The sequence below is a fragment of the Pseudomonas sp. CFBP 13727 genome (genome assembly GCF_014841915.1).
GTDB classification, from domain to species: domain Bacteria; phylum Pseudomonadota; class Gammaproteobacteria; order Pseudomonadales; family Pseudomonadaceae; genus Aquipseudomonas; species Aquipseudomonas baltica.
This window is the reverse complement of the sequence record NZ_JACYUT010000002.1, coordinates 172,353-229,317: the sequence shown is the minus strand read 5'-3', so window position 1 is coordinate 229,317 and position 56,965 is coordinate 172,353. Positions and strand designations below refer to the sequence as shown.

50 protein-coding genes (2 of these 50 only partly in view) are annotated in these 56,965 nt (G+C 64.5%); 21 read left to right on the top strand and 29 right to left on the bottom strand.

Translation table 11 applies throughout. The features are described 5' to 3' along the window. The 11 genes from purF to IFT76_RS08445 all read right to left on the bottom strand — a co-directional run. A protein-coding gene (purF, locus tag IFT76_RS08495) for an amidophosphoribosyltransferase (protein WP_122476407.1) crosses the window boundary here: on the bottom strand, nt 1-493 show its beginning. It extends 1,013 nt beyond the left edge of the window; 493 of the gene's 1,506 nt are visible here — the first part of the coding sequence; its start codon is at nt 491-493; its stop codon lies off the left edge, out of view. A 41-nt stretch (nt 494-534) separates the two neighbouring features. After that, entirely contained in the window at nt 535-1,092 is a 558-nt protein-coding gene (locus IFT76_RS08490) for a CvpA family protein (RefSeq protein WP_122476408.1), read from the bottom strand. 180 nt (nt 1,093-1,272) lie between these two features. Then, on the bottom strand, nt 1,273-1,914 hold the full coding sequence (locus IFT76_RS08485; protein ID WP_192057887.1) for an SPOR domain-containing protein: 642 nt from the start codon (nt 1,912-1,914) through the stop codon (nt 1,273-1,275). Next, nucleotides 1,898-3,205 (bottom strand): bifunctional tetrahydrofolate synthase/dihydrofolate synthase, encoded by a 1,308-nt coding sequence (gene folC / locus IFT76_RS08480; RefSeq protein WP_192057886.1) that lies wholly within the window; start codon nt 3,203-3,205, stop codon nt 1,898-1,900. Before folC ends, IFT76_RS08485 begins: the two co-directional genes overlap by 17 nt. Then, complete coding sequence (accD, locus tag IFT76_RS08475) at nt 3,202-4,122, bottom strand: acetyl-CoA carboxylase, carboxyltransferase subunit beta (RefSeq protein ID WP_122476414.1); 921 nt, start codon at nt 4,120-4,122, stop codon at nt 3,202-3,204. Before accD ends, folC begins: the two co-directional genes overlap by 4 nt. A gap of 164 nt (nt 4,123-4,286) precedes the next feature. Then, on the bottom strand, nt 4,287-4,913 hold the full coding sequence (locus IFT76_RS08470; protein WP_192057885.1) for a phosphoribosylanthranilate isomerase: 627 nt from the start codon (nt 4,911-4,913) through the stop codon (nt 4,287-4,289). A gap of 39 nt (nt 4,914-4,952) precedes the next feature. Further along, nucleotides 4,953-5,825, bottom strand: coding sequence for a tRNA pseudouridine(38-40) synthase TruA (truA, locus tag IFT76_RS08465; protein WP_192057884.1), 873 nt, complete (start codon nt 5,823-5,825; stop codon nt 4,953-4,955). Between the two features lie 156 nt (nt 5,826-5,981). Continuing rightward, nucleotides 5,982-8,471: a FimV family protein gene (locus tag IFT76_RS08460; RefSeq protein WP_192057883.1), complete on the bottom strand. Its 2,490-nt coding sequence runs from the start codon at nt 8,469-8,471 to the stop codon at nt 5,982-5,984. A 112-nt stretch (nt 8,472-8,583) separates the two neighbouring features. Next, entirely contained in the window at nt 8,584-9,591 is a 1,008-nt protein-coding gene (locus tag IFT76_RS08455; protein WP_192052922.1) for an aspartate-semialdehyde dehydrogenase, read from the bottom strand. A gap of 596 nt (nt 9,592-10,187) precedes the next feature. Continuing rightward, nucleotides 10,188-11,681, bottom strand: coding sequence for a polyphosphate:AMP phosphotransferase (gene pap, locus IFT76_RS08450; protein WP_192057882.1), 1,494 nt, complete (start codon nt 11,679-11,681; stop codon nt 10,188-10,190). Between the two features lie 21 nt (nt 11,682-11,702). Next, complete coding sequence (locus IFT76_RS08445; RefSeq protein WP_192057881.1) at nt 11,703-15,998, bottom strand: NEL-type E3 ubiquitin ligase domain-containing protein; 4,296 nt, start codon at nt 15,996-15,998, stop codon at nt 11,703-11,705. A 180-nt stretch (nt 15,999-16,178) separates the two neighbouring features. Between IFT76_RS08445 and mnmC the strand changes: the two genes are divergently transcribed. The 6 genes from mnmC to pdeM all read left to right on the top strand — a co-directional run bounded on the left by mnmC (nt 16,179) and on the right by pdeM (nt 25,664). After that, nucleotides 16,179-18,152: a bifunctional tRNA (5-methylaminomethyl-2-thiouridine)(34)-methyltransferase MnmD/FAD-dependent 5-carboxymethylaminomethyl-2-thiouridine(34) oxidoreductase MnmC gene (gene mnmC / locus IFT76_RS08440; RefSeq protein WP_192057880.1), complete on the top strand. Its 1,974-nt coding sequence runs from the start codon at nt 16,179-16,181 to the stop codon at nt 18,150-18,152. Nucleotides 18,153-18,242: 90 nt separating this feature from the next. After that, nucleotides 18,243-18,911, top strand: a complete 669-nt coding sequence (locus tag IFT76_RS08435; protein WP_192058292.1) for an ABC transporter ATP-binding protein — start codon at nt 18,243-18,245, stop codon at nt 18,909-18,911. A 1-nt stretch (nt 18,912) separates the two neighbouring features. Continuing rightward, nucleotides 18,913-21,384, top strand: coding sequence for an FtsX-like permease family protein (locus tag IFT76_RS08430; RefSeq protein WP_192057879.1), 2,472 nt, complete (start codon nt 18,913-18,915; stop codon nt 21,382-21,384). Further along, nucleotides 21,374-22,453, top strand: coding sequence for a lipocalin-like domain-containing protein (locus IFT76_RS08425; protein WP_446731096.1), 1,080 nt, complete (start codon nt 21,374-21,376; stop codon nt 22,451-22,453). Before IFT76_RS08430 ends, IFT76_RS08425 begins: the two co-directional genes overlap by 11 nt. Nucleotides 22,454-22,539: 86 nt before the next feature. Continuing rightward, on the top strand, nt 22,540-25,011 hold the full coding sequence (locus IFT76_RS08420) for a ligase-associated DNA damage response DEXH box helicase (protein ID WP_192057878.1): 2,472 nt from the start codon (nt 22,540-22,542) through the stop codon (nt 25,009-25,011). Beyond that, nucleotides 25,008-25,664, top strand: a complete 657-nt coding sequence (gene pdeM, locus IFT76_RS08415; protein WP_122476431.1) for a ligase-associated DNA damage response endonuclease PdeM — start codon at nt 25,008-25,010, stop codon at nt 25,662-25,664. Before IFT76_RS08420 ends, pdeM begins: the two co-directional genes overlap by 4 nt. A 3-nt stretch (nt 25,665-25,667) precedes the next feature. Here pdeM and IFT76_RS08410 read toward each other — a convergent pair whose 3' ends face one another. Further along, nucleotides 25,668-25,871 carry a hypothetical protein gene (locus tag IFT76_RS08410; RefSeq protein ID WP_192057877.1) on the bottom strand — a complete coding sequence of 68 codons (204 nt, stop codon included), beginning with the start codon at nt 25,869-25,871 and terminating at the stop codon, nt 25,668-25,670. A 113-nt stretch (nt 25,872-25,984) separates the two neighbouring features. Then, the gene (gene dcd, locus IFT76_RS08405; RefSeq protein ID WP_122476435.1) at nt 25,985-26,551 is read right to left on the bottom strand and encodes a dCTP deaminase; all 567 of its coding nucleotides are present in this window, start codon (nt 26,549-26,551) and stop codon (nt 25,985-25,987) included. Nucleotides 26,552-26,875: 324 nt separating this feature from the next. On the opposite strand from dcd, the gene IFT76_RS08400 reads away from it, so the two are divergent. Continuing rightward, entirely contained in the window at nt 26,876-27,085 is a 210-nt protein-coding gene (locus tag IFT76_RS08400; RefSeq protein WP_049862192.1) for a cold-shock protein, read from the top strand. A gap of 128 nt (nt 27,086-27,213) precedes the next feature. Here IFT76_RS08400 and apbC read toward each other — a convergent pair whose 3' ends face one another. Next, nucleotides 27,214-28,308: an iron-sulfur cluster carrier protein ApbC gene (apbC, locus tag IFT76_RS08395; protein ID WP_122476437.1), complete on the bottom strand. Its 1,095-nt coding sequence runs from the start codon at nt 28,306-28,308 to the stop codon at nt 27,214-27,216. 201 nt (nt 28,309-28,509) lie between these two features. Here apbC and rapA point away from each other — a divergent pair, with 201 nt between their 5' ends. Then, on the top strand, nt 28,510-31,356 hold the full coding sequence (gene rapA / locus IFT76_RS08390; protein WP_192057876.1) for an RNA polymerase-associated protein RapA: 2,847 nt from the start codon (nt 28,510-28,512) through the stop codon (nt 31,354-31,356). 177 nt (nt 31,357-31,533) lie between these two features. On the opposite strand, the gene IFT76_RS08385 is transcribed toward rapA, so the two are convergent. Continuing rightward, on the bottom strand, nt 31,534-31,839 hold the full coding sequence (locus IFT76_RS08385) for a DUF2288 domain-containing protein (protein ID WP_192052904.1): 306 nt from the start codon (nt 31,837-31,839) through the stop codon (nt 31,534-31,536). Between the two features lie 369 nt (nt 31,840-32,208). Here IFT76_RS08385 and IFT76_RS08380 point away from each other — a divergent pair, with 369 nt between their 5' ends. The 7 genes from IFT76_RS08380 to IFT76_RS08350 all read left to right on the top strand — a co-directional run bounded on the left by IFT76_RS08380 (nt 32,209) and on the right by IFT76_RS08350 (nt 39,789). Continuing rightward, a complete protein-coding gene (locus IFT76_RS08380; RefSeq protein ID WP_122476442.1) occupies nt 32,209-33,324 on the top strand; it encodes a branched-chain amino acid ABC transporter substrate-binding protein in 1,116 nt (371 codons plus the stop codon). A gap of 209 nt (nt 33,325-33,533) precedes the next feature. Then, complete coding sequence (gene livH / locus IFT76_RS08375) at nt 33,534-34,457, top strand: high-affinity branched-chain amino acid ABC transporter permease LivH (protein ID WP_122476443.1); 924 nt, start codon at nt 33,534-33,536, stop codon at nt 34,455-34,457. Further along, nucleotides 34,454-35,707: a high-affinity branched-chain amino acid ABC transporter permease LivM gene (locus tag IFT76_RS08370; protein WP_122476445.1), complete on the top strand. Its 1,254-nt coding sequence runs from the start codon at nt 34,454-34,456 to the stop codon at nt 35,705-35,707. The genes livH and IFT76_RS08370 overlap by 4 nt, the downstream gene beginning before the upstream one ends. Beyond that, nucleotides 35,704-36,471, top strand: a complete 768-nt coding sequence (gene livG / locus IFT76_RS08365) for a high-affinity branched-chain amino acid ABC transporter ATP-binding protein LivG (RefSeq protein WP_049862198.1) — start codon at nt 35,704-35,706, stop codon at nt 36,469-36,471. Before IFT76_RS08370 ends, livG begins: the two co-directional genes overlap by 4 nt. After that, a complete protein-coding gene (locus IFT76_RS08360; protein ID WP_122476448.1) occupies nt 36,472-37,173 on the top strand; it encodes an ABC transporter ATP-binding protein in 702 nt (233 codons plus the stop codon). It abuts the gene before it with no gap. A gap of 223 nt (nt 37,174-37,396) precedes the next feature. Next, entirely contained in the window at nt 37,397-38,074 is a 678-nt protein-coding gene (locus IFT76_RS08355) for a hypothetical protein (protein WP_122476450.1), read from the top strand. A 104-nt stretch (nt 38,075-38,178) separates the two neighbouring features. Then, on the top strand, nt 38,179-39,789 hold the full coding sequence (locus IFT76_RS08350; protein ID WP_192052898.1) for an NAD(P)/FAD-dependent oxidoreductase: 1,611 nt from the start codon (nt 38,179-38,181) through the stop codon (nt 39,787-39,789). A 106-nt stretch (nt 39,790-39,895) separates the two neighbouring features. On the opposite strand, the gene IFT76_RS08345 is transcribed toward IFT76_RS08350, so the two are convergent. From IFT76_RS08345 to dinG, 5 genes are all read right to left on the bottom strand, one after another. Next, nucleotides 39,896-40,360 (bottom strand): glycine zipper 2TM domain-containing protein, encoded by a 465-nt coding sequence (locus IFT76_RS08345; protein ID WP_043185261.1) that lies wholly within the window; start codon nt 40,358-40,360, stop codon nt 39,896-39,898. A gap of 176 nt (nt 40,361-40,536) precedes the next feature. Next, nucleotides 40,537-41,184: a pyridoxamine 5'-phosphate oxidase gene (pdxH, locus tag IFT76_RS08340; RefSeq protein WP_192052896.1), complete on the bottom strand. Its 648-nt coding sequence runs from the start codon at nt 41,182-41,184 to the stop codon at nt 40,537-40,539. Between the two features lie 16 nt (nt 41,185-41,200). Continuing rightward, the gene (locus tag IFT76_RS08335) at nt 41,201-42,181 is read right to left on the bottom strand and encodes an OmpA family protein (RefSeq protein WP_185794304.1); all 981 of its coding nucleotides are present in this window, start codon (nt 42,179-42,181) and stop codon (nt 41,201-41,203) included. Between the two features lie 124 nt (nt 42,182-42,305). Further along, on the bottom strand, nt 42,306-43,451 hold the full coding sequence (locus tag IFT76_RS08330) for a serine hydrolase (RefSeq protein WP_192057875.1): 1,146 nt from the start codon (nt 43,449-43,451) through the stop codon (nt 42,306-42,308). Nucleotides 43,452-43,562: 111 nt separating this feature from the next. Continuing rightward, a complete protein-coding gene (gene dinG, locus IFT76_RS08325; RefSeq protein WP_122476457.1) occupies nt 43,563-45,707 on the bottom strand; it encodes an ATP-dependent DNA helicase DinG in 2,145 nt (714 codons plus the stop codon). A gap of 97 nt (nt 45,708-45,804) precedes the next feature. Between dinG and IFT76_RS08320 the strand changes: the two genes are divergently transcribed. Then, a complete protein-coding gene (locus IFT76_RS08320) occupies nt 45,805-46,266 on the top strand; it encodes a DUF2269 family protein (RefSeq protein ID WP_192052892.1) in 462 nt (153 codons plus the stop codon). Nucleotides 46,267-46,276: 10 nt separating this feature from the next. Here IFT76_RS08320 and IFT76_RS08315 read toward each other — a convergent pair whose 3' ends face one another. The 4 genes from IFT76_RS08315 to IFT76_RS08300 form a co-directional block, all read right to left on the bottom strand. Beyond that, complete coding sequence (locus IFT76_RS08315; protein ID WP_192057874.1) at nt 46,277-47,035, bottom strand: collagen-like protein; 759 nt, start codon at nt 47,033-47,035, stop codon at nt 46,277-46,279. Then, the gene (locus IFT76_RS08310) at nt 47,028-47,306 is read right to left on the bottom strand and encodes a DUF1145 domain-containing protein (RefSeq protein ID WP_122476462.1); all 279 of its coding nucleotides are present in this window, start codon (nt 47,304-47,306) and stop codon (nt 47,028-47,030) included. Before IFT76_RS08310 ends, IFT76_RS08315 begins: the two co-directional genes overlap by 8 nt. A gap of 92 nt (nt 47,307-47,398) precedes the next feature. Continuing rightward, the gene (locus tag IFT76_RS08305; protein ID WP_122476780.1) at nt 47,399-48,127 is read right to left on the bottom strand and encodes an OmpA family protein; all 729 of its coding nucleotides are present in this window, start codon (nt 48,125-48,127) and stop codon (nt 47,399-47,401) included. Nucleotides 48,128-48,228: 101 nt separating this feature from the next. Further along, complete coding sequence (locus tag IFT76_RS08300) at nt 48,229-48,933, bottom strand: OmpA family protein (protein ID WP_122476464.1); 705 nt, start codon at nt 48,931-48,933, stop codon at nt 48,229-48,231. 162 nt (nt 48,934-49,095) lie between these two features. Here IFT76_RS08300 and IFT76_RS08295 point away from each other — a divergent pair, with 162 nt between their 5' ends. After that, nucleotides 49,096-49,593 (top strand): DUF6231 family protein, encoded by a 498-nt coding sequence (locus IFT76_RS08295; RefSeq protein WP_192057873.1) that lies wholly within the window; start codon nt 49,096-49,098, stop codon nt 49,591-49,593. A 1-nt stretch (nt 49,594) separates the two neighbouring features. Further along, a complete protein-coding gene (locus IFT76_RS08290) occupies nt 49,595-50,071 on the top strand; it encodes a YchJ family protein (protein WP_192057872.1) in 477 nt (158 codons plus the stop codon). On the opposite strand, the gene IFT76_RS08285 is transcribed toward IFT76_RS08290, so the two are convergent. Then, the gene (locus tag IFT76_RS08285; protein ID WP_192057871.1) at nt 50,061-50,603 is read right to left on the bottom strand and encodes a hypothetical protein; all 543 of its coding nucleotides are present in this window, start codon (nt 50,601-50,603) and stop codon (nt 50,061-50,063) included. The two genes, IFT76_RS08290 and IFT76_RS08285, sit on opposite strands and share 11 nt — an antisense overlap. A gap of 168 nt (nt 50,604-50,771) precedes the next feature. Between IFT76_RS08285 and IFT76_RS08280 the strand changes: the two genes are divergently transcribed. The 3 genes from IFT76_RS08280 to IFT76_RS08270 all read left to right on the top strand — a co-directional run bounded on the left by IFT76_RS08280 (nt 50,772) and on the right by IFT76_RS08270 (nt 54,192). After that, entirely contained in the window at nt 50,772-51,257 is a 486-nt protein-coding gene (locus IFT76_RS08280; RefSeq protein ID WP_192047639.1) for an LEA type 2 family protein, read from the top strand. An 87-nt stretch (nt 51,258-51,344) separates the two neighbouring features. Further along, nucleotides 51,345-51,548 carry an SEC-C metal-binding domain-containing protein gene (locus IFT76_RS08275; RefSeq protein WP_192057870.1) on the top strand — a complete coding sequence of 68 codons (204 nt, stop codon included), beginning with the start codon at nt 51,345-51,347 and terminating at the stop codon, nt 51,546-51,548. A gap of 184 nt (nt 51,549-51,732) precedes the next feature. Continuing rightward, nucleotides 51,733-54,192 (top strand): penicillin acylase family protein, encoded by a 2,460-nt coding sequence (locus IFT76_RS08270; protein ID WP_192057869.1) that lies wholly within the window; start codon nt 51,733-51,735, stop codon nt 54,190-54,192. 60 nt (nt 54,193-54,252) lie between these two features. Here the strand turns inward: IFT76_RS08270 and IFT76_RS08265 are convergent, their stop codons facing one another. The 4 genes from IFT76_RS08265 to IFT76_RS08250 form a co-directional block, all read right to left on the bottom strand. Then, nucleotides 54,253-54,804, bottom strand: coding sequence for a DUF1285 domain-containing protein (locus IFT76_RS08265; RefSeq protein ID WP_122476477.1), 552 nt, complete (start codon nt 54,802-54,804; stop codon nt 54,253-54,255). A 10-nt stretch (nt 54,805-54,814) separates the two neighbouring features. Further along, complete coding sequence (locus tag IFT76_RS08260; RefSeq protein ID WP_122476479.1) at nt 54,815-55,417, bottom strand: DUF4823 domain-containing protein; 603 nt, start codon at nt 55,415-55,417, stop codon at nt 54,815-54,817. 90 nt (nt 55,418-55,507) lie between these two features. Further along, nucleotides 55,508-56,155 carry a TetR/AcrR family transcriptional regulator gene (locus IFT76_RS08255; RefSeq protein ID WP_192057868.1) on the bottom strand — a complete coding sequence of 216 codons (648 nt, stop codon included), beginning with the start codon at nt 56,153-56,155 and terminating at the stop codon, nt 55,508-55,510. A gap of 334 nt (nt 56,156-56,489) precedes the next feature. After that, nucleotides 56,490-56,965 carry the 3' portion of a TatD family hydrolase gene (locus tag IFT76_RS08250; protein ID WP_192057867.1) on the bottom strand. It continues 316 nt past the right edge of the window, so 476 of the gene's 792 nt are visible here — the last part of the coding sequence; its start codon lies beyond the right edge, outside the window; its stop codon occupies nt 56,490-56,492.

The window sequence follows — 56,965 nt, the reverse complement described above, 5'->3', positions numbered from 1 at the left end:
CGGTGCAGCGCTTGTGCACGTCGGTGACGGCGGCGAACACGTCTTCCTCGGTAGGCTGCAGCTTGCCGCGCACGGCCAGTTCGTGGGCGAACACGTTGAGCAGCACCTCGGAGTCCGAGCTGGTGTTGACGTGACGCAGGTCCGATTCGTAGATTTCCTTGGCCAGCTGCTCGACGTTGGTCAGGTTGCCGTTGTGCGCCAGGGTGATGCCATAGGGCGAGTTGACGTAGAACGGCTGGGCCTCGGCCGAGGTCGAGCTGCCCGCCGTGGGATAGCGCACATGGCCAATGCCCATGTGCCCGACCAGCCGCTGCATATGGCGCTGCTGGAAAACGTCCCGTACCAGCCCGTTGTCCTTGCGCAGGAACAACTTGCCATCGCTACTGGTAACGATACCGGCAGCATCCTGGCCGCGGTGTTGGAGGACCGTTAGCGCGTCATACAGCGCTTGATTGACGTTCGACTTACCGACGATACCGACGATGCCACACATGCGACGCAACCCCTACTTAATGAATCTGAACTGAGCACCACTCACTGCGCCTTGTTGGCCGGCAAGAGGTGTTCCTTGAACGGAATGTCAGCCGGTGCGCTGATTCCGCTGGCGAGCCACTGGCTGGACATCCCCAGAATGAGGTTTTTCGACCAGTCAGCAACCAAAAGAAATTGGGGCAGGAGCCGTGATTCCTGCCACCACGAATCCTGTTGAACGGGCCCCAGGCTCATCAGCCCGGCGGCCACCACCACCAGCAGGCCACCGCGCGCGGCGCCGAAGACCATGCCCAGGAAGCGGTCGGTACCCGACAGCCCGGTGACGCGAATGAGTTCGCCGATCAGGTAGTTGACCATGGCGCCGACCAGCAGGGTGGCCACGAACAGTACGGCACACCCGGCGATGACACGCGCGGATGGGGTCTGGATGTAGTTTTCGAAATAACCGGCGAGGGAACCACCGAACAGCCAGGCCACGCCACCTGCGACTATCCACGTGACCAGCGACAGGGCTTCCTTGACGAAGCCGCGTGTCAAGCTGATCAGTGCGGAGATGGCGATGATCGCGATGATCGCCCAGTCGACCCAGGTAAATGCCACGGTGCGGCCTGCATACGGATAAGGCGGCGCATTTTAGCAGAGCGCGGGCGCGGGAGTAAGCGGCGATTGTCGTCTGCACCGCAGCGCGCCCCTTCGCGGCCGCTGACCGCTCCTACAGCTTCCCGTAGGAGCGGTCAGCGGCCGCGAAGGGAGCGCCACGGCTCCACGGCTGACGAAGACTCAGCCGCGCTCGGGCTCGAAACGTACCACGAACCCCTGCAGCTTCTGCTGGCGGTTGATCACGTCACGCAGGCGCTCGGCCTCAGCGCGCTCGACCAGTGGACCGACGAACACTCGGTTCTTGCCATCGGCCGTACGCACGTAGGCGTTGTAACCCTGCGCACGCAGGCTCTTCTGCAAGGTGTCGGCACCGGCGCGGTTGGACAGGCTGGCCAATTGCACCGACCAGCTGACCGGCAGCCCATTGGGGTCGATCTTGCTGCCGGTGTCCGTCTTGGCGACCGGTGGCACCTTGGCCGCAGCGATGGGCGCGGAAGGCTGCACCGATTCCACCGGCTTCTTGGCAGATGCGGCAGGCGCGGCAGGCACCGACTGGATCGGCTGGCTAGGCGGGGCAGCCTGCGTCGCGGCCTGCGCTGGAACCGGCTCCGTCTCGATGATCTGCGGCTCGGGCACGGCAACCGGCTCGACCTGCACCTGAGGCGCGGCCGGGGCCTGCGGCGCTGCCGGGGCTTGTACCTGAACCTGGCGCACGGTTTGATCCTCGCGCGAAAACAGCATCGGCAGGAAAATCACCGCCAGCGCGATCAACACCAGGGCGCCGATCATGCGCTGCTTGAACACCTTATTGGGCAATGCCATCCACGTTCTCCCGTTCTATGTTGCCATACATCCATTTCAGGGCCTGGGCGACACAGTGGAACGAGCCGAACACCAGAATCTCGTCACCCTCGCCTGCGGCTTCGCACTGCGCTTCGAGCGCATCGGCGAGGCTGCCATGAGACGTCGTGGCAGCGCCAAGGTTCAGGAGCGCGGCGTCGAGTTCGGCGGCCGGACGACTGCGCGGTGTTTTCAGTGGTGCGACTGCCCAGTGCGCGATGACGGCTGCCAGCGGCTCGATCACCCCGACCAGGTCCTTGTCGGCGAGCAGGCCGAACACGGCCAGACGCCGGCCCGCAAGAGGCTGGCGCGCCAGCCGCTCGGCCAGAAAGCGAGCGGCGTGCGGGTTGTGGCCCACGTCGAGAAGAATTTCGACCGGCTTGCCGGCGTAACTCACCCGGTGACGGTCCAGGCGGCCGGCCACGCGGGTGTGCGCCAGCGCCCAACCCATACGTGCAGCGTCACGCGGCAGATCGAGTGCCACGTAGGCCTGCAGGGCCAACGCGGCGTTTTCCAGCGGCAGGCTGGGCAATGGCAACGACAGCAGCTCGACCGGGTAGCCTTCGACATCCACCCCGCGCCACGACCAGTGATCGCCTTGCGCGGTGAAGTCGTAGTCGCGGCCGCGCAGATAGAACGGGCAACCCAACGTGGCAACCTGCTCGAGCAATGGCTGCGGAGGGTCGATATCGCCACACAGTGCTGGCACGCCAGCACGCAGGATGCCGGCCTTCTCGAACGCCACCGACTCGCGGGTATCCCCCAGGTACTCGGCATGGTCCAGACCGATGCTGGTGACCACGGCCACATCGGCATCCACCAGGTTGACCGCATCGAGCCGACCGCCCAGTCCCACTTCCAGCACCACGGCATCCAGCTCGGCGCGCTGGAACAGCCAGAGCGCGGCCAGGGTGCCCATCTCGAAATAGGTCAGGGTAGTGGCGCCGCGCGCCGCTTCCACGGCGGTGAACGCCTGGCACAACTGGGCATCGGTGGCCTGCTGGCCGTCGATCAGCACTCGTTCGTTGTAGCGCAGCAGATGCGGCGAGGCGTAGACCCCCACTTTCAGATCGCGATCCTGCATCAGCGCCGCGATGAACGCGCAGGTCGACCCCTTGCCGTTGGTCCCGGTCACCGTGACCACACGCTCGGCTGGCTTGCCCAGGCCCAGGCGCTGCGCGACTTCGCGGCAACGGTCCAGGCCCATGTCGATGGCCGAAGGGTGCAGCTGCTCCAGATAGGCGAGCCACTGGCTCAGGCTGCGCTCGGTCATACGTTGGCGGGCGCCGGTGGAACCACAATGGGCTCGATCGGGGCGGCCACGTAGGTAGGCGTCGGCAGGCCCATGAACTGGGCCAGCAGGCTGCCCAGGCGCGGACGCAGTTCCTGGCGCGAAATGATCATGTCGATCGCACCGTGCTCGATGAGGAATTCGCTGCGCTGGAACCCTTCCGGAAGTTTTTCGCGCACGGTCTGCTCGATCACCCGCGGGCCGGCAAAACCGATCAGCGCCTTGGGCTCGGCGACGATCACGTCACCGAGCATGGCCAGGCTGGCGGAAACGCCGCCGTAGACCGGATCGGTCAGCACCGAGATGAACGGAATGCCTTCTTCGCGCAAACGCGCCAAGACTGCTGAGGTCTTGGCCATCTGCATCAGCGAAATCAGCGCTTCCTGCATGCGCGCACCACCGGAGGCGGCAAAGCAGATCATCGGGCAACGGTTTTCCAGGGCGTAGTTGGCGGCACGCACGAAGCGCTCGCCGACGATGGCACCCATGGAGCCACCCATGAACGAGAATTCGAAGGCGCTGGCCACCACGGGCATGCCCAGCAAGGTGCCGCTCATGGAGATCAGCGCATCCTTTTCGCCCGTCTGCTTCTGCGCTGCAGTCAGGCGATCCTTGTACTTCTTGCCATCACGAAACTTCAGGCGATCGACCGGTTCCAGATCGGCACCCAGCTCGGCGCGGCCATCTTCGTCGAGGAAGATGTTCAGACGCGCACGTGCACCGATGCGCATGTGGTGGTTGCACTTGGGACAGACGTCGAGGGTCTTCTCCAGCTCCGGACGGTACAGCACTGCTTCGCAGGACGGACACTTGTGCCACAGGCCTTCGGGCACCGAGCTTTTCTTCACCTCCGATCGCATGATCGAAGGGATCAGCTTGTCTACCAACCAGTTGCTCATGCTTTATTTCTCCAGTACCGGGGACTGCTGGCCTGGCCAGGTCCCGTGCATGCTCTTGAGCGTGTTCAGATATGAAACGAATACGTGGGCGAGCGTGGCGCAGGCTGCACACCTGCGTGCCGCGCGTTTCGCGAAACGTATGGACGGTGCCGAGCTGCCTGCCGTCACATGCTGCTCCCACGCACCGCTTTGAGGAAAGCGTCGATTTTGCGATGGTCCTTGATGCCCTTGCTCGACTCCACCCCGCCACTGACATCCACCGCCCAGGGTTTGACCTGAGCGACGGCCTGGGCGACGTTGCCGGCGTGAAGCCCACCTGCCAGCACGATCGGCTTGTCCAGGCCCGCGGGCACCAGCGACCAGTCGAAGGCTTCACCGGTGCCGCCCGGCACGCCGGCCACGTAGGTGTCGAGCAGAATGCCGCTGGCGTTGCGGTAGGCCCGGCAGGCCGCCTGCAGATCATCGCCGGCGCGCACGCGCAATGCCTTGATGTAGGGACGGTGGTAGCCCTCGCATTCTTCCGGCGTTTCGTCGCCATGGAATTGCAGCAGGTCCAGCGGCACGGCGTCGAGGATTTCACCCAGTTCGCACCGACTGGCATTGACGAACAGGCCGGTGGTGGTCACGAACGGCGGCAGCGCGGTGATGATCGCGCGTGCCTGTTGCACGTTCACCGCCCGCGGGCTTTTGGCATAGAACACCAACCCGATCGCATCGGCACCCGCGTGCGCAGCGGCCAGAGCATCCTCTATGCGGGTAATACCGCAGATTTTGCTGCGAACGGCTGACATGTCGGCGAGTACCTCGACTTGGCTGGGGAACGGCGGATGTTAGCAAATGCTGTCGGCGACGTCAGCCAGTGTGTCGAACCCGGTCAGGAAGTGCGGACCGATATAGCGCTCGGGCAGTGGGAACTCATCGCGGTACTCGACTTGCACCAGGTACAGCCCGAAAGGATGGGCCGTGACCCCGCCGGTTCGGCGTACCCGGCTTTGCAACACTTCGGCGGCCCATTCCACAGGGCGCTCGCCCGTGCCGATGGTCATCAGCACACCGGCGATGTTGCGCACCATGTGGTGCAGGAAGGCATTGGCGCGCACGTCGATGACGATCATCTTGCCGTGCTGGGTGACCCGCAGGTGATGCAGTTGCTTGATCGGCGACTTGGCCTGGCACTGACCGGCGCGGAAGGCACTGAAGTCATGGGTACCGACCAGCGCCTGGGCGGCGGCGGCCATGCGGGTGACATCCAGCGGACGGTGATTCCAGGTGATTTCCTCGCCCAGATGGGCGGGTCGGATCTGGTCGTTGTAGATGACGTAGCGGTAGCGGCGGGCGATGGCCTTGAAACGCGCATGAAAGTTGGGCGGCATGATCTTCGCCCAGGTGACACTGACATCATGGGGCAGATTGATGTTGGCACCCATGACCCAGGCTTTCATGCTGCGCTCGGCCTGGGTATCGAAATGCACCACCTGGCCGCAGGCGTGGACACCCGCGTCCGTGCGGCCGGCGCACATCAGCGAGACGGGCGAAGCGGCAACCTTGCCCAGGGCGTCTTCGAGGGTTTCCTGTACGGTGCGCACGCCAGAGGCCTGGCGCTGCCAGCCGCGGTAGCGCGAACCTTTGTATTCAACGCCCAAGGCAATGCGATAGAAGCCGTCGGCCGCCGATTCGGCGACCGCGTTGTCGATGTTTTGCACGAAGTTGCAGCCTGTTGGTTAAGCGATGGCGGCGATTATACCGGATCATGGAATTGCGGCGCTGCCTTCGCGGGCAGAGCCCGCTCCCACAAAGAGGGCCTCGATGTACAGCTGTGGGAGCAGGTTCGGGGGTCGGACGGCGACGGCCGCACCGCGTTACCGGCTGATGCGCCCTAGCATCTCGCGCGCCTCATCCTGCTGCCCGGTGCTGCCTTCCTTGATCACTTCACCGAGAATGTCGCGGGCGCCGTCGTTGTCACCCATCTCGATGTAGGCACGGGCCAGGTCAAGCTTGGTGCCAGCCTCGTCTCCCCCGTCGAGGTAGTCGAAATCGTCTTCGCCTTCGATCGGCGGGAGGTCTTCAGGCTTGGGGGGCACGGCGAACGGCTCGGCCATGGGTGTGCGGGCAAAACCGTCGGAGAGTTTTTCCAGTTCGGCATTGATCTCGTTCAGGCGCGATTCGGGTGCCTGTGGCTCCTCGGCGTCATCGGCCAACGACAGATCGAAATCTTCCGGCAACGTCGTCTCGGGTTCGTCGGTCGAATTGCCCGCTGCAGCTTTCTGCTCGGCCAGCAAGGTGTCGAAGTCGATGTCCGCGCCTGCCGTCGGCGCGGGGTCCGGGGTGTCATCCAGGTTGAGGTCGAAATCGGTATCGAAGGTGCCGTCCAGCGAGTCGGCGGACCCTGGCTCGTCGTGCAGCAACTGCTTGACGTACTCGGCGTCCATCTGCGCTGCCGCGGCGGCTGCACCGGCAGCGGCGGCGGCAACACCGAGCATGGCAGGGAAGCGCGCTTTCAGACGCTCGACGTCGGCATGGTTCTGGCCGGTGGCGATCAACTGCCGCTCCTGGCCGACGAAGCCATCACGATCACCTTGCAGGCCATACACTTCCATCAATTTCAGGCGCAGATCGCTGCGCTTGGGCTCGCGCTCGGTCGCCGCTTCCAGCAGTTCGGCAGCATGATTGAGGCGGCCGCGGGCAATGCTCTGCTCCACTTCGGCGAACAGCCCTTCATCGGTGTCGATGCTGGGGCGCAGCGGCGGCGTAGGCAGCACGGTCGGCGCGGGCGCCTCGGCGAAGGTAGCCGGTGCGGCACTGGCCCTGGCGCCCGCTACCGAGGCGGCCACCATGGCCGGGGTCAGGTGCACGGTCGCCGCCGGGCGCTCCAGCCCTTCGAAGCTGTTGGGCGGCAAATCGAGATCCGGGCCGTGATCGGGCTCTTCGGCCAGCGCGCGGGCCATGCGCATGTGCTTCTCGGCCTCCTGCTGCGCCTTGCGGCGGCGGGCCAGCAGCAACAGCAGCAAGAGCAGCGCTGCAAGGGCACTGGCACCGACCACCATCAGCAGGGTCGAGTTGTCGCTGGGCTGCTCGGCAACCGCGTCGTCGGCGGGGTCGGTGGTCGCATCCAGCGGCTCGCCCTGAGGCAAGGCCGGCGTACTGGCGGCAGCGTCGGGATTGACCTGCTCGGTGGCACCGGGTACCGCCGGTGCCGGAACCAGCGCGGCGTTGACCGGGGCATCGGGATCGCCCTCGGCAGGCTCGCCGCTGGCATCCGCAGGGGCCAGCGCCTGCGCCGGCGCCAACGCTTCGGCCGGCACCGGTACATCGGCGCCCGCTGCCTGCATCTTGGCCAGTTGGTCGTTCTTGAGCTGAATCAGTTTCTGCAACTTGTCGAGCTGGCTCTGCAGGTCGGCGTTGCGGCTGCGCAATTCTTCGTTGTCACGGCGCGTGGAGTCCAGGGCTTCCTGGGTCACCGCGAGTTTCTGGTCGAGGGCCCTGGCATCGCCCGCCGGGCCGTTGGCCTCGCTGGCGCCTGACACCAGGCTGAGGTTGTCTTGCGGCGGCGCGGCGGCCGGCGCCGGAGCACCGTTGCCACGACGCGTGGCATCGACCTGCTGCGCCCGCGGACCGAGGCGACGGCCTTCGCGCCAGGCAGCATTCTGCCGCGCGACTTCGGCCACAGCTGGGCCCGGCGCGGTGGCCGCGGTCTGCTGGGCGTCCGGCATGCGCAGGACCTGCCCGGTCTTTAGACGGTTGATGTTGCCGTCGAGGAACGCGTCGGGGTTGAGCGCCTGGATGGCCAGCATGGCTTGCTGGACCGAGCTGCCCTGACGATTGCGCGCAGCGATCTCCCACAGGGTGTCACGCGAACCCGTGGTGTAGGACGCCTGGTTGGCACTGGCGGCGGGAGCGCTCAGCGCCGGCTGCGGTGCATTCTGCGCCGCCTGGGCCGCCTGCGGGGCAAACTGCGCGGGATCGAGCAGCATGCTGTAGTCGCGCAGCAGACGGCCGCTGGGGAAATTGACCTGGACCAGGAACTTCACCAAGGGCGCCGACAAGGGTTGCGTCGAGGTCACGCGGATGACGCTGCGGCCACTGGCGTTGATCACCGGCGTGAAGCGCAGGCTGTCGAGGAAAGCCTGGCGCTCGACGCCCGCCTTGCTGAATTCCTCGGCCGGGGCCAGCACTGGCTGCACCTCGGCGGCAGTGAGGCCGCGCACATCGAGCAGTTCTATCTCGGCGAGCAGGGGCTGGTTCACCGCGGACCTGAGGGTCAACTCACCCAGCTCCAGGGCGTTGGCGATACCGGAGGACAGCGCCGAAGCGGCAGCCATTGCTAACACCAGTTTGCGAACTTGAACCATGGCCTAATCCTTGTCTGAACATTCCTCGGCAAGCGAGAAGAAGCTTGCGCTGTCGCATGCGAACAGCTGGGCAAAACGGGCGAACTGTCTGCAAATTGTCGGCAAGTATCTTTTAGCCATGACCTTTAATCAACAACTCGGCCACTTGTACCGCATTCAAGGCGGCGCCCTTGCGCACGTTGTCCACCGTGGCCCACAGGCTCAGCGCCTGGGGATCGTCGATACCGGTGCGTACACGACCCACGTACACCACGTCCTGGCCTACCGCATCGCCCACTGCTGTAGGGTAGTCGTCTTCCACCGTTTCGATCCCGGGCGCCATGGCCAGGGCCTGGTTGATGGCCGCAAGGTCCAGCGTCGAGCCGGTCTGCAGCGCGATGCTGTAGCTGTCGCCGAAGAACACCGGTGCCTGCACGCAGGTCACCGAAATCTTCAGCGCTGGCATGCCAAGCAGCTCGCGCAGTTCGTCGACCAGCCGCCGCTCCAGCGGCACATGGCCCTGCGCGTCGGGCGTACCGACCTGCGCCAGCAGGTTGAAGGCGATCTGGCGGTCGAAGAACTGCGGTTCCAGCGGGCGCACATTGAGCAGCTCGGCCGTTTGCCGGGCCAGTTCGCTGACAGCCTCGCGGCCCAGGGCCGACACGGCCAGGCAGGCGGTCACGTGCACCTGCTGCAGATCCAGCACGGCGCGCAAGGGTGCCAGGATCACGGCCAGCGCAGTGGCGGCAGCGCTGGGGCTGGCGACTTGCACGGGCAGCGGCAGATCGCTCAGCACGGCGGCATTGGCTTCCGGGACCACATTGGGAGCCTGGGACGCCGGCAGGCCGGCCGACAGATCGATGACCGTGCAACCGGCCGCCGTAGCACGCGGCGCCAAGCTGCGCGTCACCGCAGGGCCGGCGGCGAAGAACACCAGCTTGACCAGACTGAAATCGAACTGATCGACTTCACGCACCCGCACGTTCTTGCCGCGAAAGGCCACCGACGCACCGGCCGATTCGCTGCTTGCCAACAGGTGCAGCGCACCCACCGGGAAATCGCGCTCTTCGAGAACCTGCACGAGGGTTTCGCCAACCGTCCCGGTGGCGCCGATCACGGCGATGTCGAAAGTCTTGGGCATGGGCAGGGTCCTTGGGAAATGAACAGGCCGCGCACTTTATCGGTTATCGGCCGCGCTGTCCTCGCAGCAGACAGGCGCCGCAGTGCACCTGCCTCACCGCGGCGCGCCCTTCGCGGCCACGGACCGCTCCTACGGACAACCTCGTAACCTGCGCAGGAGCGGTCATCGGCCGCGAAACAGGCGCCGCGGTGCCCCTGACCCACCGCCGTGCGCCCCTCGCGGCCACGGACCGCTCCTACGGACAACCTCGTAACCTGCGTAGGAGCGGTCATCGGCCGCGAAACAGGCGCCGCGGTGCCCCTGACCCACCGCGGCGCGCCCTTCGCGGCCACGGACCGCTCCTACGGACAACCTCGTAACCTGCGTAGGAGCGGTCATCGGCCGCGAAACAGGCGCCGCGGTGCCCCTGACCCACCGCCGTGCGCCCTTCGCGGCCACGGACCGCTCCTACGGACAACCTCGCAACCTGCGCAGGAGCGGTCATCGGCCGCGAAACAGGCGCCGCGGTGCCCCTGACCCACCGCGGTGCGCCCTTCGCGGCCACGGACCGCTCCTACGGACAACCTCGTAACCTGCGTAGGAGCGGCCGCGATGGCTCAGTCTTTCTTGTCTTTCTTGAAGGCGGCTTCCAGCGCATCGTTGATGGTGCGCAGTACCTTGACTCGCGCCCAGCGCTTGTCGTTGGCCTCGACCAAGGTCCACGGTGCCACTTCGCTGCTGGTACGATCGACCATGTCGCCCACGGCGTCGCGATAGGCACCCCACTTTTCGCGGTTGCGCCAGTCGTCTTCGGTGATCTTGAAACGCTTGAATGGAATCTGCTCGCGCTCTTTGAACCGTTCCAGCTGGGTCTGTTCATCGATCGCCAGCCAGAACTTGACCAGCACCACACCGGCATCGGTCAGTTGCTCTTCGAAGTCGTTGATCTCGCCATAGGCACGCATCCAGTCGGCCGGACTGCAAAAGCCTTCGATCCGCTCGACCAACACGCGACCGTACCAGGAGCGGTCGAACACGGTGAACTTGCCCCGCGCCGGCAATTGCCGCCAAAAGCGCCACAGATAGGGCTGGGAGAGTTCGTCCTGGGTTGGCGCGGCAATCGGCACGATGTGGTATTGACGCGGGTCGAGCGCGGCGGCGACACGCTTGATCGCTCCTCCCTTGCCCGCCGCATCGTTGCCTTCGAACACCGCCACCAGGGCGTGACGGCGCATGCGCTTGTCGCGCATCAGGCCTGCCAGGCGAGCCTGCTCGGCAATCAACTGGCGTTCGTAATCGTCCTTTTCCAGATGCCGGCTCAAATCCAGGCTGCCGATCAGGCTGCGTTTGTCGATGCTTTCACCGATGTTCGCCACGGCCTTGCGCACTGGCTCGGTGGGCGCCTTCAGCGCTGCCTGCAATCCTTCGAGCAGAATCTGCCCGACCGCCAGGCTGCGGTAGTTGGCATCCACACCTTCGATCACGTGCCACGGCGCGTAGTCGCGACTGGTGCGCCGCACCACGCGTTCGCCGAAGCGCACGAAGCGGTCATAGGTCCTGGACTGCTGCCAGTCCAGCGGGCTGATCCGCCAGCTGTGCAACGGATCGTCACGCAATGACTTGAGCCGCGCCTTCATCTGCTGCTTGGACAGGTGAAACCAGAACTTGAAGATCAGCGCACCTTCGTCGCAGAGCATGCGCTCCAACCGCTGCGCGCCGTTGATGGCCTGCTCCAGACGGCCATCCTTGATGTCGCCATGCACCCGATCCTGAATCATCTGGCTGTACCAGTTGCCGAAGAACACCCCCATGCGGCCCTTGGCCGGCAACTGGCGCCAGTAGCGCCAGGCCGGTGGTCGCGCCAGTTCCTCGTCGGTCTTTTCATCGAAGGTGCGCACCTCGATCAGGCGCGGGTCCATCCACTCGTTGAGCAACTTGACCGTCTCGCCCTTGCCCGCCCCTTCGACGCCGTTGATCAACACGATCACCGGAAAACGCGCTTGCTCCTTGAGCTCGTACTGGGCTTCCAGCAGCGCTTCGCGCAGGGCAGGCAGACGAGCCTCGTAAGTGTCCTTGTCGATGGCGTGACCAATTTCGGCGGATTCGAACATGGGGCAGGCATTCCTCTTCGGTTAGCTTGAGCGAGCCTCGCTGGGCGAGGTGGTGCTTTGCGTATCGCTACTGAAGCCGACCCGCTCGAGCAGGGTTAGTTCGGCCAGCAAGGCGTTCTCGGCACCCTGGCGACGTCGGGCGATGTCATTGGCGCGCCGCAGGTAATCGCCGCTGCTGCCGGGTTCCTGGCGTTCGTCGAGGACGCTCAATTCCTCGGCGAACGACGCCAGACCTCGTTCCAGTGTGCTCGCATGGCGTTCACGCAGGTAGTCGGTCCAGAATGCCTGGCGGATCATGAACGCGGCGAAGTCCGGTGCGGCTTCGGCCTGCAGCACCTCGGCCTGTGCGGCGTCGTAGATGTCGACGCCGATACCGGCCGTGGCGGCATAGGCCATGCTCTGCGGCTGGCCGGGCAAGGCCAGGCGACGGGCCAGATAGGTCCGCAGCGCCATGCGCACTTCTGCCTCGTCGACGCTCACACCCAGGCGCCGACGCTCGGCAATGATGCGCCGGGCAATGACCTCCAGCCGGTCGAGCCGGAACAGTCCACGGGCCAGCTCGTACAGGCGTTCGCCACGCTGGGCCCAGGTTGCGCCCTGCAAGGCGTAATGCTGGAGCACATGCACTTCCATATCACTGAACATCAACCGCTCTCCATCCACGCAGGTGTCCAACCCCTGGGCCATGGTGTACAGGCGTTGACGCAACTGGCGATTGGCCGATGCACCGGCAACGACATTCCAGACGCGCCGGGTCAGTTCGGTTGGACTGCGGGTGTAATCCGGTGTGTGACGCAGATTGTCGATCAAGCGGGTGAAGGCCTCGGAGCCGTCTTCATCGACCAGCCCCTGCCACAACTGTGCGCGATGGCGTCGCTCCACCTCGCTGGCACCCTGCAGCCACACATCGACCAGCGGGCGGCCGGCCCTTGCCGAGTGCACATCGTTGGTCCGATGGGCGAAGAACTGAAAACGCCGGTGTGGCCTGGGGCTATCCAGCTGCCTCAAGCTGAAGTCATCCAGCCTGTTGCGATCCATGAAAACGTCCACACCCTGCCCTTGGCTCATCTCGGTGAACACCGAGTCGGGAATATGGCGCAGCCGGGTGCGGTACAGGTTCAGGGTGCGCAGCGCGGGCAGCCGCGAAGCCCACTGTGGCCAGCTGGGCAGCACCAGACCGGCGAGATTGAGTTGCTGCAGCCTGGAGAAACCGCTGGAAGTGGCTATCGGCCCCGGAAGATTGCCGCTCAGGCTCAACAGGGTCAGGTCCGGCAGACGTCCCAGGCGGTCGAGCAGCGCCTGGTCCAGGGTCAGGTTGCAGAGCGTCAGGTCCAGTTCGGTCAGCTGCGTCAGACGATCGACCGCTTCGGGCAACTGGCCCAGGTTGCACTCACGCAAGGTCAGGCTACGCAACTGCGAAAAGCTGGCCAGCAAGTTGGTCAGCGCCGGCGCGTCCACCGTGCTGCCGGTCAGGTTCAGGTGCGTGACGAAGCGCAGATCGGCGTTCAGGCCGGGAAAATCCAGCAGCGGCGCGTAGGTCAGGTTCAGATGATAGTGGTGTCCGTTGGCCGCACGTTCGGAAGGCAGCTGACGGCGCCAGGCGATGTCCAGACGCGCCGTGACGTCGGCACGGTAATGCATCAGGTCGCCTCTGCTGGCGTTGTAGCGGGCCGGCAGGTTGGCCGGGGCCGGTCGGTGCGCCCACGCTTGCAGCTGAGCGTGCATCTGCGAGCGCTCGGAGGCCAGGTTGTCCAGCCCCAGCATGATGTCGGCGCGGCTCATGCCGGCTTGTTCGTACAGTCCCAGCAGTTCGCGGGCAGCAGGCTCGCTGGTGCCCGGATAGAGGCCGCGAATGCGTGCCACCAGCACCCGTCGCGACAGGGCCACCTCTCGCCTTCCGCTCATGGGGTAACCCACGCGCCCGTAGCCGTCGCGCATCGGTGCCCTGAAGCTTTCCGGCAGAGGGGTCTGGCCCAGCCAGCGTGCACAGGCATCGCGGTGAGCGAAGGCGTAGTCACGCACCGCATCGGCCGACGCGGTGTCGCCCAGTACCTGCTTGATGGCCCGTTCCAGCTCGAGGCTGTCCAGCGACTGCGCGGTGCCGAAGCACAGGCCTTCGAAGGCGCGATTGAGCCGTTGGCACTGCTGATAGGCACGCGCGCGCTCACTCGACTTCAGGGGAATGCGTCGATTGACCAGCATTCGCGCCTGTTCGCCAGGCGCCACGCCGAGCAATACCTCCTCGGCTGCGGCGACGCTCAAGGCGGGAAAATCCCTGCAAATGAGCTGGGTGGCCTGACCGCTGCCAAAATGCGTGGCGTCGTAGAGCTGTTCGAAACGTACCTGCGCGGCAGTGTCCGCAAGCCCGGCGCGTTGCACCTGGCGGTGCAGGGCAAAACGTTGCAGGGCATCGACCAGCAAGGCAGTGGGTTTGTCGGCCTGGGCATAGACCGCGTCCAGCAAGGTGGGCGGCAACCCGGTACTGGCCAGCGCCCGATGGATATCCTCTGAATCCATGCCCGACAGCCGCCAGCCCAGGCGGTCACGCAGGGTGGTGCCGGTCACCTCGGGTTGCTGCTCGGCGGCCAGCCGCCAACCGGCACCCGTTTCCTCGATCAGTGGCAGGTAGGCATTCGCGTCGCGCGGATGGGTAATGCGCCACCGCTGGTACCGATCGTCGAAGCGAAGGTCATGCACGCGCCCGTCGATGACCACGCTGTCACGTGCTTCGTCGTGATAGAGCCGATCGGTATCGGGCAGCAGGTCGGCAGGCAGGCCCTGGGCAGCAACGTAGTCGTCGAGGTTGGGACGCCACAGGTGCTCGCGGCCATCGGCGAGCGTCACCGGGAGCAGTTCCGCCAGCTGGGTATCGGCGGCAACGGCAGGCACTCTGGGCGCGACCCAGCTGCGGCCCGCCTGCACCGCGCCGGCGAACACCGCCATGGTCGCCAGATTTTCGACCACGCTCATGGCATGGCCGAAGGCGGCATGATCATCGCCCTGGCGCCAATCGTCGACGCCACTGAACACTTCCTGCAACAGCTGGGCCGCAGCGCAGGTCAGCATGGCCGCACCCAACGCCGGGACCAGCAGGCCGGCGATATTGAGCAGGGTCGTTCCGGCGTCCAGATAACGCCGGCGTTCACGCTCCCGGATGATGGCGTCTTCGTCGGCGGTCGGCACCGCCATCACTCGAGCATCCTGGTAGGTCTTGAGCAAGCGATCATTATGTTGCAGGTCGAACAGGTCACCGACGACCGCACGCTTTTCCAGGTTCAATCGCTTCAGCCAAGCGCCACCGGAGCCGGCGAGCCGCTGCTGCAGACGCTGGTCGAACGGCGCAGCGAACTTCTCGCCCACCAACGAGCAGACATATCGCTGGAAATCGGGCCGCTGGAGTTTTTCTCCCAGGCGTTCGGCGAAGGCCTGGAACGAAGGGTATTGCTTGATCGGGTGGTCGGGTTCGCCGGGCATCAGCACCACACAGCGACCGTCGACGGTCGATTCGATCAGTTGCACGCCGTACAACGCCACGGCAGCGAAATCGGCGCTGCCCAGCAGGCGCAGCCAGTGATAGCGCACCGCGTTGCCCGCCCAGGTCGGGGGAGCCGCTTGGGCAACCTGCAGCAGCAGACGATAGCCGTCTTCCTCGACATCGCCGCGCAAGCGGGCAATGTGGGCCAGCACTGCGAGATGGGCCTGGTCATTGCGTTTGAACAGCGCCGCCACCCGCTCGGGTTGGTCGTCGGGCTTGAACACTGTGTCCAGGTGAGCCTGGTAGCGCTGGCCCAGGTCCAGGCGCCGGCAGGCAGTGGCGAATCGCTGGGGGTCGAGGGCGATTGCCGGTTTTTCCTGGCGGGCGCGAAAGTCGATGTCTTTGCCGGCAGTGAAGTATTCGACACCGCCGCTTGGCAGCACCATCGAACCCGGCGCAAAGCTCAGGTTCGCTTCGAAATTCTGCATGGCGGCAACCAGCAGGTTCTGTTCAATCGCCCAGCGATGACTGAAGCCCATGCCGACGTTGTGCATGGCGCGCACCAGCACATAGCCGCGCGGATCAATGTCGAGCTGGCACTGCCTGCGGATCTCCTGCCCGACCAGGTCGGCACAGAACTCGGTGACGTCGCGCAGCCCGGCCAGTACAGGGGCGAGGGCGCGTTTGGCGGCGTGGCTTTCATTCTGACTGGCGCTCAACGCCTCGCGCATCGCCGGGCTGGCCTGGCTCAGCCAGGTCGGCAACCGCTGCGCGACGATGCGCGCATGGCGGCGGTCCCGGGCGGTGCCGCCCTGGCTCATTGGGGGGTAGATCGCGTGCATGATCGGCTCCTTGCCGAAAGGGGAGCGCGCACGGTAGCCCGCGCCACAGCCGCCAGAGGCTGCATTAATAACCACCTGCAGACCGCAGTGGCCGCCGCCGCGCAGCCATCGCAGCGGCCTGGCGCTGGCGAAGCAGAGCCTGCGCGCTACAATGCCTGCTCGCCTATTGCCGAAGCCGTCATGAAAACCCCGAGCACCCTCGCCCAGCTGGACTGGACCGACACCGGTCATCCTCGATCGCGCGCCTTCGGCGACGTCTATTTCGCCGCCGACGGCCTGGCCGAAAGCCGCCATGTGTTCATCGAGCAGAACCGCTTGGCAGAACGCTTCGCCGCCCTCGCCGACGGCGAACGCCTGGTGATCGGCGAAACCGGCTTCGGCACCGGGCTGAATTTTCTCTGTGCGTGGCAGTGCTTCGCCGCCTCGGCTGCACCGACTGCGCGCCTGCACTTCATCAGCGTGGAAAAGTATCCGCTGAGCGCTGCGGACCTGACCCGAGCCCTGGCGCTGTGGCCAGAGCTTTCGGCCTGCAGCGAGGCGCTGCTGGCGCAGTACGTGGCGGTGCATGAAGGCTTCCAGCGCCTGGTGTTCGACGGCGGCCGGGTGACCTTGACGTTGCTCATAGGCGATGCGCTGGAACAGCTGCCGTGCCTGGACGGGAAGGTCGATGCCTGGTTCCTCGACGGGTTCGCTCCGGCGTGCAACCCGGCCATGTGGACACCCCAGCTGTTCGCCGAACTGGCGCGGCTGGCGGCGCCCGGCGCAACGCTGGCCACGTTCACCAGCACCGGCTGGGTTCGTCGTGGCCTGGCGGCCGTCGGCTTCAAGATGAAACGAGTGCCGGGCATCGGCAACAAATGGCATGTATCCAGAGGCGTGTTCGTGGCCGACGCCGCCGTGGCAACACCCGCCGTCAGGCCCTGGTTCGCCCGCCCCGAGCCGGTAACCGGCGAACGCCACGCGCTGGTCATCGGTGCCGGCCTGGCAGGATGCGCCACCGCTGCCAGCCTGGCCGCGCGCGGTTGGCGGGTGTCGCTGCTCGAGCGTCATGCCGAAGTGGCTCGGGAAGCCTCGGGAAATCCGCAGGGCGTGCTGTACCTGAAGCTGTCGGCCCACGGTACGGCCCTTTCGCAGTTGATTCTGGCGGGCTTCGGCCACACGCGCAGGCTGCTTGCGCAGCTGCAGCGCGGTCGCGACTGGGACGCCTGTGGCGTTCTGCAGCTGGCCTTCGACGACAAGGAAGCGCAGCGCCAGGGGCAACTGGCCGACGCATTCCAACCCGAACTGCTGCACCTGCTGGACCGTTCAGCGGCCCAGGCGCAGGCAGGCGTCGACTTGCCCAGCGGCGGCCTGTTCTACCCCGAGGGTGGCTGGGTCCACCCGCCTGCCCTGTGCCAGCACCTGGCGCGTCACCCACGCATCACCCTGCTGCGCCATCACCACGTGGCAGACCTGCGCCACCTCGACGGCCAATGGCACGCGTTCGCCGACGACACCCTTCTGGCCTGCGCCCCAGTAGCCGTGCTGGCGTGCGCCGCCCAGGCCAATGCCTTCGCCCAGACCTGCGCCTTGCCACTCAAGCGCATCCGCGGGCAAATCACTCGCCTGTCGGAGACACCGCGCAGTGCGGCACTGTCGACGGTAGTCTGCGCCGAGGGCTACATCGCCCCCGCCCGATCGGGCGAACACACGCTGGGCGCCAGCTTCGATTTCCACAGCGAAGACCTCACGCCCAGCCACGCGGACAACCTCGACAACCTGGCCCTGCTCGAGGCGATTTCCCCTGACCTTGCCGTGCGTCTGGGCGCTGCGCTGCTGCCCGCCGAACGCTTGCAGGGCCGGGCCGGATTTCGCTGCACCAGCCCGGACTACCTGCCGATCATCGGGCCGGTCGCCGACGCGCAGGCATTCGCCGAGCGCTTTGCGATCCTGGCCAAAGATGCCCGCCAAGTGCCTGAACAGCCCTGCCCCTGGCTGCCCGGGTTGTACGTCAACAGCGGCCATGGCTCGCGCGGGCTGATCACCGCGCCGCTGTCGGGTGAACTGATTGCCGCCTGGCTGGACGACGAACCGCTGCCGCTGCCTCGGGAAGTGGCCTGGGCCTGCCATCCGAATCGCTTCGCGCTGCGGCGGCTGATACGCAACAAAGCTTGAACCTGCATGGGGGGCCGGACTCTCAGTCACAGCCCCTCGCCGTTGCCGCGGCCCGAGGGCCGCAGCATCACCGTCATGAAGAACCTGCCCATGTTGCATATCCAGGGTCTGCACAAGACCTACGCCACACCGCAAGGCCCACTGCCGGTGCTGCAGGGCATCGACCTGCAACTGGAGCGTGGCGCCAGCCTGGCGCTGATGGGTGAATCGGGCAGTGGCAAGAGCACCCTTTTGCATCTGGTCGCGGGGCTGGACATGGCCGACAGCGGTCGTATCGAAGCGGCCGGGCAGGTGCTCACGCAGATGAACGAGCGCCAGCTGGCGCGCTGGCGGCGCTGCGACATCGGCTTGATCTTCCAGCAGTTCAACCTGATCAGCAGTCTCAACGTGGCCGACAACCTGGCCTTTCAGGCCCGCCTGGCCGGTCGCCTGGACCCAGCCTGGCAGCGCGAACTGGCTGAACGCCTGGGCTTGTCGGCACTCCTGCAGCGGTATCCGGAGCAACTGTCCGGCGGGCAACAACAGCGCGTGGCCCTGGGCCGTGCATTGGCCTCGCGGCCGCCCCTGCTGCTGGCCGACGAACCTACCGGCAACCTCGACGAAGCCACCAGCGAGCATGCGCTGGACCTGATGCTCGAGTTGCTGCGGGCCAGTGGCAGCACGCTACTGATGGTCACTCACAGCCCTCTGGTGGCGGCCCGCCTGGAGCGACGCGTGGTGCTGCAGGCCGGTCGCATCGTTGCCGGGACGGATCGCTGACGTGGCGGTGCTGTACTGGACCCTGCGCAGCCTGCTCAGCCATTGGCGCCGGCATCCGGTACAGGGCGTGGCGCTGATCACCGGCCTGTGGCTGGCCACTGCGTTGTTCACCGGCGTGCTCGCCTTGAACAGCCAGGCACGACAGAGCTATGCCCTGGCCAGCCAGATGGTCGGTGGTCAGGCCCAGGCCAGCATCGTTGCCCGTGACGGCGCCGACCTTGCGCAATCGACCTTCATCGCACTGCGCCTGCAGGGCTGGCCAGTCTCTCCGGTGCTCGAGGGCCGGATCACGCTGCCCGCGCACCCGCAGCTGCGCCTGCAAGTGATGGGTATCGAGCCGTTGACTCTGCCGGCAGGCAGCCCCGTGGCCGGCGAGGTGCCGAGCAGCGATGACCTGAGCGCGTTCATCGGCGCACCCGGCCGTACCTGGGTGGCGCCGCAGACCTTGCGCGAGCTTGGCGTGGAGGAAGGTGCACGGTTGCCCGTCGGCACTGGCGCAAACCTTCCTCCCCTGCAGGCCCGGGCACAGATGGCACCCGGTGTGCTGCTGATGGATATCGGCGCGGCCCAGACGGTGCTGCAGACGCCTGAACGACTGACCCGCCTGCTGCTGCCACGGACGTTCGAAGGCGTTCTGCCCGACGCATACACCGATCGCCTGCAGGTCAACCGCAGCGATGCCGACGGCGACCTCGCGCGGCTGACCGACAGCTTTCACCTGAACCTGACCGCGCTGGGCCTGCTGGCGTTCGTGGTCGGCCTGTTCATCGTCCACGCTGCCATTGGCCTGGCACTGGAACAGCGTCGTGCCCTGCTGCGCACCTTACGTGCCTGCGGCGTGAGTGCCGCCCTGCTGGTGCTGGCCCTGGCCCTGGAGCTGGGCCTGCTGGCGCTGCTCGGCGGCCTGGCCGGTATCGTCAGCGGCTACTGGCTGGCCAGTCTGCTGCTGCCCGATGTGGCGGCCAGCCTGCGTGGCCTGTACGGCGCAGAAGTCGCCGGGCAGCTGAACCTGAGCCCGGCCTGGTGGCTGGGCGGCCTGGCACTGAGCCTGGGCGGCGTGTTGCTGGCCGGCGGCGACAGTCTCTGGCGTGCTGCACGCCTGCCACTGCTGGCATTGTCCGGTGGCGAAGCCTGGCATCAGGCCCACCGCCAATGGCTGCAGCGACAAGGCGTGGTGGCGGCCTGTGCAGCCGTGCTGGCCCTGCTGTTGGCAGTATGGGGCAACGGCCTGGCCACGGGCTTTGCGCTGATGGGCAGCCTGTTGCTGGCGGCAGCGTTGGCCTTGCCGGTGCTGCTCAGCAGCGTCCTCGCCCTGCTCGCCCGGCGCTGCTGGGGCGTGCTGGGCCAGTGGTTCCTGGCCGACTGCCGCCAGCAATTGCCGGGACTGAGCCTGGCCCTCATGGCATTGCTGCTGGCACTGGCCGCCAACATCGGCGCTGCAAGCATGACCGAGGGGTTTCGACAGACCTTCAATGGCTGGCTGGAACAGCGCTTGAGCGCCGAGTTGTACCTGCGGCCACAGCACGCCGAGCAGGCCCAGGCGCTGCAACGATGGTTGCAAGGCCAGAACGGGATCGAGCAGGTGCTGCCCGGCTGGGAGATGCAGATTCGTCAACAAGGCTGGCCAACCGAACTGACTGCCGTGATCGACGCGCCGCTGTACCGCGAGCATTGGCCGCTGCTCGAACAGGCCGCCGGCAATCCATGGGACACCTTGTTTTCCAGTGACAGCCTGATGCTCAGCGAGCAACTGGCGCGGCGCCTGGGCGTAGGCATCGGGGCGCGCCTTGCATTGCCCGCCGCCCAAGGGCGCTGGAACCCGACCGTGGTGGGCATCTATGCCGACTACGGCAACCCCAAGGGCCATATTCTGGTCAGCGCCGCGCAGTTCCAGCAACACTGGCCCGGGACCCCACCTGCCCGCTTTGCCCTGCGCATGGCCGAGGCCGACACCGCTGCCCTGAAAAGCCGAGTGCAGCAAGCGTTTGGCCTGGACGACAGCCATGTGGTGGAACAACGGCAACTCAAGCGCTGGGCCTCGCAGGTTTTCGAACGCACGTTCAGTGCCACGGCTGCCCTGAATGCACTGACCCTGGGGGTGGCCGGCGTGGCCCTGTTCATCGGCCTGCTGACCCAGAGCCAGAGTCGCCTGGGTCAGCTCGCGCCGCTGTGGGCAATGGGCGTGCAACGGCGCCAACTGATCCTGCTCAGTGTGGCGCAGACCTTGATCCTGGCTCTGCTGACCCTGGTGCTGGCGGTCCCGCTGGGGATTCTGTTGGCATGGTGCCTGGTGGCGGTGATCAACGTGCAGGCGTTCGGCTGGCGCCTGCCCCTGCAGGTGTTCCCATGGCAGATCCTGCAGCTGTGCGGCCTGGCGCTGATTGCAGCGATGCTGGCCTCGGCCTGGCCCATGCTGCGCCTGCAACGCAGCCAACCTACCGACCTGCTGCGAGTGATGGCCAGTGAGCGCTAAGCTGATCCGGATACTGCTGCTGGCCCTGCTGCTGGCAGCCAGCGGCTGCGAGCCGACCCCGCCCCCTGCCGGTTTTGCCGGGCTTGGCGGCCAGGCCGGTGACTTCGCCCAGGTCACCCCCGGCAAGGTCTTCCAGTTTCCCGCCGACCATGGCGCCCACCCCGACTTCCGCATCGAGTGGTGGTACCTGACCGCCAACCTCGAAGACGATCAAGGGCAACGCTTCGGCGTGCAGTGGACCCTGTTCCGCAGCGCGCTGGCACTGGGCAGCACGGAACCGGGCTGGGGTAATCGCAACCTGTGGATCGGCCACGCCGGACTCACCTCTGCGACAGACCATCACAGCGCCCAGACTCTGGCCCGCGGCGGCATCGGCCAGGCCGGTGTGACCGCCGTGCCGTTCAATGCCTGGATCGATGACTGGCACCTGCGCAGCCAACCGGGCGCCGAACACCCCCTTGCAGCAATGGACGTACAGGCCCGTGGCGAACATTTTGCCTACCAGTTGGCGCTGACCAGCGAGCGCCCTCTGGTGCTGCAGGGGGAGCAAGGCTATAGCCGCAAGTCCGATGCGGGACAGGCCTCGTACTATTACAGCCAGCCGTTCTTCACCGCTGCCGGCCAGCTGCAGATCGACGGCAAACGCTATCAGGTCAAGGGCCGCGCGTGGCTTGACCGGGAATGGAGCAGCCAGCCACTGGCAGCCGACCAGTCCGGTTGGGACTGGTTTTCGCTGCACTTGGACGACGGCCAGCAGTTGATGGTGTTTCGCTTGCGTGGCGCGGGCGGGCAAGACTTTCTCAGCGGCAACTGGATCGACGCCCAGGGGCGCAGCACACCGCTGGCACTTGGCAGCATCACCTTGCGCCCGTTGCAGGACACCACCGTGGCCGGTCGGCAGGTACCCACCCGCTGGGCCATCGACATCCCCAGCCACGGCCTGCATGTGCAAACAACCGCGTTGAACCCCAAAGCATGGATGGCGGTGGGCACGCCCTACTGGGAAGGTCCAGTGACCCTGACCGGCAGCCACGGCGGCGAAGGCTATCTGGAAATGACCGGATACTGATACACGCACGCGTCTTTGTACAAATATCAAACCAACTTGCGTGGTCGCGGTCCTTTTAGAAATACCTCAGGACGCTCCGTCACGGCATGCCGACCCCCAGCGCTTTTGCCAAACACTGGTTCGCCAGCCGTCAATGGAAGCCCTTCCCTTTCCAGAAGGATGTCTGGGCCGCGGTCAAACGGGGCGAGTCAGGCATGCTTCACGCCAGCACCGGTGCCGGCAAGACCTACGCCGTCTGGTTCGCCGCCCTGCAACGCTTCGCCAAGGCCGGGCCCGTCATTCCCAAGGGCAAGCGCAAGCCGGTCATGGCGCCGCTGACCGTGCTATGGATCACGCCCATGCGCGCGCTGGCCGCCGATACCCTGCGCGCCCTGCAGGTACCGGTGGATGAGTTGCAGATCGGCTGGAGCCTGGGCCTGCGCACTGGCGACACCAGCAGCAGTGATCGCGCCAAGCAGACGCGCCGCCTGCCCTCGGCGCTGGTAACCACCCCGGAAAGCCTGACGCTGCTGCTGGCCCGCGACAAGGCTTGCGAGGAGTTGAGCAGCGTCGCCATGGTCGTCGTCGATGAGTGGCACGAGCTGATCGGCAACAAACGCGGCGTGCAGTTGCAGCTGGCATTGGCGCGGTTGCGGCAGTGGAACCCGCAGCTCATCGTCTGGGGCATCTCCGCCACCCTGGGTAACCAGGCGCATGCACAGGAAGTGCTGCTACCCGGCCAGCCGAGTGTCAGCGTGCAAGGCGCGCAGGCCAAGACGATCGAGGTCGACACGCTGTTGCCGGCGGCCATCGAACGGTTTCCCTGGGGTGGGCACATGGGCCTGCGCATGCTCGACCAGGTGGTCGCCGAGGTCGAAAGCAGCAACAGTTGCCTGATATTCACCAACACCCGTGCACAGTCCGAAATCTGGTTCCAGGCCATCCTCGATGCGCGCCCGGACTGGGCGGGCATCATCGCCCTGCATCACAGCTCGCTGTCGCGGGAAGTGCGCGAGTGGGTCGAACGGGCCCTCAAGCAAGGCCAGCTCAAGGCGGTGGTGTGTACGTCGAGCCTGGATTTGGGGGTGGACTTCCTGCCGGTGGAACGGGTGCTGCAAATCGGCTCGGCGAAGGGTATCGCGCGCTTGATGCAGCGTGCCGGTCGCTCCGGCCATGCACCGGGTCGGGCATCGCGGGTCACCCTGGTACCGACCCACAGCATGGAACTGGTCGAAGCTGCGGCAGCCCACGATGCCGTCGCGCAGCGACGCATCGAGCCACGCGAATCACCCGACAAGCCATTGGATGTGTTGGTCCAGCACCTGGTGAGCATGGCGCTGGGCGGCGGTTTCCTGCCCGACGCATTGCTGGTCGAAGTGCGTACCACCTGGGCTTACCGCAACCTGACCGAGGATGAATGGCAGTGGGCCCTGGCGTTCGTGCGCTATGGCGGCCACTCCCTGACTGCCTACCCCGATTACCGTCGAGTCGAGCCTGACGAGCATGGCCTGTGGCGCGTCCCCGACGCACGCCTGGCGCGTCGTCATCGCATGGGCATCGGCACCATCGTCAGCGATGCCAGCCTGCAGTTGAAGTACTGGAGCAAGGGCGGTGGCGGTCGCTCGCTGGGCAGTGTCGAAGAGGGGTTCATCGCCCGTCTCAAACCGGGTGACGGCTTTCTGTTCGCCGGGCGCCAACTGGAGCTGGTGCGGGTCGAGGACATGACCGCCTACGTCAAGCGCAGCACCGCCAAGAAAGCCGCCGTGCCGCGCTGGAATGGCGGGCGCATGCCGCTGTCCGGCGAGCTGGCCGACGCCCTGGTGGCGAAGCTGGGCGCCGCCGCCCGCGGTGAGTACGACAGCCCCGAGATGCGTGCCGTGCGCCCGCTGCTGGAAGTACAGCAACAGTGGTCGGCGCTACCCAGCGAAACCACGTTACTGGCGGAAACGCTGAAGTCGCGCGAAGGCTGGCACCTGTTCATCTACCCCTTCGGCGGTCGCCAGGTGCATCTGGGACTGGGCAGCCTGCTGGCCTGGCGCCTGGCGCAGCGCCAGCCCCTGACATTCTCCATTGCGGTGAACGACTATGGGCTGGAACTGCTCAGTGCCACCGAGGTGGACTGGGCCGCCCAACTGGACCCTGCACTGCTCAGCGCGCACAACCTGTTGAGCGATGTACTGGCCAGCCTGAACGCTGGCGAACTGGCGCTGCGGCGCTTTCGCGAGATTGCGCGGATCTCCGGGCTGGTGTTTGGCGGTTACCCCGGCTCGCAGAAAAGCACCCGCCAGGTTCAGGCTTCCAGCGGCCTGTTCTTTCAGGTATTCAAGCAGTACGACGCCAGCAACCTGCTGCTGACCCAGGCGCAGGAAGAAGTCTTGAAGCAGGAGCTGGAAGTGCAGCGGCTGGAGCATGTACTGCAACAGATCGCCAGTCGCCGTCTGGATATGCATGCGGTCAAGCGTCCGACGCCGCTGGGCTTTCCGCTGCTGGTCGAGCGTTTCCGTGAAAGCCTGAGTTCGGAGAAGCTCGCCGACCGCATACGTCGCATGGTCGGCGACTTGGAGAAAGCCGCAGGATGAGTGAGTATTGCAACGTACAACTGGCAGGCGCCGAGCTATGGCTGCTGGCCGAGAAAGCGGTCTACTGGCCCGAGCACAAGGCCCTGTTGATAGCCGATGCGCACTTTGGCAAGGCAGCGGCCTACCGCAAGCTGGGCCAGCCGGTGCCTCACGGCACCACGGCCAGCAACCTTCAAGTGATTGACCGAATCCTGGAGAAGTATCCCACCGAACACCTGATATTCCTCGGCGATTTTCTACATGCACCGGGATCGCATTCGGCCGGAACGCTGGATGCCTTGGCAGCGTGGCGAACGGATGTCGCAGATTTACGCATCACGCTGATTCGAGGCAATCATGACAAACGCGCGGGCGACCCACCGGCGGAACTGCGTTTCGAAGTGGTTACCGAGCCTCTGGAAATGGGCCCGTTCGCATTGCAGCACGAACCCGATCCACACCCAGAGCTGCATGTCCTGGCTGGACACATTCACCCGGTCTATCGGCTGCACGGACGTGGCCGCCAAAGCCTGCGCCTGCCGTGCTACCTGCTCAGAGGCAAGGTCAGCCTGCTGCCGGCATTCGGCGCTTTCACGGGGGGATACAACATGGACAGCGCCGCCGACCAGCGTGTGTACGTGGTCGGCGACGGCGGCGTCTGGCGGGTCGCTTGAGCGTCAGACCACCGGTGCGGGGGGCGGCTCATCCGGAATGGTCGGGCCGCCTGGCTCCGGTGGTTGCGGGGTATCAGAATCGGGTTGGCCAGGTACGCCGCCAGCCATATGGCCGTAGGAATCGGCCAGAAGCGACCAGGCGAGTAGGCCAATCTGGTTGGGCTGCAGCTGAGCCAGTTGAGCACTGATAGTCGGGTCGATTTTCATAGACACTCCTGAGCAATGGCCCGGAATACGGTGGGTAAACCGGGCAAGTCACTCATATGGAGTAGTAAAATGATAACTAGTTCGCCTGGAGCGTTTTCACGCGTCTGGCAGCATCAGGTGCGTGGCAGGGTTACGCCGCGCTGGCCCTGATATTTCCCGCCACGATCCTTGTAGGACACCTCGCATTCTTCGTCGGACTCCAGGAACAGCATCTGCGCCACCCCTTCGTTCGCATAGATCTTGGCCGGCAGCGTGGTGGTATTGGAGAACTCCAGGGTCACATGCCCTTCCCATTCCGGCTCTAGCGGCGTGACGTTGACGATGATGCCGCAGCGCGCGTAGGTGCTCTTGCCCAGGCAGATGGTCAACACGTTGCGTGGAATGCGGAAGTACTCGACCGTGCGCGCCAGGGCAAAGGAGTTGGGTGGGATGATGCAGACGTCGCTCTTGATGTCGACGAAGCTCTTTTCGTCGAAGTTCTTCGGATCTACCGTGGCCGAGTTGATGTTGGTGAACACCTTGAATTCGTCGGCGCAGCGCACGTCGTAGCCGTAGCTGGACACCCCGAAGGAAATCACCCGCTGGGCGCCTTCGCCGCGCACCTGACGCTCGACGTAGGGTTCGATCATGCCGTGTTCCTGCGCCATGCGGCGAATCCACTTGTCCGATTTGATGCTCATGGCGGGTGTCCTGAATAACGAGGTGAATAAAGTCCGAAGCGCATCTTACCGGGCCTCGCGCTGCGGTTCAAAGACTGCCTCGCCCATGGCGCGGCGAACCTGCCACCAGGCTGCGCATGGCCGCCGAGCACTATTTGCAAGAAACCCTGCAAAGACCATTGGCACGTTCCTGAAAAAGGGTTAAGGTGGCGCCACTGTGTTGCTTGTGTCACTGAGAATCTCTACCCGATGTCCAACATCTTCATGAATTTTCCTGCTCTTTGCACTCAGTCTCGGCCAGGGCTTTTCCCGAACCGCAGTTAACTTTGTTCAAGGAGATACACCATGTCCAATCGCCAAACCGGTACCGTCAAGTGGTTCAACGATGAAAAAGGCTTCGGCTTCATCACTCCACAATCCGGTGACGACCTGTTCGTACACTTCAAAGCCATTCAGGCTGACGGCTTCAAAAGCCTGAAAGAAGGCCAGCAGGTCTCTTTCATCGCTACCCGCGGTCAGAAAGGCATGCAAGCTGAAGAAGTTCAAGTCGTATAACTTGAGCTGAACAGCTTCTGAAGAACCCCGCCCTCACCGGCGGGGTTTTTTTATGCCCGCAGTTTGATCTTTTCAGCTACAGGTGACGGCGGGCGCCAGGCGCGCCGTCACTCACTGGGCTGGGCAGTTCAGTCGTCGCTGACGGTAATGCTGGGCATTGCCTGCGCGCTGGCTTCCTGCAACACGATCCGCGCACCGACATGCCGCGCCAGCTCCTGGTAGACCATGGCGATCTGGCTCTCCGGCTCGGCCGCCGCCGTCGGTTTGCCACCGTCGGCCTGTTCGCGAATCAGCATCGACAATGGCAGCGACGCCAGCAGCTCCACGCCGTATTGCGATGCCAGCTTCTCGCCGCCGCCTTCGCCGAAGAGATGTTCGGCATGACCGCAGTTGGAGCAGATGTGCACGGCCATGTTCTCGACCACACCGAGCACGGGAATGTGCACCTTGCGGAACATCTCGACACCCTTGCGGGCGTCCAGCAGCGCCAGGTCCTGAGGCGTGGTGACGATCACCGCACCCGCCACCGGCACCTTCTGCGCCAGGGTCAGCTGAATGTCGCCAGTACCCGGCGGCATGTCGATGACCAGGTAGTCGAGGTCGTCCCAGGCAGTCTGGGTGACCAATTGCAACAGCGCGCCCGACACCATCGGACCACGCCAGACCATCGGGGTGTTGTCGTCGGTGAGGAAGGCCATCGACATCACCTCCACGCCATGCGCCTGAATGGGCACGAACCATTTCTGGTCCTTGACCTTGGGCCGAGTGCCCTCGGCGATGCCGAACATCACGCCTTGGCTGGGGCCATAGATGTCGGCATCGAGGATGCCCACCCGGGCGCCTTCGCGGGCCAGGGCCAGGGCCAGGTTGGCGGCCGTGGTCGACTTGCCGACTCCCCCCTTGCCCGATGCCACGGCCACCACGTTCTTGACGTTGGCCAGGCCGGGAATCTGCGCCTGCGCCTTGTGCGCCTGCACCACGCAATCGATCTGCACGCGAGCGCGGTCGACCCCGTCCAGGTTTTCGATGGCCGTCTGCAGTACCTGGGCCCAGCCATTCTTGAACAGGCCGGCGGCATAGCCCAGCTGCAAGCGTACCTGCACCTGCGCGCCATCGATATCGATGGCCTGCACGCACCCGGCACTGACCGGGTCCTGGTTCATATAGGGGTCGGTGTACTGGCGAAGGACGGCTTCCACCGCTGCGCGATTCACGGTGCTCATGGCTACTCCCGATCAAAGACTGAGCAAAACAGGCGGCTATCCTAACGCGTCTGCCCGGACACCGGCAGATTGGATTTGCGCGCCCGCCGGGGCCCGTGTGTGGCATCGGCGCGCGGCGCCCAGATTATTCAGCATACCTTTGGCCCTGCGCCCCCCAATCCGTTAGAATCAGCGCCTTTTCAAAAGCGGGAGACAGGCAGCATGGCGCAGCAGTATCAACCGGGGCAACGCTGGATCAGCGACAGCGAAGCGGAACTCGGCCTGGGCACCGTCCTGGCCCAGGACGGTCGCTTGCTCACCGTGCTCTACCCGGCCACCGGCGAAACCCGCCAGTACGCATTGCGCAATGCTCCGTTGACGCGCGTGCGCTTTTCTCCGGGCGATGTGATCACCCACTTCGAAGGCTGGAAACTGACCGTGCGCGAGGTCGACGATGCCGACGGCCTGTTGGTCTACCACGGCCTCAATGCGCAGAACGAGCAACGCACGCTGCCTGAAACCCAGCTATCCAATTTCATCCAGTTCCGCCTGGCCAGCGACCGCCTGTTCGCCGGCCAGATCGACCCACTGCCGTGGTTTTCGCTGCGCTACAACACCCTGGAACACACCAGCAAGCAGTTGCAGTCCTCGCTCTGGGGCCTGGGCGGCGTGCGTGCGCAACCCATCGCGCACCAGTTGCACATTGCCCGCGAAGTCGCCGACCGCATCGCCCCGCGCGTATTGCTGGCCGACGAAGTGGGCCTGGGCAAGACCATCGAAGCCGGCCTGGTGATTCATCGCCAGCTGCTGTCCGGGCGAGCCAGCCGCGTGCTGATCCTGGTCCCGGAAAACCTGCAGCACCAATGGCTGGTGGAAATGCGCCGGCGCTTCAACCTGCAGGTGGCCCTGTTCGATGCCGAGCGCTTCATCGAAAGCGATGCCAGCAACCCCTTCGAGGACGCGCAACTGGCGCTGGTCTCGCTGGAATGGCTGACCGAAGATGAAAAGGCCCAGGATGCGTTGTTCGCCGCCGGCTGGGACCTGCTGGTGGTCGACGAGGCCCATCACCTGGTGTGGCACGAGGAGAAGGCCAGCCCGCAGTACTCGCTGGTCGAGCAACTGGCCGAAGTCATCCCCGGCGTTCTGCTGCTCACCGCTACCCCGGAGCAACTGGGCCAGGACAGCCACTTCGCACGCCTGCGCCTGCTCGATCCGAACCGCTTCCATGACCTGGCGGCCTTCCGTGCCGAAAGCGAAAACTATCGTCCGGTCGCCGAAGCCGTGCAGGAACTGCTCGACAAGGGCAGCTTGTCGAGCACCGCGCAACAGACCATCCATGGGCTGCTTGGCGCCCAGGGCGACACACTGGTCGCCGCGGTCAATGCGGGCGACGAGGCAGCCGGCCCACGGCTGATCCGCGAACTGCTCGATCGCCACGGTACCGGGCGCGTACTGTTCCGCAACACCCGCGCCGCCGTGCAGGGCTTCCCCGAACGCAAGCTGCACCCCTATCCACTGCCGTGCCCGGACGCCTACCTGGAGCTGCCGCTGGGCGAACACGCCGAGTTGTACCCGGAAGTCGGCTTCCAGGCCCAGGCCGAGGACAGCGACGCCGAACGCTGGTGGCGCTTCGATCCGCGGGTGGAATGGCTGATCGATACGCTCAAGATGCTCAAGCGCACCAAGGTGCTGGTCATCTGCGCTCACGCCGAAACCGCGATGGACCTGGAAGACGCCCTGCGCGTGCGCTCCGGCACCCTGGCCACGGTGTTCCACGAAGGCATGAGCATTCTGGAGCGGGACCGCGCCGCGGCCTACTTCGCCGATGAAGAATTTGGCGCGCAGGTGCTGATCTGTTCGGAAATCGGCAGCGAGGGCCGCAACTTCCAGTTCGCCCACCATCTGGTGCTGTTCGACCTGCCTGCGCACCCCGACCTGCTCGAGCAGCGCATCGGCCGTCTCGACCGAATCGGCCAGAAACACATCATCGAGCTGCATGTGCCGTACCTGGAAAACAGCCCGCAGGAACGCCTGTTCCAGTGGTACCACAGCGCGCTCAATGCCTTTCTGAACACCTGTCCTACGGGTAACGCGCTGCAGCACCAGTTCGGTCCGCGCCTGCTGCCGATGCTGGAAAACGCCGACGACGGCGAATGGCAAGCGCTGATCGACGAGGCGCGCAGCCGTCGTGAGTCGCTGGAAAGCGAGCTGCACACCGGGCGCGACCGACTGCTGGAGCTCAACTCCGGCGGCGACGGCGAAGGCCAGGCTCTGGTGGCTGCCATCGAAGAGCAGGACGATCAATTCGCCCTGCCGATCTACATGGAAACCCTCTTCGATGCCTTCGGCATCGACAGCGAAGACCATTCCGACAACGCGTTGATCCTGCGCCCCAGCGAGAAGATGCTCGATGCCAGCTTTCCGCTCGGCGACGACGAAGGCGTGACCATCACCTACGACCGCGAGCAGGCGTTGTCGCGCGAGGACATGCAGTTCATCACCTGGGAGCACCCCATGGTGCAGGGCGGCATGGACCTGGTATTGGCGGGCTCGATGGGCAACACCGCCGTGGCGCTGATCAAGAACAAGGCGCTCAAGCCAGGCACCGTGCTGCTGGAACTGCTTTACGTCAGCGAAGTGGTCGCGCCGCGCTCGCTGCAGCTGGGCCGCTACTTGCCGCCTGCGGCGCTGCGCTGCCTGCTCGACACCAATGGCAACGATCTGGCATCGCGAGTGTCGTTCGAAACCCTCAACGATCAGCTCGAAAGCGTCCCCAAGGCCAGCGCCAACAAGTTCATCCAGGCGCAGCGCGATGTGCTCGCACCGCGCATCACCGCCGGCGAAAGCAAGATCGCGCCGCGGCATGCCGAACGCGTCGCACAGGCGCAGCACCGCCTGGCTGCCGAAACGGAAGAGGAACTGGCACGCTTGACGGCGTTGCAGGCGGTCAATCCGACCGTGCGGGACAGCGAACTGGTTGCCCTGCGCAAACAGCGTGAAGACGGCCTGGCCATGCTCGACAAGGCTGCCCTGCGCCTGGAAGCCATACGCGTGCTGGTAGCAGGCTGACCGCTGCTCTCCCGCGCGGGCCTGAGCCTGCGCGGGAGGGCGTTACGGAATCACCCTGACTGTTACTGGCCGTGTCGCCGGCGCTCGCTGGCACGCTGGTGGTTGCCGATGACCACGATCAGCAGTTGCGAAGACCGGCGCGTTTGACCTCGACCACGCACCGCCGTGGTGCATGTATTATTCCCCTGCCCCTTCCTGGATCACCACCCACGGTGACACCACCACCGCCCAGAGCACCGGATCGCGTTCGCAAAAATCCAAGGCCCGCGGCGCAGACAGCTTCTCGACCTTTCCATCGGCCAGCCATTGGGCGACCTCAGCGTGCTTGTCTTCGGCCAGCGCCTGCCCTACGGTGATCAAATCCAGGCCAGGCTCGACCCACAACAGGGCACCCTTGGCAAAGAAGGGCTGCAATGCCTGCCATTCGATAATTGCGGTCTCGCCAAGCAATTTGGCATAGAGGGTGCTAGCGTCTTCAGTCATGGGTTTCACCGTCAGGAAAAAATCGGCGCCATGATAGCGGTCCGAGTTGTCTGGAAAAACCCGGTTGCAATATATAGGTTCGAGTTTTGCCCCGACAAACCGGCTTTATTTGTCTGGCCGGACGCCAGCATGTACTTGAATCTATAACTTTATGTCGATTTAGCGACAACCGATCGCTTTCGCTGCAAACGCCAGCTTTCCAACCGGCAAACCGGCGCTCTACACTGTACCGGTACAGTTGTCGGGTGCAGATTCGGATGTCGTCTGCCATGGCTCGCCGAGGGGGTAAAGCGGTGAGTGTGGCCAAGATTCGGTCCGCCGCCTGTTCGGCCAGGACTATAAAAACTACAACGCAAAAATGGAGCACTAATGAATAAGCAGATTTCCAAACTGTTTGCCGCTCTGGTTCTGGCCGGCGTCGCCAGCCACTCGATGGCAGCCGACACCATCAAGATCGGCATCGCCGGGCCCAAGACCGGCCCGGTTGCCGAATACGGCGTCATGCAGTTCAACGGCGCGAAGATGGCTATCGAGCAGATCAACGCCAAGGGCGGCGTTGACGGCAAGCAGCTCGTAGCCGTCGAATACGACGACGCCTGCGATCCCAAGCAGGCCGTTGCGGTGGCCAACAAGGTGGTCAATGACGGCGTCAAGTTCGTCGTTGGTCACCTGTGCTCCAGTTCCGCCCAGCCGGCATCCGATGTCTACGAAGACGAAGGCATCATCATGGTGACCCCGGCGGCCACCAGCCCCGATATCACCGCCAAGGGCAAAAAGCTGGTATTCCGTACTATCGGCCTGGACAGCGCCCAGGGCCCTGCCGCCGGCAACTACATCGCCGATGTGGTCAAGCCCAAGATCGTTGCCGTCGTCCATGACAAGCAGCAGTACGGCGAAGGCATTGCCACGGCGGTCAAGACCACGCTTGAAGGCAAGGGCGTGAAAGTCGCCGTGTTCGAAGGCATCAACGCCGGCGACAAGGATTTTTCATCGCTGATCGCCAAGCTCAAGCAGGCCAACGTCGACTTCGTCTACTACGGCGGCTACCACCCCGAGCTGGGCCAGATCCTGCGCCAGTCCAAGGAGAAAGGCCTGAACGCCAAGTTCATGGGCCCTGAAGGCGTGGGCAACGATTCCATCTCGCAGATCGCAGGCGAAGCCTCCGAAGGCCTGCTGGTGACCTTGCCCAAGTCTTTCGACAAGGATCCTGAAAACATCGCGCTGACCAAGGCATTCCAGGACAAGAAGCAAGACCCGAGCGGTCCGTTCGTCTACCCGTCGTACTCGGCCGTGCAAGTGATTGCCGACGGCATCACCGCCGCCAAGAGCGAAGACACCGACAAAGTGGCCGAGGCCATCCACGCCGGTACCTTCAAGACGCCCATGGGCGATCTGAGCTATGACGCCAAGGGCGACCTGAAGAACTTCCAGTTCGTGGTCTACGAGTGGCATTTCGGCAAACCCAAGACCGAAGCCGCCCAGTAAACCTGGCAACACCCCCACAAAGCCCACTGCATTGCAGTGGGCTTTGTTTTACGAGTGACGGGTACGGCCGGTGCGAACCATCGGCTGGCCCCCTGAAAATCTTGAAACCGTGACCAGCGGTTCACCTGCCCTGCCCGGCAACACTGCGCCAAGGAGAGCGCTCGGGACATGGCCGGAGAAATGCGAACAGGTTTTTAGGAGCGCGGTAAATGCCTGAATTATTCCATTACATGCAGCAGCTGGTGAATGGCCTGACCATCGGCAGCACCTATGCATTGATCGCCATCGGCTACACGATGGTGTACGGCATCATCGGCATGATCAACTTCGCCCATGGCGAGGTGTACATGATCGGTTCGTATGTCACCTTCATCGTTCTGGCTGGCCTGGCCATGCTGGGCATCCACAGTCTTCCGGTACTGATGATCGCCGGCTTCGCCGCCGCCATTCTGGTCACCAGTGCCTATGGCTACAGCATCGAACGTGTCGCCTATCGACCGCTGCGCAACAGCAACCGGTTGATCCCGTTGATCTCGGCGATCGGCATGTCGATCTTCCTGCAGAATTCGGTACAGCTGTCCCAGGGTTCCGGCAACTTCGCCATTCCCAATCTGCTCCCCGGCAGCCTGACCTTCGGCCCCGGTGGTGCCGAGGAAGTACAGATTTCCTACATGCAGATTCTGGTATTCCTGGTCACGCTGGGCGCGATGTACGGCCTTACGCTGTTCATTTCCCGCTCACGCATGGGTCGCGCCTGCCGCGCCTGCGCCGAGGACATGAAAATGGCCAACCTGCTGGGCATCAACACCAACGCGATCATCGCCCTCACCTTCGTGATAGGCGCGGCACTGGCCGCAGTCGCGGCCGTGCTGTTGAGCATGCAATATGGCGTGATCAACCCCAGCGCCGGCTTCCTGGTCGGGCTCAAGGCCTTCACCGCGGCGGTGCTGGGCGGTATCGGCAGCATTCCAGGCGCCATGCTGGGCGGCCTGGTGCTGGGCGTAGCCGAAGCGTTCGGCGCGGATATCTTTGGTGACCAGTACAAGGACGTCGTGTCGTTCGGCCTGCTGGTCCTGGTTCTATTGTTCCGTCCGACCGGCATCCTGGGCCGTCCGGAGGTTGAGAAAGTATGAGCAAGTCTCTTAGATCCGCGCTGTTCAGCGCGGCACTGGTGTGGGCCGTGGCCTATCCGGTACTGGGCCTGAAACTGGCCTTCTCCGGCGTTACCCTGGTTGTGCAGAACGCCAGCACCGGCACCCTGCTGACCATTGCCGGCTGTTCGCTGCTGATGTTCCTGCGGGTGCTGTTCGCCGAGCGCATCGGTGGCCTGCGCCGCGATTCGAGCAGGCCGCTGATACCGGCCAAGGCCTCGAACTTCCTGACCCTGCCCAGCACTCAGCGCTGGTTCATCCTGGCCCTGGTGGTGCTGGCGTTCATCTGGCCGTTCTTCGGTTCGCGTGGCGCGGTCGACATCGCAACCCTGATCCTGATCTACGTCATGCTCGGCCTCGGCCTGAACATCGTGGTCGGCCTGGCTGGCCTGCTCGACCTGGGTTACGTGGGTTTCTATGCAGTCGGCGCCTACGGCTATGCCCTGCTCTCGCATTATTTCGGCCTGAGCTTCTGGGAGTGCCTGCCACTGGCCGGTCTGCTGGCGGCAACCTTCGGTTTCCTCCTGGGCTTCCCGGTGCTGCGCCTGCGTGGTGATTACCTGGCCATCGTGACCTTGGGCTTCGGGGAAATCATCCGGATATTCCTGCGCAACCTCACCGACATCACCGGCGGCCCGAACGGCATCAGCAACATCGAAAAGCCGACGTTCTTCGGCCTCTCGTTCGAGCGTCGCGCCGCCGAGGGCAGCCAGACCTTCTACCAGTTCTTCGGCCTGGAATACAGCCCGATCGGCAAGGTCATCTTTCTCTACCTGATCGCTCTGCTGATGGCCCTGGCGGCGCTGTTCGTCATCAACCGCTTGCTGCGCATGCCCATCGGACGAGCCTGGGAAGCGCTGCGTGAGGACGAGATTGCCTGCCGCGCGCTGGGCCTCAACCCGACCGTGATCAAGCTCTCCGCGTTCACCCTGGGCGCGGCATTCGCAGGCTTCGCAGGGAGTTTCTTCGCAGCACGGCAAGGCCTGGTCACCCCGGAATCGTTCACCTTCATCGAGTCGGCGATCATTCTTGCCATCGTTGTGCTGGGGGGCATGGGCTCGCAACTGGGGGTGATCCTCGCCGCCATCGTGATGATCCTGCTGCCTGAATTGATGCGTGAGTTCAGTGACTACCGCATGTTGATGTTCGGCGCCCTGATGGTGCTGATGATGATCTGGCGTCCGCAAGGCTTGCTTCCGATGCAGCGTCCCCACCTGGAGCTGCGCAAATGAGCCAGAACATTCTGCAAGTCACCGACCTGAGCATGCGCTTCGGCGGCCTGCTGGCGGTCAACGGCGTGGCCCTGAGCGTGAAGGAAAAGCAGGTGGTGGCCCTCATCGGCCCCAACGGCGCCGGCAAGACCACGGTGTTCAACTGCCTGACCGGCTTCTACAAGCCCAGCGGCGGGACCATCCTGCTCGATGGCCAGCCGATCCAGGGCCTGCCTGGCCATCAAATCGCGCGCAAGGGCGTGGTGCGCACTTTCCAGAACGTGCGGTTGTTCAAGGAAATGACCGCACTGGAAAACCTGCTGATCGCCCAGCATCGGCACTTGAACACCAATTTTTTCGCCGGCCTGTTCAAGACGCCCAACTTTCGCAAGAGCGAAAGGGATGCCATGGAGTACGCCGAGTACTGGCTGGAAAAGGTCAACCTCAAGGAGTTCGCCAATCGCACCGCAGGGACGCTCGCCTACGGGCAGCAGCGCCGCCTGGAGATTGCCCGCTGCATGATGACCCGGCCGCGCATGCTGATGCTCGACGAACCGGCGGCCGGTCTCAACCCGCGCGAAACCGACGACCTCAAGGCGCTGATCGGGGTGCTGCGTGAAGAGCACAACGCAACCGTGCTGCTGATCGAACACGACATGAAACTGGTCATGAGCATTTCCGACCACATCGTCGTGATCAACCAGGGCACGCCCCTGGCCGATGGTACGCCGGAGCAGATCCGCGACAATCCTGACGTCATCAAAGCCTACCTGGGGGAAGCGTAAATGCTGCAGTTCGAAAACGTTTCTACCTTCTACGGCAAGATCCAGGCGCTGCACGGGGTCAATGTGGAGGTTCGCCAGGGCGAGATCGTCACCCTGATCGGGGCCAACGGCGCGGGCAAGTCAACCCTGCTGATGACCTTGTGCGGCGCGCCGCGGGCGCACTCGGGGAGCATTCGATACATGGGCGAGGAACTGGTGGGCAAGGAGTCAGCGGAGATCATGCGCAAGAGCATTGCCGTGGTGCCCGAAGGCCGCCGGGTGTTCGCACGCCTGACTGTCGAGGAAAACCTGGCCATGGGTGGGTTCTTCACCGACAAGGGCGACTACGAGGAGCAGATGGACAAGGTCCTGGCCTTGTTCCCGCGGCTCAAGGAACGCTTCAGCCAGCGCGGGGGCACCATGTCGGGCGGTGAGCAGCAGATGCTCGCCATCGGCCGCGCGCTGATGAGCAAGCCCAAGCTGCTGTTGCTCGATGAACCCTCCCTGGGGCTGGCACCGATCATCATCCAGCAGATCTTCGACATCATCGAGCAGTTGCGCCGTGATGGGGTCACGGTGTTCCTGGTCGAACAGAACGCCAACCAGGCCCTGAAGATCGCCGACCGTGCCTACGTGCTGGAAAACGGCCGGGTGGTCATGCAAGGCAGCGGCGAAACCCTGCTCACCGACCCCAAGGTGCGCGAGGCCTACCTGGGCGGTTGAGCGGGCCGCCAGGCTTGTGCGCCCCGCTACCTGTAGGAGCGGTCCGCGGCCGCGAAGGCATCACCGCGGCTCGACTGACAGACCGCGGTAAGTCCTTCGCGGCCGCGGACCGCTCCTACGGCAGACCGTGAGGCGGAGCGGACGACGTAGTCCCGTCGTCCCTGCGAACACGCTTTTCACGGGCCCTATGCTACCGTGCTCTTCATCGTTCAGGAGACCCACGATGCACCTGCCCCGCTCCCTCGCCATGCTCGCCCTGCTGCCACTGCTCGCCAGCTGCCAGTCCATCTTCAACCGCGCTGCGGATGCCCCTTCCACTGCAGGCCTGACCCGCATGCAAGGCGCCCTGCAGGGCGACAACGGCCGGCTGTTCTTTCAGCCCTGTGGTGACCCGCGCCGCTATGCGGTAACCGACAGCAACGGCACCGGCGTATTGCAGGAGGCCTCGCAACTGGCCGGCAATCGCCCTGTGGTGTATGCCGACCTGCGCGGACGTTTCGACGCCAGCACCAACGGCAGCACCGATGGCCAACTGCGCCTGCAGCAGCTGTATCGACTCGATCGCTCGCTGGCCGCGTGCAAGGACCCGGACTTCAAACTGTCCAGCCTGAGCGCCGCTGGCGAGTCCCCGCGCTGGCAGGTCAGGGTGACCGGCCAGGGCATGATCGTGGATCGCGAAGGTCAGGCTCCCCTGGCCTTGCCCTATGTCGAGGAACAGGTCGGCGATGGCCGCTTCAACTTGTCCACCGAGGCCAACGGCCAGCGCATCGAGCTGTGGGTGGCACCGCAACGCTGCGTCGATACGCGCAATCAGGGCGTGCAGTTTCTCGCTGCCGAACTGCGCGTCAACGGCGACGTGCAGCGTGGCTGCGCGACCTTCGGCGGCGCCCGCAACCAGTAAGCTGCACCGTCCAGCGTTTTTTACCTGACGACGGGCAGCGCATCGCGTTTATAATGCCGGGTTCTGTTATGCCCCCGGGGCGCGCCCGGATTTTTGGACCTGTCATGCTACGAATCACCGAACTCAAGTTGCCCCTGGACCACTCCGACGACGCCCTGCAACCTGCCATCGTGCAGCGCCTGGGCATCGCCGACGCCGACCTGCTCGACTTCACTCTATTCAAACGCAGCTACGATGCGCGCAAGAAGAACAGCGAACTGCAGTTCATCTACACCGTCGATCTGCAAGTGCGCGACGAAGCCGCGGTGCTCGAGCGCTTCGCCGATGACCACAACGTCAACGTGGCCCCGGATGTCAGCTACAAGGTAGTCGGGCATGCGCCAGGGGACTATGCCCAGCGCCCTCTGGTCGTGGGTTTCGGCCCCTGCGGGATCTTCGCCGCCCTGCTGCTGGCGCAGATGGGCTTCAAGCCCATCGTGCTCGAGCGTGGCAAGGAGGTGCGCCAGCGCACCAAGGACACCTGGGGCCTGTGGCGCAAGAACGTGCTGAACGCCGAGTCCAACGTGCAATTCGGCGAGGGCGGTGCCGGCACCTTTTCCGATGGCAAGCTCTACAGCCAGATCAAGGACCCACAGCACCATGGGCGCAAGGTTCTGCACGAGTTCGTCAAGGCTGGAGCGCCCGAGGAAATCCTCTACGTCAGCAAGCCACACATCGGCACGTTCCGCCTGACCGGCATGGTCGAGAACATGCGCCAGCAGATCATCGCGCTGGGCGGCGAGATCCGCTTCGAGCAGAAAGTCACCGACCTGCTGGTCGATGGCGAGCGGCTGCAGGGAGTGGTTCTGGAAAGCGGCGAGCAGTTGCTCTCCAACCATGTGGTCATGGCCCTGGGACATAGCGCCCGGGATACCTTTCGCATGCTGCACGCGCGCAATGTGTTCATGGAAGCCAAGCCCTTCTCCATCGGTTTTCGCGTGGAGCACCCGCAGGGCATCATCGACCGCGCCCGGCTGGGCAAGTACGCCGGCCACCCGAAGCTGGGTGCCGCTGACTACAAACTGGTCCACCACGCCAAGAATGGCCGCTCGGTGTACAGCTTCTGCATGTGCCCCGGCGGTACCGTGGTCGCGGCCACGTCCGAACCGGGTCGCGTGGTCACCAACGGCATGAGCCAGTATTCGCGCAACGAGCGCAATGCCAACTCAGGCATCGTCGTCGGCATTACCCCGGAACAGGACTATCCCGGCGGCCCGCTGGCCGGCATCGAACTGCAGGAACAGCTCGAGTCCACGGCTTACCTGCTGGGTGGCAGCAACTATCAGGCGCCGGCGCAATTGCTGGGCGACTTCGTTGCCGGCAAGCCCTCCACAGCACTGGGCAGCGTCGAGCCTTCGTACAAACCGGGGGTCACGCTGGGCGACCTGGCACTGTCGCTGCCGGCTTTCGCCATCGAAGCGATCCGCGAGGCCCTGCCGGCATTCGAACGCCAGATCAAAGGCTTCTCGATGCATGACGCCGTGCTGACCGGCATCGAGACACGCACGTCCTCGCCCCTGCGCATCACCCGTGGTGCCGACTACCAGAGCCTGAACCTCAAGGGTCTGTTCCCGGCCGGTGAAGGTGCTGGCTATGCGGGCGGGATCCTCTCCGCCGGCGTGGACGGCGTACGTATCGCCGAAGCCGTAGCGAGGGATATTCTGGGTCTGCACTGACCCTTCGCCACTGCGTATTGGCATTGCCTGGAAAACGCATGCCGCTCACGCCTCAAGCGGGCGCAAAAAAACCGGCCTAGGCCGGTTTTTTCGTCGACGAGTTCGCTTAGTGCGAAACGCGGCTGGTGCCGTCTACCGTCATGATGCGTACACGCTCGCCGACACGGAACACTTCGTTCTCCTGTACGGCCTGAACGTAGGCACGCATGCTGCCGTCGTCCTCGCGCACGGTGATTTCCACACCCTGTGTGCGGGTGAATCCTTCTTCGGTGGCCGAGCCCAGCAGACCGCCAGCCACGGCGCCGATCACGGCAGCGACGATGCTGCCGCGACCGCCACCGACTGCACTGCCGGCAACACCACCGACCACGGCACCCGCGCCACCGCCGATCGGTGTCTTGGTGCCTTCGATCTTGACCGGACGCAGCGACTCGATGGTGCCCATGCGCACGGTTTGCACACGGCGCGCCTCGTCGCGCGAGTAGGAGTCGCCCGACAGGTTGGAGGCACATCCGCCCAGCAGCAGGGACATCGTGGTGAAGCAGGCAACTAGCAGAACTGACTTGCGCATTTTGGCAGGACTCCATGGGACATGTGTGCATTAGACGCCGCAGGCCAACGGCTGTCACGACACGGTCTATAAAAATTTACGTCAAAGGTGCGTCAAAGGGCGCAGACGCGGGCCTGGATGCTCGACAAGCCACTGAACGTCTGGACAACGGGCAGTGGCAAAAGGTCAAAGCAGGGTCACGGAGCCAGACGTTCGCGAACCCACGAACCGGCTTGCAAGCGATAGTTGAGGCGGTCGTGCAGGCGACTGGGACGCCCCTGCCAGAACTCGATTCGATCAGCCACCAGGCGATAACCGCCCCAGTGCGCGGGGCACTCGGGCTCGGCAGCGCTGAAGCGCTGCTCGGTTGCCTGCAGCAGCGCTTGCAGCTCGCTGCGATCGGCAATGACCTGGCTTTGCGGCGAGGCCCAGGCACCGAGGCGACTGCCAAGGGGACGAACCCGATAGTAGGCATCGGACTCGGCCGCGCTGACCTTGCTCACCCGCCCTTCTATTCGCACTTGTCGCTCGAGGGTAGGCCAGAAGAAGGTCATGGCCGCAAACGGCCGATCTGCCAGCTGCTGGCCCTTGGCACTGTCGTAGTTGCTGAAGAAGGTGAAACCCTGATCATCCAGGCCCTTGAGCAGCAACACGCGACAATGGGGACGACCTTCGGCATCGACGGTAGCCAGCGTCATCGCGTTGGCTTCCACCGGCGCCTGCTCGGTCTGGACTGCCTCGCCGAACCACTGGCGAAACAGCGCGAAGGGCTCGGACGGTGCCTGCGCCTCGTCCAGCCCATCACGGGTGTAACTACGGCGCATGTCGGCCAGGGCTTGCGTCATGGCAGCGATCCTTGCATCAGTGCGCCTTGGCCTGGTCGTTGCTCACGGCTTTCTTGGCGACGGCTTTCTTGGCCTCGGTTTTCTTGGCAGCTGGGGCGGCTTTCTTGGCCACGGCTGGCTTGGCTGCGGTTTTCTTCGCGGTTGCAGCCTTGGCCGGCGCCTTGGCAGCAGGTTTGGCAACCGGTGCAGGCACGGCCTTGACGTCCTGGGTGGCAAGCATTTCAGCGGCAGTGAAAGTCGGCTGGTTGTACTTGGCCAGCAGGGCCAGCATGGTGTTCTGCGGGGTCAGGAGAATTTCCACGCGACGATTGAGCGAACGACCTTCGACACTGTCGTTGGCGGCACGGGGCATGACCGAACCCATGCCACGCAGCATCAGGCGATCACGCTGCAGACCGCTGAGGCGGAAGATCGAGGCGATCGACTGCGCACGCTCCTGGCTCAGTTTCTGGTTCAGCGGCCCGGGGCCGCTGGTGTCGGCATGGCCCAGGACCAGCACGGCTGTCTTGTGATCGGCGTCGATGGCCTTGGCCACGCGGGTGATCGGGCCGAGGCTGATCGGCAGCAGCATCGAAGGCCGGTCGGGGTTGAACGAGGAGTCGACCGGTGCGGTGATCACCAGCAGGTCTTCGCGACGCTCGAGTTCGAACTTGCTGTCCTTGATGGCTTCGCGCAGCTTCGGCTCGTAGGCGTCGAGCCAGGCCTGGGTGACCTTGGGGTCGACCTTCGGCACGTCGGCAACCTTGGCCTGGGCAGGGGTGCTGCTGGCGCCGAACGGCCACCACCAACGGCTTTCGCTGTCGGACTTGGAATCGGCCTTGGCCACCTTGTCGGTGATGGCCTGCTCGACTTCCTTGTCAGCCGCCTTGCTGGCGACTGCGTCACGGCCAAATGGCCACCAGGCATGCCCGCCCTGGGCCGAGGAATCCTGGGGAGTTTGAGCACAACCGGTAGCGGCCAGGCACAAGGCAAACGCGATGGATTTATTCGGTGACATGGTGCATTCCACAAGGTGTTGGTAAATACAAACCGGTTTAACAAACCGGCCTAAATTATTGATTGATAGAGTAGAGCAGTCATAGCCCAATGGACGACCGCTGGTCGATTTGTGATCAATCGCTTCAGAGACAACTGCGCAGAACGCGCACCAGGTGCTGTGCCCGTGGGTCCATCAGTATATAGGGGCCCAGTGTGTTCACGGCAAAACCAAAGGCAACATCATGTTCCGGATCGGCGAAGCCGACCGACCCCCCTGCCCCGGGGTGACCGAAGGCGCCCGCACCCAGGCCGAAGGTGGCGTTGGCCACCTGTGGCTGGTCGAGCATGCAGCCCAGGCCGAATCGCGTGGGCGTCATGAGCGTCTTGTCCAGGCCCAGGCTGTGCTCCCGGGTAAGCTCGGCAAGCATGTCGGATTCGAGCAGGCTGCCGTCGAGCAGACCGGCGTAGAAACCAGCCAGGCTGCGGGCATTGCCATGACCGTTCGCTGCAGGCTGCTGCATACGCCGCCACTCCGGCTTGTTGGTGCTGGTCAGCACCGATGGCGGATTGGTGAAGGCGCGCGTGGCCATGGCCGCGGGTTCGCGCATGGTCACCTGCAACAGACGCTGGGCCGCTTCGTCGCCGACATTGCCCTTGCCGCGGGCAATGTGCGCAACACGGTGGAATTCCTCATCCGCCAGCCCGACGTGGAAATCCAGCCCCAGGGGTTTGGCCACCCGCGCCACGATGGATTCGCCCGGCCCGCGGTTATCGGCCCGCCGCAGCAGTTCACCGACCAGCCAGCCGTAGGTAATGGCCGCATAGCCATGCCCGGTACCTGGTTGCCACCATGGCGTTTCCGCCGCCAGCGCGGCAGTCATCCGTGGCCAGTCGTAGAGCGCCTCGGGCGGCAGCATGTCACGCAAGGCCGGCAGGCCGGCCTGATGGCAGAGCAGATGGCGCAAGGTGATCGACTGTTTGCCGGCGGCGGCGAATTCCGGCCAGTAGCGGGCCACCGGAGCGTCCAGCGCCAGCTTGCCCTCGGCCACCAACTGCAGGGCAGTCACGGCGGTGAAGGTCTTGGTGCAGGAGAACAGGTTGAGGATGGTGTCGCTGTGCCAGGCCTGGGTACCGTCCTTGTCGGCAGTACCGGCCCAGAGATCGACGACCGTCTCGCCACCCACCTGGATGCACAGCGCGGCGCCGCGCTCCTGAGGGTTGTCGAACAGTGCCGCGAACGCTTCACGCACGGCTTCGAACTGCAACTCGAAGTGACCTTGTATCTGCACCCTGACTCCCATCGACCACGCCGCGAAAAATGAAGCGCATTGTTTCAGCGATTCAGCGCTTTGTGAACCGCCCTGCCCTCGATTATCGTCGCACCGGAGCCGTGCGGGTCGTCAGGAAATCTCCCGACGGAACGGTGGCAATGCGTTGAGGATGGCCTTGCCGTAGCGCTGGGTGACCAGGCGTCGATCGAGCAGCGTGATGGTGCCGCGATCCTGCTCGGTACGCAGCAATCGCCCGCAGGCCTGGATCAGGCGCAGCGAGGCATCGGGCACGGCGATTTCCATGAACGGGTTGCCACCGCGCGCCTCGATCCATTCGGCCAGTGCCGCTTCGACCGGATCGTCAGGCACTGCGAAGGGGATCTTGGCGATGATCACATGCTCGCAATAGGCACCGGGCAAGTCGACGCCTTCGGCGAAGCTGGCGAGACCGAACAGCACGCTGGAGTCCCCGCCATCGACACGCGCCTTGTGCTTGTTCAGGGTTTCCTGCTTGGACAGGTTGCCCTGGATGAACACCTGCTTGCGCCAGTCGCGGTCCAGGCCGTCGAACACGTCCTGCATCTGTTTGCGCGAGGAAAACAGTACCAGGGTTCCACGATAGCCTTCGACCAGGTCCGGCAGGTCGCGGATGATCGCAGCGGTGTGCGCCGCCGCGTCGCGGGGGTCGGCTCGCAGGTCGGGGACGCGCAGCACCCCGGCCTGTTCATGGTGAAAGGGGCTGGGCACGATGGCGGTCACCGAGGCCTTGGGAATCCCGGCGCGCATGCGGAAACGGTCGAACTTGCCCAATGCGGTCAGGGTAGCCGATGTCACCAAGGCACCGTAGGCGACGTTCCACAGGTTGCGGCGCAGCATCTCAGCCGCCAGGATCGGGCTGGCATTGACTTCGATATCGTACAGCGCACCGCCATCGGCCAGGGTCAGCCAGCGCGCCATGGGCGGACTGTCTTCGGGGTCTTCGGCGGTGAAGGCCGTCCACAATTCCCAACTGCCCTGAGCGCGAGCCAGCAGGCTGCCGAACAGCGGGTACCATTCCTCGGCCTGATGGCTGGCAATGCCCACGTTCTTTTCGCCGTCCATGCCTTCCTTGAGCAACTCGCTCAAGCGGGTGAACAGGTCGGTCAGTTTGGAAAAGCCCTTCTTCAGCTCGATGCCCATTTCCCGCATATGCTCGGGCACCACTCCGCCGACGAAGCGATGGCGCGGACGCTCACGGCCTTCCATGTCTTCGCCGGGCTTGAAGTCCGCCAGTTGCTCGCAGGCGCTGAACATGAACTGCTGCTGGGTCTTGATCTCACGGGCCAGCTCCGGCACCTGCTCGATCAATCGCCCCAGGTCACCCGGCAGCGGGTGCTGGGCGAGCAGCTTGGTCAGGTTCTTGGCCGTGGTTTCCAGCCAGTCGGCTGTGGAGCGCAATCGGCTGTAGTGCGCGAAATGGCCGATCGCCTTGTCAGGCAGGTGATGGCCTTCGTCGAATACGTACAACGTGTCGCGCGGGTCGGGCAGCACTGCCCCGCCGCCCAACGCCAGGTCGGCCAGTACCATGTCATGGTTGGTGACGATCACATCGACCTTGCCCATGCCTTCGCGTGCCTTGTAGAAGGTGCACTGGGCAAAGTTAGGGCAATGGCGGCCGGTGCACTGGCTGTGGTCGGTGGTCAGGCGCGACCATTGCTGATCTTCCAGGGCCACCGGCCAGCTGTCGCGGTCACCGTCCCATTTGTTGCCGGCCAGTTTCTCGATCATGCTGGTGAACAGTTTCTGGCTCGCCTCGTCGACCTCGATCTTGAAACCTTCCTCTTCGAACAGCTGCGCGGTCGCGCTCTGCGCGTGTCCTTCCTGCAGCAGCACGTCGAGTTTGGACAGGCACAGGTAGCGTCCGCGGCCCTTGGCCAGCGAGAAGGTGAAGTTCAGCCCGCTGTTGCGCATCAGGTCGGGCAGATCCTTGAACACGATCTGTTCCTGCAGCGCGACCGTGGCCGTGGCAATCACCAGGCGCTTGCCGGCCGCCTTGGCCACCGGAATCGCGGCCAGGCTGTAGGCAACCGTCTTGCCGGTGCCGGTGCCCGCTTCCACCGCCACCACCGCCGGATCGCCCGTACGCCGGCCTTCGTCATCGCACGCGATGTCGCCCAATACCTTGGCGATTTCGGCGATCATCAGGCGCTGGCCATAGCGCGGCTTGAGGCTCTTGGCTTCGAGAAAACGCGTGTAGGCGCCCTGGATCGTGGTTTTGAGTTCGTTACTGATCATCGGCTGGTCATGGCGAAAGGCTGGATATATTTTCAGTGTTTCTCATCGGGTCGCTATCATACCCTGCTCGACTTCGATGTGCTGGCTGGAGATACCCATGAGCGCCGACAGCGTGTTTCAAACCCTGCATGGGCTCGCTGTGCTGATGTGGCTGGGCGGCATGCTGGCGACGTGGACGATCCTGCGCCCGGCCGGGCTGGCAGTGCCTTCGCGGGTTCAGCGCCTGCAGCGTCTGGTGGATATTTTCCCACGGCTGTTCGGCGGGGTCTGGGCCGCCGTGCTGATTCTTCCGATCAGCGGCGTCGCCCTGCTGCGCCTGCGCTTCACCGGCTTCGAGACGGCGCCACGCGACGTACAGATCATGATGGGCCTGTACGTGGTCATGGTGGCCTTGTTCCTGCGCATGCAGGGCCTGCAACTGCCCGCGCTGCGCAAGGCCGTGGCGGCCCAGGCGTGGACGGACGGCGCGATCGCCATGAAGCAGCTGCGTCGCCTGGCGGTGGGTGGCCTGCTGCTGGGCCTGGCGACCGTGGTGCTGGGTATGGCCAGGCAGTTCTGAACCAACCTGGTCAGAAGCGCTGGATGCTCAACGTGCCTTCGGTGCCCGCCTCGCCTGCTCTTCCCGGCAAGCCCTCGCGACCCGACTTGCCGCCTTCGGCGCGGTACACCACGCAGCCCTTGGATTTGCCTCCGGCGCCCGGACGTCCGGGAACACCGGCAGCGCCGCCCTGGCCGCCGTCGGTGCGCACCTGGATCGCTTCGCTGGCGAAGGTCGCCGGCAGACGCAGGCGGACATTGGCGCCAGGCGCACCAGGCAGGCCGTCGCCGCCATTGTCACCGTTGCCACCGCGCCCCGCCGAGCCCCAGGTACAACCGGGCGCCTGGCCATTGCCACCGTCCAGACCCGCATAGCCATCGGCACCCGCGCCGCCGCGCGCGTCGATGTTCACCTCCAGGGCGTCCAGCGATTGCAACTGCACGTCAAGATTACGCCCTGCGCGAGCCGCCTTCTGATGGGTACCGGGCGCGCCACGGGCGAGAATCTGGCTGCCGCTGCCGAGTTCTGCATGCTGCGCGCGCAGGCGCAACTCCTGCTCGCCCGGCACTATCGCAATGCGGGCCTCATGCCCCAGGCGCAATTGCTCGACACTGAGTTCGGTCAGGTTGGCGGGAATCAGCAAGGTGCCGTAATCCGCTACCTCCAGGCGCTGCAGCTGCAGCACGCTGGAGCTGGCCGGCAGGCGCAACAGCGAATGAGGTTCGACACTGACCGACTCGGCCAATGCCAGCGGCGCAAACAGTACTGCCAACAAACCCAGCTTACGCATGGCTAGCCTCGGTATCGGACGGTGCGGGAATGGACTGGATGTGAAAGATCCCGGCCAGCAGGATCTGGACTCGGTCAAGCCACGGATGGCTGCGCCCGCGCAGGCGCTTGTTGAAGGCGATCGCTTCGATCAGGTGCAGGAACAGCAACGTGCCGCCGGCCAGGTTGATCAGTGCATGAAACGGTTTGACCATCGGCATGAACAGGTTGAGCAGTACCACCCACCAGAACAGCAAAGTCAGACATTTACCCAGAATCAGAAATCCTTTCATGTGCCCCCCACGGCATTGGCTAGGCGCACATTAACGGCTGAGAGGTGACGGTGACCAGAGGCCGGCAGGAAAAACCTGCCGACCCACATCGATCAGTGGCTCAGATGGATTTCCACGCGACGGTTCTTGGCGCGTCCGGCGTCGGTGTCGTTGCTGTCGACAGGCTCGCTTTCACCGCGACCCTCGCTGCTCAGCTTGTCTGCCGCAACGTCTTGGCCCAGAAGGAAGGAGACGACACTGGCGGCACGTTGCTCGGACAGCTTCTGATTGAAGGCATCGCTGCCGACGCTGTCGGTATGACCGACGATCTTGACCATGGCCACCTGGGCCGTCTTCATCCGCGCTGCCAGCGATGTCAGCTCGGTGCGGGCACTTGAGGTCAGTTCGGCGCTGCCGAATTCGAACGGTACGTCGCCCGCATCGCTCAAGGTGACTACTTCGGGGATATCGGCCACTGGCGGCTCGGGCGCCTTGGTCACGGCGGGGTAGACCGGCAATGGGCAGCCGTTGTGCTTCACTGGCGTATTGGCCGGGGTATCGGGGCAACGATCGCGTCGATCGAATACGCCGTCTTCGTCCTTGTCGCCATCCTGGGCATAGCAGACCAGACCGCTCACCACCGCGCCGGCCAAGCCACCGCCAGCGGCCCACGCACCACTTTCAATGGCACCCAGCCCGCCACCGGCGAGGCCACCCAGCACGCTGCAGACAGGCCAGGTACGCGAGTTGAGTGGGGACGCCCCTTCAGGGGAGGTGGTACAGCCGCTCAGCACACCGGCGACCAGCAGAGCGGGAAGTACGGTCCGCGATAGATCTTTCAGCTTCATTCAAGGCTCCTGAGTCGCCGGCGGGCGCCGGCAACTGAGAAGTAAAGCGTGCCGCCGGTCGTTGTACAAGGGGACCGGCGGTTGGCGCTAAAGGTTCAACGCTGGATGAGAATCTCGGTACGACGGTTCATGGCGCGACCGTCGGCCGTGTTGTTGTCGGCAACCGGCTGGGCCTCGCCCACGCCCTTGACCGATACCACGCTGGCCCGCGGTACGCCGCCGCTGACCAGGTAGTCAGTCACTGCCTTGGCGCGCTGCTCGGACAACCGTTGATTGTAGGCGTCCTTGCCGACACTGTCGGTATGACCGCTGACGCTCAAGCGCGCAGTGGTCGCTTCGGTCTTCAGGCGGGTGGCGACGGTATCGAGCTGCGCCCGGTCGGCGGCGGTGAGGGTGGCCTTGTCGAATTCGAAATGCACGTTGCGGATGACGATCGTCTCCTCCTTGGGCATCGGTGCCGGCTCGGCAGCGACTGGCATCGGCGCCGGGGCAGGCGGCGGGCAACCATTGGCGTCTACCGGCGTGCCCTTGGGAGTGCCGGGGCACTTGTCGCGGCTGTCCGGTACGCCATCACCGTCTTCGTCGCCATCGCCATGCACCCAGCAATAGGCTGCGCCGACACCGGCAGCCGCCGCGCCAACACCGGCTGCCAGCGACCCGCTTTCGATGGCGCCCAACGCCGCACCGGTCACCCCGCCCACGGCCGCGCACATCGGCCAGTCGGTTTTCTGCAAGCCTGCGCAACCCGTCAACACGCTGCTGACCAATATCAAGGGTAATGCCGTCCGAACTATGCTCATCTAGTTTCTCCTCAGGGAATCGGCAGCAGGGGCCGACGTTCTGGGAGTAAAGACCGTGGTTGGCATATGCGCCAGCAATAAGCCATAGGGCGCGCCATCCAATCAATGCTGGGCCATCGGGTCGGGGCCCTATAATGTGGTGGCCACGACCGAGGAGCTTCAATGACCGACGCAGTATCTTCCCGTACCCCGCAACAGGCTCTGGCGGCCTTGCTCGAACGTCACGCGCCGCAGCGCCTGCTGCTGATAGGCGCGAGTGCATTCCCCGCCCTGGCCGCGTTCGAGGCAGCGCACCCCGAAACCCGTATATACAGAGCCGCGCCCGGGCCCCTGCCCGCAGACCTGGCCGGCCAGCGTTTCGACCTGGCGCTGGCGGTGGATTGCCTGGAGCATCTGAACAAGGCCGAAGGCACGCGTCTGCTGGCCGGCATCCGCAACCTCAATGCGAGCTGCATCGCCGTGCTCGCCGACCCGGTCGCAAGCGGCTGGAGCGACACCGACTTCTACGCCCTGGCCCTGCAGGCCAGCGAACGCTTCGCCCGCGACCAGCAGGTGCTCAAGCTGTACACCTACGATGTGCGCGAATACAAACAAGTCCCGGATTGGCTGAACGCCAAGTTCTGGGCCAACCCGGAAAACTTCGGCAAGTATTGGTGGTGATATGAGCGTTTCGATCTGTCCGTGCGCAAGTGGCAACCTGCTGCCGGCCTGTTGTGGTCGCTATCACGAGGGCCAGCCGGCACCCGATGCGCAGAGCCTGATGCGCTCGCGCTACAGTGCCTACGTGCTGGGCCTGGTGGACTATCTGGTGAACACCACCCTGCACGCCCAGCAGGCCGGTCTGGATCGCCAGGCCATTGCCCAGTGGAGTTCGCAGAGCACTTGGCTGGGCCTGGAGGTGGTGGCGGCGGAAGTCTTCGGCGGCCAGCCGGAACACGCGTTCGTGACCTTCACTGCGCGCTGGCACGACAGCACCGGCGAGCACTGCCATCGCGAGCGGTCGGCGTTCGTGCAGCACGACGGCCGCTGGTATTTCATCGACCCGACCGTCCTGCTCAAGGCCAGCCGCAACGACAGCTGCCCCTGTGCCAGTGGGCAGAAATTCAAGAAGTGTTGCGCAGGCTACATCAGCCAATGATTTTCAGATGGGAAATGTCCGGCACTTGAACGGTTTCCTCGTGCCGCAACTGGCCCATGTCGCTGCCGGCAGGCGCCAGGCTGAACTGCTGCAGGTTCAGCTGCGCCGAGCGCTGCGCGGGTCGTTCATCCTGCAGATCGGCGCCCACCTCGGCGATGGCGAAGTCCGGCGCATCCACAGCCACGAACGCTGCCATGTACGCATCACGCGGCACGACCTCGGCGCGGCGGGCCACCGCCATGGGTTTCTGGCCGAAGTCGCCTGCCGCCGCCGGCGCGGTCATGATGATCTCTTCAATGTCCTGAGCCATTTCGTCGATGCTGGCCACGGCCCCTGCGCGTGCCAGCGCCGCACGGTATTTTTCCGCCGCCTGGGCGTCGAGGTTGTTCTTGAGGACCAATCGGCGTCCGGAAAACAGCATCTCGATTCGCTGGGCGTCGGCCTGGAACAGTTTTGCCAGGTTGCTCTTGACCTGGTCCAGCGCCGCGCCGGGCACGCATTGGCCGCTGAAGACGATCTCGTAGAAACGCATGGCAACTCTCCTGGCATGGCACCGTTGCGGGCGCTGGGCGTCCGCACAGATGCCGAAAAGCCAGCACCGTAACAGTGATTATGGACCACGATGTTTCGGCGCAACAAGCACGCCCTTGTCATGCCCGTGCGCCTTGTTAGACTCAAGACAAATCCGGAGGTCCCTGCCATGTCCGCTTGCACTCTCGTTCTGCGCAGCATCGGCTTGCTTTCACTGCTGGGACTCACGGGCTGCGCCACCTGGTTCACCGGCAACTACCAGGATCCTCAGGTGCATCTGGTCAAGGTCGAAGTGGTCAAGGCCAACATGCTGCAACAGCGCCTGATCCTGCGTTTTCGCATCGACAACCCCAACGGCCGCAGCCTGCCGGTGCGCGGCATGAGCTACAGCGTGCGCCTGGAAGACATGCTGCTGACCGAAGGCGACGCCAGCGACTGGTTCAGCGTGGCCGCCAACAGTGGCGAATACTACGAGCTGCCGGTGCGCACCAATCTCTGGCAACACGCGCGCGAGCTGTCACGCCTGCTCAAGCACCCCGAGCGAGGGATCCGCTACGAGTTGCGCGGCGAATTGCGCACCGGGGTGCTGTTCGGCCACGACGTGGTGCTCAACCACACCGGGGTAATCGACGCGCGCGGCTTGTCCGGTCGCTGAGATGTCACAAAGATTTTTCCCGCAGCGCTGCTATTCCGAACCCAGGGTGAGATAATTCCGGCCAATTTCAACTGCGGAGTATTCTCGATGTCCCAGCAACCCCACGTGCACGGCCCTGACTGCAACCATGACCACGATCACGCTCATGAGCACGACCACGGTCACGTGCATGGCCCGCACTGCAACCACGCCCCACAGGAACCGGTGCGCAATGCACTCAAAGATGTAGGCCGCAACGATCCCTGCCCCTGCGGCAGCGACAAGAAATTCAAGAAGTGCCACGGCGCCTGAGCCGAAACGATGCCCGAGGGTGCTGCGTGCTGGCAGCCCCTCCCTTGACCCCAATCCCACCGCTGTGCGCTGTGTCCGCGAGCGGCTTGGGCACGAAGAAAATATCCCCCGCCTGACGCTTGCGCGTCGCCCCCGCCCTCTCTAACGTAGCGCCTTTTACGCCAGCCCCCGCAGGAGCTTCGCCATGGCCTCGCCCGCCCGTTTCTTCTTCACGCCCACGTTTGGCTGCGCCGCCGTGGTCACCGGCATGCTCACCCTGACCGGCTGCCAACAATGGCTGGGCGGCTCCGCCGAGCAAAACCTGCCGCCAAGCGTGGGTGTACAGCCGCTCAAGGGCCTGGCGCAGAATGTCTCGGTCAGACGTAACGGGCTGGGCATGCCGCTGATCGAAAGCAATACCTTCCACGATGCTCTGTTTGCCCAAGGCTACGTGGCCGCCAGCGACCGCATCACCCAGATGATCCGTCTGCGGCTGCTGGCCCAGGGACGCCTGGCCGAACTGGACGGCGTCGAAGCGCTGGACGGCGACCGCCTGCTGCGCAGGATCAACCTCAAGAAGAACGCCGACCAGTTGTATGCCGCGGCCTCACCCCGATTGAAGCGTTTCTTCGATGTCTATGCACGGGGCGTCAACGCCTACCTGTTTCGCTACCGCGGCAAGCTGCCCGCGCAATTGGCAGGCTACACCCCCGAATACTGGAAGGCCGAAGACTCGGCGCTGATGTTCGCGTTGTGGTCGTTCAGCCAATCGCTCAACCTGCAGGAAGAGTTGGGTTCGCTGGTACTGGCGCAGAAAGTGGGCACCGACAGACTGGCCTGGCTGCTGCCGGTCTATCCGGATGAGAGCCTGCCTTTCACCGAGGCCGACAAGCTCAAGGGCGTGTCGCTGGGCAACTCGCTGACCAGCCTGGCGGGCCTGGCCACGATGAATCGCGAACTCGAGCGGCTTGGCGCGCCAAGCTCCAGCAACTGGGCCATCGCCCCGCAACGCACGCGGGCCGGAAAAAGCCTGTTCGCCAACGATATTCATGTGGCAACCAGCATTCCGTCGGCGTGGAGCTTCGTGCAGCTGCGCGCGCCGCGCTTTCAGGCGGCAGGTGTCGCCCTGGCCGGTATGCCGGGCGTGCTGGCCGGCTTCAATGGTCAAGTCGCCTGGGGCATGGCGGCAGTGATGGGCGACAATCAGGATCTTTTTCTGGAGAAGGTCCGCAGCGAAGGCGGCCGCGTGCTGTATCAGTCCAACGGCAAGTGGCAGCCGGCCCGCGTGCGTCAGGAGACCTACCTGGCCAAGGGGCAGCGTCCGCTGCGCGAGGCGGTCTACGAAACCGGTCACGGCCCGCTGCTCAACGACGTCAGCGGCATGCCGGCAAGCGGCGGCTACGGCTTGGCCCTGCAACTGCCGGACTTGACCGACGACAAGAGCCTGGATGCGCTGTTCGATCTGTCGCGCGCCAGCAATGTCGAGAAGGCTTCGGATGCCAGCCGGCAGATACGCGCGGTGGCGACCAATCTGCTGTTTGCCGATGCCAGCAGCATTGGCTGGCAGGTCACCGGCCGCTTTCCCAACCGTCTCGAAGGCAAAGGCATGCTGCCCTCGCCCGGCTGGGACGGTCGACATGACTGGGATGGCCTCGCCGACCCCATGCTTCACCCCTACGACCAGGACCCGCCGCAGGGTTGGCTGGGTACCGCCAACCAGCGCATCGTCCCGCCCGGCTATGGCATCCAGCTGTCCAACGCCTGGTACTACCCGGAGCGCAGCGAGCGCCTGGCCGAGCTGGCCGGTGCCGGCAAGCACGACACACGCAGCATGATTGCCATGCAGTCCGATCAGATCACCCCCTTCGCCGCCAAACTGAAAAAGATGTTTCTTGCGCCCGGCATGGCACAACCGCTGAAAAGTGCCATCGATGCGCTGCCCGAGGGCGAGCGGACCAAGGCCCGCGAAGCCTACACTCGCCTCATGGCCTTCGATGGCCGCCTTGCCGCGCAATCCGCCGATGCCGCGCTGTACGAGCTGTTTCTGCAGCAAAGCGCGCAGCGGACCTTCCTCGACGAGCTGGGCCCGCTCGACAGCGCCAGCTGGAAGGCCTTCGTGGCCCAGGGCATGTCTTCCTACTCGGCCCAGGCCGATCATCTGCTGGGGCGTGACGACAGCCCGTTCTGGGACGATCTGAGCACCGCGCAGAAGGAAGACAAGCCGGCCATCCTGGCGCGCAGCCTGGCCGCCGCAGTCAGCGCCGGCGAGGCGCAGCTGGGCAGTGATCGAAGCACTTGGCAATGGGGGCGTCTGCATCGCACCACCTGGACCGACACGGGCGGGCCCGATGCCGGCGCACCCGTGCTACGCGGCCCGGTTGCCACCGGTGGCGATCACACCACCTTGAACGCTGCGCCCTACCGCTGGGGCGACAGCTTCGACACCGCGTCGATACCGGCGCTGCGCATCGTCGTCGACTTCGCCCAGGCCGAGCCGATGATCGGCCTTAGCAGCAGCGGGCAGTCGGGTAATCCGGCCAGTGCCAACTACACCGACGGCATCGACGCGTGGCTCAAGGGTCAATACGTCAGCTTCCCGATGCAGCCGCAGCATTTCGACAAGGCCTACGGGACCAAGCGACTGACGTTGACGCCGCAGAAATGACCGTGTGAATTCGCCGCTGAAAACGCAAGAGAGCCCCCGTTACTCGAAACGGGGGCTTGATCACTGCGCTGGATCCTGCCCTATCGGGAAGAACACCCCGCCACTCCACACCCCCAGCCAACCGTCACGCACCACGGCCAGCTCGACCAGCCGATAGAACACGTTGCGGTGAATGCGTGCTTCCAGGTTGTTGCGCACCAGCACATAGGGTGAAGGCTCCTGGGTACAGGGGTCGATGTCGACCCGCAGCGGGTGCTGCGCGTCGGCGTCGACGCAGTCCTCGACATTGCTGGTGAAGCGCAGCGACTGCTGCTCGCCTTCCCCCGACACCTGCATGTCGATGGCCACGAACGGCGCGTCATCGACGACGATGCCGACTTTTTCCACCGGCGTCACCAATACGTACTCGTCGCCATCGCGGCGCAGGATCCCGGCGAACAACTTGACCATCGCCGGTCGGCCGATCGGCGTGCCCTGATAGAACCAGGCACCGTCGCGGGCGATGCGCATGTCGATGTGCCCGCAGAAATCGGGATTCCACAGGTGCACGGGCGGCAAGCCCTTCTTGGCAGTGGGAATGTGCGCCAGCAAATCGTCGGCCTTGCCCGTCATGCTCGTCTCCTCAGCGGCTTACGCCCAACAAGCTGCGAGCGTAGTCCTCAAGGGGTGGGCCAAGCAAATCTTCCGGTTTGTTGTCGCGCATCGTCAACAGCCCGCCACGGCTGCGGATGGTCGCGGTGTCGATGAGATAGCGGGTGCTGGTTTCGATGAGCATGATCTGAATCACGCTGCTGTCGACGCCGAGCCGGTCCAGAGCTTCCTGGTCGGCCCATTCGTCAGCATTGCCGATGCGGTCGTCGGCGCGTGCAAAACGGGTGTAGAGCAGGTAATGCGCGCCGGCATTGCGCGCCTCGCCCAAGGCCTGTTCCAGGCCCAGCGGTGCCGGGGCGCGGCGTACCAGGGGAAAGTACTCGACGAACGCTTCGAACGCCTGTTCAGCCACAACGTTGGGCCGCGGGTAGGCGCCGCCGGGAGGCACGAACGCGCCCTGACCAATATAGATGAACGAGTCAGGCTGCACGCGCAAGTTGTTGAACCGGCGAGTTTCACTGTGATTCAACACACCCGCATCGCTCAGGTGATAGCGAGCGCCTTCGCCCAGATCACTGACCTTCATGCAACCGCCCAACGCCAACAGCGCCAGCAGCACGACCAGGTTACGCATGCATCCTCCAGAGCCGGCGACAAGATCCCGGCGATCAGCCACATGATGCAGCTTCTGCGCCAGTTTGCAGGGCTCGGGATGGCTCGGGGGTCAGGCTTCTTTGGGGCCGGGTATTTCCGGATCGCGTTTGCGCTTGTTGCCCATGCGCACGCCGATGTCCATGAGGAACTGGAAAAAGCCTTCCTGATCTTCCAGTACGTTGCTCCAGAACGGCGAGTGGTACAGCGCCACCGCGCCATGTACCAGCGCCCAGGCAGCGCAATAGTGGAAGTACGGCGGAACGTCTTCCAGCTTGCCCTCGCTGATTCGCCCCTCGATGAGGAACGTCAGGCGTTCGAAATTCGACGCGCGGATCGTGTGCAGCTGCTCGACGAGCTCGGGCACCTGGTTGCCTTTGACCACCTTCTCTTCAAGCCGGTCGAACAGCCGATAGCGCTGCGGATCGCGCATGCGGAACTCGAAGTAGGCGCGGGACAGGGCTTCCTTGTCTCGATCGATGTCGGCCGAATGCAGCAGAGCGTTCAGGTCGCGCTCGTAGTCGAGCATCAGGCGCAGGTAGATCTCGGCCTTGGACTTGAAGTGTTTGTAGATGGTGCCTTTGCCGATACCCACGGTGTCGGCAATCAGCTCGACTGTAACGCTGTCTTCGCCTTGCTCGAGAAACAGCGCCAGTGCGGTGTCGAGGATTTCCTGCTCGCGGCGGCGAAATTCACGGACCTTACGAGGTTCTTTTTGCATAGGAAGGACTGGATCGAAAGCGGAGGCAGTCATTATGCCTGTATGAGGTCAAAATGCACGGATCATCCCAAATCTCTGGCTTTATGGCGCATATGCCACGCACCCCTGCAATCTGTACTGAGCAGCGGCGGGCGTATTCCAAATACGTTTAAGAAAACCCTGCAAGGCACTGGCGCCCCTGACCCATTCGACAATACTTGAACTGTCGTCGCGCCATACTCCCCCAAGTGATGCGGCGGCAAGGCGTCGATGGACCACGCGCCTGTTGTGACTCCTAATGGTCTTGACCCGGGATTCTCCCCCCAGAGCCCGGGTTTTTTTTGCCCGCGCAGGCTCAAGCCTGGCGACGAACACGCGCCAGGGGGAACAGCCGGCAGAAATTGTCGGTGGTGCGCTCGGCCAGGCTGTCGAATGTCTCGCCGCGGACCGTGGCGATGCACTGTGCCACTTCGCGGACGTACTGCGGCAGATTGGACTTGCCACGGTAGGGAATGGGTGCCAGATAGGGCGAGTCGGTTTCGACCAGCAAGCGATCGGCCGGCACCTGCCGCGCAACTTCACGCAGGGCATCGGCATTGCGGAAGGTCACGATGCCCGACAGCGAAATGTAGAACCCCAGGTCGAGGGCGGCCTTGGCCATCGCCCAGTCTTCGGTGAAGCAATGCAGCACGCCGGCCTGGGGCAATTGCGCCTCGCGCAACAAATCCAGGGTATCGGCGCGCGCGCCGCGGGTATGCACGATCACCGGCTTACCGGTCAGATTGGCCGCCTGCAGGTGCAGTCGAAACGACTCCTGCTGCAGCTGCGCTG

What these genes read in the sequence shown, in the direction of transcription:
- IFT76_RS08485 (WP_192057887.1), bottom strand. Translation starts at nt 1,914, where the DNA reads ATGGCATTGCCCAATAAGGTGTTCAAGCAGCGCATGATCGGCGCCCTG.
- folC (WP_192057886.1), bottom strand. Translation starts at nt 3,205, where the DNA reads ATGACCGAGCGCAGCCTGAGCCAGTGGCTCGCCTATCTGGAGCAGCTG.
- accD (WP_122476414.1), bottom strand. Translation starts at nt 4,122, where the DNA reads ATGAGCAACTGGTTGGTAGACAAGCTGATCCCTTCGATCATGCGATCG.
- IFT76_RS08470 (WP_192057885.1), bottom strand. Translation starts at nt 4,913, where the DNA reads ATGTCAGCCGTTCGCAGCAAAATCTGCGGTATTACCCGCATAGAGGAT.
- IFT76_RS08460 (WP_192057883.1), bottom strand. Translation starts at nt 8,471, where the DNA reads ATGGTTCAAGTTCGCAAACTGGTGTTAGCAATGGCTGCCGCTTCGGCG.
- IFT76_RS08455 (WP_192052922.1), bottom strand. Translation starts at nt 9,591, where the DNA reads ATGCCCAAGACTTTCGACATCGCCGTGATCGGCGCCACCGGGACGGTT.
- pap (WP_192057882.1), bottom strand. Translation starts at nt 11,681, where the DNA reads ATGTTCGAATCCGCCGAAATTGGTCACGCCATCGACAAGGACACTTAC.
- IFT76_RS08445 (WP_192057881.1), bottom strand. Translation starts at nt 15,998, where the DNA reads ATGCACGCGATCTACCCCCCAATGAGCCAGGGCGGCACCGCCCGGGAC.
- mnmC (WP_192057880.1), top strand. Translation starts at nt 16,179, where the DNA reads ATGAAAACCCCGAGCACCCTCGCCCAGCTGGACTGGACCGACACCGGT.
- IFT76_RS08435 (WP_192058292.1), top strand. Translation starts at nt 18,243, where the DNA reads ATGTTGCATATCCAGGGTCTGCACAAGACCTACGCCACACCGCAAGGC.
- IFT76_RS08420 (WP_192057878.1), top strand. Translation starts at nt 22,540, where the DNA reads ATGCCGACCCCCAGCGCTTTTGCCAAACACTGGTTCGCCAGCCGTCAA.
- pdeM (WP_122476431.1), top strand. Translation starts at nt 25,008, where the DNA reads ATGAGTGAGTATTGCAACGTACAACTGGCAGGCGCCGAGCTATGGCTG.
- IFT76_RS08410 (WP_192057877.1), bottom strand. Translation starts at nt 25,871, where the DNA reads ATGAAAATCGACCCGACTATCAGTGCTCAACTGGCTCAGCTGCAGCCC.
- dcd (WP_122476435.1), bottom strand. Translation starts at nt 26,551, where the DNA reads ATGAGCATCAAATCGGACAAGTGGATTCGCCGCATGGCGCAGGAACAC.
- IFT76_RS08400 (WP_049862192.1), top strand. Translation starts at nt 26,876, where the DNA reads ATGTCCAATCGCCAAACCGGTACCGTCAAGTGGTTCAACGATGAAAAA.
- apbC (WP_122476437.1), bottom strand. Translation starts at nt 28,308, where the DNA reads ATGAGCACCGTGAATCGCGCAGCGGTGGAAGCCGTCCTTCGCCAGTAC.
- rapA (WP_192057876.1), top strand. Translation starts at nt 28,510, where the DNA reads ATGGCGCAGCAGTATCAACCGGGGCAACGCTGGATCAGCGACAGCGAA.
- IFT76_RS08385 (WP_192052904.1), bottom strand. Translation starts at nt 31,839, where the DNA reads ATGACTGAAGACGCTAGCACCCTCTATGCCAAATTGCTTGGCGAGACC.
- IFT76_RS08380 (WP_122476442.1), top strand. Translation starts at nt 32,209, where the DNA reads ATGAATAAGCAGATTTCCAAACTGTTTGCCGCTCTGGTTCTGGCCGGC.
- livH (WP_122476443.1), top strand. Translation starts at nt 33,534, where the DNA reads ATGCCTGAATTATTCCATTACATGCAGCAGCTGGTGAATGGCCTGACC.
- IFT76_RS08370 (WP_122476445.1), top strand. Translation starts at nt 34,454, where the DNA reads ATGAGCAAGTCTCTTAGATCCGCGCTGTTCAGCGCGGCACTGGTGTGG.
- livG (WP_049862198.1), top strand. Translation starts at nt 35,704, where the DNA reads ATGAGCCAGAACATTCTGCAAGTCACCGACCTGAGCATGCGCTTCGGC.
- IFT76_RS08360 (WP_122476448.1), top strand. Translation starts at nt 36,472, where the DNA reads ATGCTGCAGTTCGAAAACGTTTCTACCTTCTACGGCAAGATCCAGGCG.
- IFT76_RS08355 (WP_122476450.1), top strand. Translation starts at nt 37,397, where the DNA reads ATGCACCTGCCCCGCTCCCTCGCCATGCTCGCCCTGCTGCCACTGCTC.
- IFT76_RS08350 (WP_192052898.1), top strand. Translation starts at nt 38,179, where the DNA reads ATGCTACGAATCACCGAACTCAAGTTGCCCCTGGACCACTCCGACGAC.
- IFT76_RS08345 (WP_043185261.1), bottom strand. Translation starts at nt 40,360, where the DNA reads ATGCGCAAGTCAGTTCTGCTAGTTGCCTGCTTCACCACGATGTCCCTG.
- pdxH (WP_192052896.1), bottom strand. Translation starts at nt 41,184, where the DNA reads ATGACGCAAGCCCTGGCCGACATGCGCCGTAGTTACACCCGTGATGGG.
- IFT76_RS08335 (WP_185794304.1), bottom strand. Translation starts at nt 42,181, where the DNA reads ATGTCACCGAATAAATCCATCGCGTTTGCCTTGTGCCTGGCCGCTACC.
- dinG (WP_122476457.1), bottom strand. Translation starts at nt 45,707, where the DNA reads ATGATCAGTAACGAACTCAAAACCACGATCCAGGGCGCCTACACGCGT.
- IFT76_RS08320 (WP_192052892.1), top strand. Translation starts at nt 45,805, where the DNA reads ATGAGCGCCGACAGCGTGTTTCAAACCCTGCATGGGCTCGCTGTGCTG.
- IFT76_RS08315 (WP_192057874.1), bottom strand. Translation starts at nt 47,035, where the DNA reads ATGCGTAAGCTGGGTTTGTTGGCAGTACTGTTTGCGCCGCTGGCATTG.
- IFT76_RS08310 (WP_122476462.1), bottom strand. Translation starts at nt 47,306, where the DNA reads ATGAAAGGATTTCTGATTCTGGGTAAATGTCTGACTTTGCTGTTCTGG.
- IFT76_RS08300 (WP_122476464.1), bottom strand. Translation starts at nt 48,933, where the DNA reads ATGAGCATAGTTCGGACGGCATTACCCTTGATATTGGTCAGCAGCGTG.
- IFT76_RS08295 (WP_192057873.1), top strand. Translation starts at nt 49,096, where the DNA reads ATGACCGACGCAGTATCTTCCCGTACCCCGCAACAGGCTCTGGCGGCC.
- IFT76_RS08290 (WP_192057872.1), top strand. Translation starts at nt 49,595, where the DNA reads ATGAGCGTTTCGATCTGTCCGTGCGCAAGTGGCAACCTGCTGCCGGCC.
- IFT76_RS08285 (WP_192057871.1), bottom strand. Translation starts at nt 50,603, where the DNA reads ATGCGTTTCTACGAGATCGTCTTCAGCGGCCAATGCGTGCCCGGCGCG.
- IFT76_RS08280 (WP_192047639.1), top strand. Translation starts at nt 50,772, where the DNA reads ATGTCCGCTTGCACTCTCGTTCTGCGCAGCATCGGCTTGCTTTCACTG.
- IFT76_RS08275 (WP_192057870.1), top strand. Translation starts at nt 51,345, where the DNA reads ATGTCCCAGCAACCCCACGTGCACGGCCCTGACTGCAACCATGACCAC.
- IFT76_RS08270 (WP_192057869.1), top strand. Translation starts at nt 51,733, where the DNA reads ATGGCCTCGCCCGCCCGTTTCTTCTTCACGCCCACGTTTGGCTGCGCC.
- IFT76_RS08265 (WP_122476477.1), bottom strand. Translation starts at nt 54,804, where the DNA reads ATGACGGGCAAGGCCGACGATTTGCTGGCGCACATTCCCACTGCCAAG.
- IFT76_RS08260 (WP_122476479.1), bottom strand. Translation starts at nt 55,417, where the DNA reads ATGCGTAACCTGGTCGTGCTGCTGGCGCTGTTGGCGTTGGGCGGTTGC.
- IFT76_RS08255 (WP_192057868.1), bottom strand. Translation starts at nt 56,155, where the DNA reads ATGCAAAAAGAACCTCGTAAGGTCCGTGAATTTCGCCGCCGCGAGCAG.